The organism is Gemmatimonadetes bacterium SCN 70-22 (assembly GCA_001724275.1).
GTDB lineage: Bacteria > Gemmatimonadota > Gemmatimonadetes > Gemmatimonadales > Gemmatimonadaceae > SCN-70-22.
Map to the genome: position 1 here is coordinate 1 of MEDZ01000008.1, position 57,671 is coordinate 57,671.

Here is a 57,671-nt window from a genome sequence, read left to right on the forward strand (position 1 = left end):
CTCGTCTTCCCCTCCCCTGGTCCTCTCGTCTTCTTGTTCTTCAAAGTCCTCCCTCCAGCCGCCCACGGGCGGCGCTGAGTTGTGCCTCGTACGCGGCAATCACCGTCCGTGCCGCTTCTTCGGGATCGTCGGTCACCAGCATGAGGTCGACGTCACCCGGGGAGATCTTCCGTTCCCCGAGCACCCGCGACTGGATCCAGCGAATGAGCCCGGCCCAGTAGTGCCGGCCGAAGAGGACGACGGGAAACTGGTAGATCTTCCCCGTCTGGATGAGCGTGAGCGCCTCGAACAGTTCGTCCAGCGTACCGAAGCCGCCCGGAAAGATCACGAAGGCGTTCGAGTACTTGATGAACATCGTCTTCCGCACGAAGAAATAGCGGAAGTTGATGAGCGTGTCGACATACGGATTGGCCCCCTGCTCGAACGGGAGCTCGATGTTGCACCCGATGGAGCGCCCTCCGGCGAGCTTGGCCCCCTTGTTCGACGCCTCCATGATGCCGGGGCCGGCGCCGGTGAGAATGGCGAATCCGGCCTCGGCGAGGAGGCGCGCCGTCTCCTGCGCCGCCACGTACTGCGGGTCATCGGGTCCGGTGCGGGCCGAGCCGAAGATCGTGACCCCCTTCTCCACGCTGGCCAGGGTGTCGAACCCCTCGATGAACTCTCCCTGGATGCGCATGACGCGCCAGGGATCGGTCCGCGTGAAGTCATCGCGCGAGAAGCGCTTCTGCAGGAGCTTGGCGTCTTCCGTGAGCGGGAGCGGATCGCGGATGGAGGCGTCGATCACGCGGTGCGCACCGCTGGTACGGGCGCTGGACGACTCCGACGGCGGCATGCGCCCCGCGGCACGGTGGCCCGACTCGGTGCGTTCACGCAGCCCCTCGAGCGCCTCCTTGCCGGCATCCAGGAGGCGGCCGGGGGTCATCGGCCGCCCCGACGCCGACCGACTCTCGCGCTGGGGTTGCTTACGCTTGGCCATCGAGTGGTTAAGATCGTGGAGTGTGAGCGCGCAACACGCGCATGAGCTTAGCGTAACACGCATGGGGGCGGAACGGCTGCGGCATGTCGCCCCCCACTGCGCCACCTCGCGAACCCCTCACCGTTGCCCGTCATCATCCTCCTGGCTGATGGTGCCCGTCCCGACACGCTGCGCGCAGCGATGGCCGGGGGGGCCCTGCCTCACCTGTCGCAACTGGGGGAGGAGGGGGGAGTGCATACCGTGACCACCGCGTGGCCGTCGGTGACCGGCGTGGCGTACACGCCCTTCCTCATGGGGCGATTTCCGGGGAGCGTGGGGCTCCCCGGGCTTCGCTGGTTCGATCGTTCCCGCTCGATCGGTCCATGGCTGGCGCATTCGCGCAGTTACGTGGGTTGGGGGATGCGCCTCGTCGACCGCGACCTGGCGGACGATGCGCCGACGGTGTTCGAGCTGGCCGACTCGTCGCTGGGGGCGCTGGCGGTGATCGAGCGAGGACTCCCGCACGGGTGTCGCCTGGGGCGGGGGGCGCGCTTCGTCGCCCGGGCGGCTGCGACGCACTTCCGGGGTGACGTGCGCGGGTGGCTCGCCATCGATCGCGAGATCGGGGACGAGGTGGTGCGTCGCGTCCGGCGCGAGGCCCCCGCCTTCGTCTTCGCCGCCTTCACCGGGATCGACAAGACGTCGCACGCCGCCGGACACGACGGCTCGCTCGTGCGCGAGGCGATGCGGACGCTGGACGACGTCGTCGCAGAGATCCGGCACGACGCCGAGCGCAGCGGACGGTGGGAACGGACGCAGCTGTGGGTCGTGAGCGACCACGGGCACTCCCCGGTGGAGCGGCACGATGACCTCGCCGTGCTGATGGGCGAGACGTGGGGGTTCCGCACCCTCGCCCACCCGTGGACGGTGGGCGCGGGGCACGAGGTGGCGGTGATGGTGAGCGGGAATGCGATGGCGCACCTCTATCTCGAGCTGGAGCATCGCCAGCGTCCCTTCTGGCCGGCGCTGGCGGCACGCTGGGAGGGGGTGGTGCACTCGCTGCTCGAGCGATCGTCGGTGGACCTCGTGATCCTGCCGCAGGCGCCAGGCGAAGCGGAGGTGCGCGCGAGGGGGCGCGGGTCGGCGCAGGTCGCGTGGGACGAGGGGAGCTATTCCTACCGTCCGATCGATGGCGATCCGTTAGGCATCGGCGAGGTGGAGGGGGCGGGGGGGCGCGAGGCGTACGAGGTGACCATCGACACCGACTACCCGGACGCGCTGGTGCAGATCGCGCACCTGGCATCGTCGCCGCGTTCGGGCGACGTCCTGCTCTCGGCGGCGCGCGGCTGGGACTTTCGCGAGCGCTACGAGCCGATTCCCCACCGCTCGGCGCACGGCGCCCTGCACCGTGACCACATGCTCGCCCCGCTGGTGGTCAATCACCCCGTCGCGCAGCCGCCGCGGCGCACGGTCGACGTCATGCCGAGCGCGCTGGCGGCGCTGGGGGTTCGCATTCCCGACGGACTGGACGGCGAGAGCTTCGTGGCCGACGCCGCCGCCCTTGCGCTCAGCACCGCGGGGTGAGAGCGTTGCGCCGACGGGGGAACTCGGGTGACTCCGTCGTGACCATGCCACCAACGAGGAAGCCATGAGGTCTCGCCGATTCGGCGCGTTTGGCACGATGCTGCTGCTCGTCCCGATCGTCGCGGCGTGCGGTGGAGGTGGGAGCGGAGGCGCCACGCCGCAGACCGCGGCAGCGCCGGCACGCGGCAATTCGAACCTCATCGTGGAGGCGGAGATCGCGGCGGCGGGAGTGACCAATGCGCTCGAGGCCGTGCAGCGCCTACGCCCGGCCATGTTGCGGGGTCGCGCCTCGCAGGGGTTCTCCGACACGCAATCCAACAGCGGGATCGTCGTCTACGTGGACGGCATCCAGACCGGTGGCGTGTCGACCCTCGCCAACGTCACGGCGCTCAACGTGAAGGAGATCCGCTTCATCAACGCCGCTGACGCGACGACGCGCTTCGGCACGGGGCATCCGATGGGGGCGATACTCGTGGTGACCAGGCGGTAGCGCCGGGCGCGGCGCGAGGGCGCGACGCACGGGCGCGACGCACGGGCGCGACGCACGGGCGCGACGCGAAGGAGGGCGAAGACGGAAGCGGAGCACCGCGGCATGTCCCGGTCGCTCCGCTTCTCGTCTTCTCGTCTTCTCGTCTTCTCGTCTTCTCGTCTTCTCGTCTTCTGTCCTACGGCACCACGAGTGGCTTGGGCTCGATCTTCACGATCCACAGCCCGTTGTACATGTCGTTGACGTACGCGAGGCCGTCCTTCACGACGACGCCCCACGTCATGGCGGCGTTCTGCACCCTGCCGTCCATGTCGGCGGTGTTGAGGTGGCCGATCTCGCGCCCCTGGGCGCGCAGGTCGCCGCGAAGTTCCCCCGAGATGTCGAAGGCGCGAAAGCCGCCGTTGTACGCCCCCATGTACAGCGTGTCGCCCGCCACCCAGACGTTGTGCACCCCGCCGAACTCCGGCTCGTAGTAGGCCACCGACCGGGGCTTGGCGATGTCGGAGACGTCGATGACCTGAAGGCGCCCGTAGGCGCGCCCGGCGGCGGCGTCCTTTGCCCCCTTCACCCCGGCAGCAGGGAAGACCTCGTCGGCGATGAAGACGTAGTTCTTGTGGCGCCACGCGGTGTGCGTGCCGCGGATGAAGCCGGACCCGCCCACCGCCTCGACGTCCCGGTACAGGAAGTTGAGGTCGTACTTGTACTGTGACACCAACTGCGGATTGCCGGGACTCCCGCCCTTGACGCCATTGCCCACGTCCAGCACCACGAGGCCGTCGTTCCAGTAGCTGGCGTAGACGAGACCGTCCTGCACGTCGATGTCGTGCAGCGTGCGCCCGGCGTCGCCGTGCAGGCGCGGGGTGCGCCACTGCGCCACTTCCTTCGGCTTGTAGGGATCGTTGATGTCGATGACATGCATCGCCCCGGTGCCGTCGTTGGTGAGGTAGATGTGCGTCCCGTACTTCTCCTGCCGGAAGATGAAGGCCGAGTGCACGCCGGCGGTGACGCCGTCGGTGAACTCGGAGATGACCTTGGGATGCGCGGGGTCCTCGAGGGAGCAGATGACGATCCCGTTCTTGCGGTCGCTGGCTCCCTCGCGGGTGAAGACGAGGAACTTGCCGTCGGGGGTGGTCATCACGTCGTTCACGCGGCGCGTGTTGGAGACGACGGAGTCGGTCACGACCGGCTTGGCGGGGTTGGAGATGTCGATGGCGTACATGACGTCGCCCCCGCTCCCCGACCCCAGGTAGGCGTGCTTGCCATCGGGGTGGATCCAGACCTCCTCGGTGGTGAAACGGGTGCGCGGGAGGCGCCCGACGACGGTGAGCGGACGGCGCACCTCGCGTGCGGTGACGCGCACGACCGCCTGCGCCGAGCGGGAGCCCTGGGAGGCGGTGACCACGTACTCGCCGGGCACATAGCCGGTGAAGGTCCCGTCCTGCTCGATGAGCCCTTCGCCCGGGGCGAACGACCACGACGTCGTGAGCCCGGCGACCACCTTGCCACCGGCATCGCGTGCCGTGACGCGGAAGCGCTGCACGTCGCCCTCTCGCGCATCGACGTGTCCCGGGGTGAGCTCGAGCGACGCGACCTCCACGCCGACGACCTCGACGGGGACGGTGACCCTGGCGCTCCCCGATGTCCCGGTGAGCGTGGCCCGGCCGGCCCGAACGCCCGCGACCATTCCGTCCTGGTCGACCCGTGCCACGTTAGGCGCGGTCGAGACCCAGGTGATGCGATCGGCGGCCCGAAGGTCCTTCGTTTGCGAGTAGACGTGCCCGCCGAGGCGCAGCCGCTGGCCAAGGGCGAGCTTCACGCTGGCGTGCGAAGGCGTGATGGATGCCGCAGGGCCGGGGACCATGCGCACCTCGAAGCGCTCCACCCTGGGACGGACCCCGGGAACGAGCGCGACGGCCACGACCGGAAGCGTCCCCGTGGCTCCCGATTCGACGAGGCCGAGCGAATCGACCGTCCCCTCGAATCGCCCTCCCTGGGCCTGGAAGCGGATGCGCACCCCCTCCAGCACCTTGCCCGACGCATCGAATGCCTGGGCGGAGAGGCGGAGCGTGTCCCCCGCGACCACGGTGGGATTGGCAGGCGAGACCACGATCCGGGCGACCTCCGGCGCCTGGGCGCCGGCAGTGGACGCCGTGAAGAGGAGGACAGCGAGCGAGGGGGAGAGCCGCATGAAGTCGACGGTTGGCGAGGGGAGTCGGATCCGCGTGGACGATGTGGGAGGGGACGATGGGCAGCGGACCCGGGAGTCGGGAGAGGGGTGGGTGAATTGCACGCCTCGGCACATGTTCCTTCGGGCGAGCGCGCATCGGCGCACGCGTCGCCGGACCCTTTTCCCCTCGTCGGACGTACACGAAGCAGCGCCACCCGTCATCTCGAGACCATGCGCCACGTCGCCCTCATCGCCGCCACTCTTCCGCTCGCCGCGCTCGCTGTCCACGCGCAGGTGATGGAGGTTCGCCCCGTCACCCCCGAGGCGGCGGCGCCGCGCCTGGGGGCACTCCGGGACAAGCAAGGTGCATTCGAGGCCTTCCGCCGGAGTCACCTGCCGCGCCTCAGCCTGCGAGGGGGCGGGGCGACACAGTGCGACGAGCAGGTGGGGCGCTTCTGCTACTGGTACGACGAGCGCGAGCCCCCTCCCCCCAGCGAGCCGGAGACGATCGCGCGCGAGCGCGCGAAGTTCGTCGCGATCCTCGATTCCACCTATCGCGAGTTCCCCGACGATCGCTGGACTTCCGGACAGCTCGTCCGGTACCTCACCGAGTCGGGGCGAGTGGACGACGCGGTGCGGGCGGCGGCGCGCTGCGAGGCGGGGGGATGGTGGTGCCACGCGCTGCAGGGCTTCGCCCTGCACGAGGCGGGACGTTACGCCGCGTCAGACAGCGCCTGGAGCCGCGCGCTGTCGCTGATGGATGAGCGGCAGCGTTGCGAATGGCGCGACCTCAAGCTCGTGCTCGACGACCGCCTCCTTCGCGACTACCGCGAGCTGGGGTGCGCGCGGCGCGCGGCGTTCGAGGACCGCATCTGGTGGTTGGCGCGCCCGATGATGTCGCTGGCGGGAAACGACGCACGCACGGAGTTCCTCTCGCGCCGCCTCTACACGGTGTTCGTCGAGGATGCACCGTCGGTGTACGCGATGGGGTTCGACGCCGACGAGCGCGAGCTCCTCCTGCGCTACGGCTGGCCGCGCGCCTGGTCGTTTCACGAGGTCTACGTATCGGGGCGTGGATCGACCAAGGTCATCACCGGGCACGAGCCCACCCCCGCCCCGCCGATGCTCCCGGTGGCGGCGACGGTGCTCAACCCTGCCCTGAGCGATTCGGTGGGATGGCGTGGCAAGGGACTGCCGGGAGTGCGCGCGCGCTACGCCCCGGCGGTGGCGCGACGGCTCCTCCCGCTCACGCACCAGTCGGCGATCTTCCGTCGCGGCGACTCGGCGCTGGTGGTGATGGCGTACGACGTGAGCGGCGACCGCGCGCTGGCGGGAGCGGCGCGCGCTGGGGAGATGACGGCCGCGCTGGTCCTGACCAAGGGTGAGGAGCGCGATGCGACGATCGTCAGGCTCCCCGCTCCGGGGGTGCGCGGCACGATCTCGGCCAGCACCACGTGGGGACCGATGCTGATGAGCGCGGAGGCTGGGGCGCGACGGCAGCAGGTGCTGGCCCGCGCCCGCTACGGGATGCGCGCCACCGACACTCCGGGATCGCGCGTGAGCATCTCCGACCTCCTCCTGTTCGAGCCGTACGACGGCATGCCGCGCGCCCTCGAGGAGGTCCTCCCGCACGCCAGCGCCTCGCAGGTCGTGACGGAGGGGGCGAAGGTGGGGATCTACTGGGAGACGTACAACACCGACCCCAGTGGCGAGGGAATCCAGGTCTCCATCACGGTAGCGCCCGAGGACCAGGGCGAAGGCGGATGGATGCGGCGCGGCCTGACCGCACTTCGCCTGGTGCGCGAGGCGCAGCCGGTGACCGTGGGGATGAGCGACGTGTCGGCGCGCGGGCGCGGCTACACCCCGCGTGCCGTCGTCGTCGACCTCGCCACCCTCAAGCCGGGGCGCTACCTCATGCAGCTGGAGATCACGGCGGAGGGGACGATCCCCGTGCGCGGCGAGCGCGCGCTGACGGTGCGCGGGCGGTAGGCGGCGCGAGCGCGCTCCAGCCACCGCGCGGCGACGACTGCCGCTCGCGCAAGCGCAACGTCGACCTCGAACCGGCGCGGCGCGGGATGGCGGGGTGACGTCGTCCGGCGCGCGGCCGCCGGCCGCAGCTGGCGACTGCGCTTCGCTGACGCGCATGGACGTGTGAGGAATCGTCTCACGGCGCCTGATCCGACGGGCGTGCCCGCCAGTCTCCCGTCACGTCGAGCGACCAGCCGTGATCCGGATCGATGCCGGGCGGAGCGTCGGGGCGATACAGGATGACGCGTGCCCGTTCGAGCGTGATGAGCCCCCCGCCGATCATGCGGTCGAGCTCGGGGAGGACGCCTTCGATGTTCGCCTCCGTCTCGATGCACTCGATCACGATCGGGAGGTCACTGGAGAGGCGGAAGAGGCGGGGCTCGTGGACCGTCGCGTGCGCACCAAAGCCCAGGATGCCGCGAAAGACCGTCGCGCCCGCGAACTGTCGCTCGCGCAGGAGCGCGACGATGGCATGGTAGAGCGGTTTCCCCTCCCATCGGTCGGCCTCACCGACGTGAATGCGCATGAGGACGCGCTCGCCCTTGAAGCCGCGGGGCTGTGCGTGAGTGCCGGCGTCGTGTGCGGATGACATGTGGCCACTCGTCAGGTTGCGGTCGCGGAGCCGGGCGAGGCTTCAGGGGAGCCCTGCCCCTCACGGATGGCGGAGGCGCGATGGAGGCGCACCGCGGCGCGCTCGAGCGTGATCACCCCGCCCCTGATCATCCGGTCGAGGGTCGGCAGCACCTCGGCGATGCGGGCCTCCGTCTCGACGGTCTCGATCACGACTGGGAGCCCCTGCGACGTGATCTCGTTGAGTTCGCTGTGCACGGTCCCTCGCGCGCCGAATCCCATGATGCCGTGCAGCACCGTGGCCCCGGCAAAGCCCCGGGTGCGCAGCAGGTCGACGATCGCGAGTGAGGTGGCGCGCCCCTCGTAGCGGTCGTCACCGGAAATCGTGATGCGCATCAGCGTCCGCTCGCCGAGGAGCGGTGGTGGCGTCGACGCCAGTCCAGCCGGCTGACTCATGGGTGCCTCCTGCGGGATCGTGGCGTGTCGCGGTACGGGGCCATGCTGCGGCGCTCCCGCCTACGCCTGCCGCCACGCCAGCAGCTGCCGGGCGACGACGAGTCCCGCGAACGCCGCCAGCAGCGAGAGGATCACGCTCAACGCCACGTAGAGCGATGCGCGGCGCCATTCGCCCCCCTCGAGCAACGCCAGCGTTTCGCTGCTGAACGTGGAGAAGGTGGTGTATCCGCCGCAGAAACCCGTCGTCAAGGCGACCCGGAGGGCCGGCGACACCGCCGGCGAGGCGATCATGGTGCGCAGCAGCACGACGAGCAGGAAGGATCCCGTGACGTTGACGACGAGGGTGCCGAGCGGGAACGTGGCGCCCGCCACGCGCACGAACCAGGCCGACATCGCATAACGCACCGCGCCGCCGAGGGCGCTGCCGAGGGCCACGAACCAGATCATGGGTGAAGAGTGCGGGGAGTGACCGTCTGGTGGCGGCCCGGCCGCAGCCGGCATCGGCCGTGCGGTGGACGCGGTTCCGCCGTGCGGGGCGTGGGGAGCGGGGCGCGGCGGGCCGCCATGTCACGCCATCCGCGCCACGACGACCGTGACGTTGTCGGTGCCACCGCCGGCAAGGGCGGCCGACACCAGGTCGTCACACTCCTGGCTCGCGCTGCGCGGCGCCTGGAGGAGCCGGGCGATCTCGTCGTTAGGCACGTGCTTCGTGAGCCCGTCGCTGCACAGGAGGAGGGTGTCGCCCGCCTCGAGGTCGATGAGGCCGACCGACGGGTTGACCTCGCCGCTCCCCACTGCGCTGGCGAGCGTGCGCCCCATGGGCGACGCCATCGCCTGGTCCTCGGTCATCGCACCGGTGTCGACCAGGTATTGCCCGAACGTCTGGTCGCGCGTGAGCTGGAAGAGGCGGCCACGGCGCAGGTAGTAGGCGCGGGTGTCGCCCACGTGCACGAGGTACGCGCGGGGCGGGACGAGGATGACCATCGTCAGCGTCGTGGCCGGCGCCCACTCGGAGTCGCCGTACTCCCGGCGCAGCGATTCGTGGGCGTCGTGCACGGCCTCCTCCATCTTCTCGATGAAGGCCGCTTCCTCGTCCACGTTGATCCCCTGGAAGCACCCGCTGGCGCGCGCGATGTACTCGAGCGTCGTCTCGACGGCGCGGCTGCTGGCGGCGGCCCCGCCGGCGCGCCCCCCGACGCCGTCAGCGACAACCATGAGGTAGGCCTGCGCGACGCCAAGACGGCCGGCGAGGCGCGCCGGATCGAGGTTGGAGGCACCGACCTCGACCGATTTCCGCATCGTCGCGACGAGGAAGTGGTCCTGGTTCTCGGTCGGGATCAACCCGGTGTGCGTCAGGCCCGCCACGTCGATGCGCCCCATCCCCTCGCCTGCGGGAGGAGTCTCGTCCTCGGAGGTCGTCATGCTCGACAATATGGCAGCGCACGCCCTCCCGCGCCCGCCACGGCTGCCCCCGGGGGGCGAGGGTCGTGAGGCGCGCCGCGCGGGGATGGCCGGGACGCGACGGGGGCGATTACGCGTCGTCCCGCGTGGGTTCCGCCTGCGGCTCGTAGACCTCGGTTGGGAACTTGAAGGCGGCGGCGAGCGCGGGATCGCCTTCGTGACCAAGGACGCGCTGCGCGATGTACTCCCCGACCACCGGGCCGAACTTGAATCCCTCGGCCTGCCCCACGCCGGCAATCCATGCGTTGGTCGTCTCCGGGAGGTGATCGATGATGAAGTTGCGGTTGATGCTGGATTCGTAGTGGCAGGCGCGCGTCTCGAGGAGCGGCGCGTCGCCAAGGAGGGGGAAGCGGGCCTGCACGAAGCGGCGCGATCCGTCGATGCGCTCCTGGTTCATCCAGCGCCCGCTGGTGTCGGGATCCTGCTGTGCCGTGTCGATCGTCGCGCCCTGGCGAGCCGCGGCGGCGGCGCCCGGCGACGCCGCGGGGGGAGGCCCGGGAGGGAGCGGCGGGGCGATGGCGCCGCGCACCCGGAAGCCGCGCAGGTCCACCGGGAGCGCGGCCCATCCCGTGACGCCGGGGAAGTTGTAGCTGGGGAGGTGCGGGTAGGTGAAGCGCCGGTCGCCCTCGGGGACCCCGAAGTAGCAGACGTAGCCTAACGGGATCCGCATGCGGTTCTCGAGCAGCGTGGGGAACAGCTTGCGGAGCCACGGGCCGCAGCAGAAGAGGTAGCGATCGCCGCGGATCACCGTCCCGTCGTCGAGCACCACGCCATCCATGACCCCCTGGGACACCGTCCCCGGCCGGGCCCGCCCGATCACCAGCCTGACCCCCTCGCGCTGCGCGATGGCGGCCACCGCCTGCGTGGCATGGCGCGACCGCACGACGCCGGCGTCGGGCTCGGTGATCGCGATCGTGATGTCGCGCGCGTCGATCACGGGCCAGCGCTTCATCACCTCGTCCCCGTCGATGACCTCGTGCGGGACGCCCTGCGCCTTCCACAGCTCCAGCGTGCGCTTCACGAAGGGTTCCTCGGCGGCGCGGCAGATCACGTCGCCGGTGGTGTGGAAGAACTTCGTGTTGAACTCTGCCGCGTACTCGTCGTCGAAGGCCTGCCAGCGCTGGATGGCGGTGCGCGCCCACGAGGTCCACAGCGCGCCGGCCGCGGCGCGATCGCCGTACGACGAGCGCACGCCGCGCGTCTCGTCGCCGGACGAGGCGCGGGAGTTGCCGGGGCCATAGGCGTCGATCATCGTCACGCGCGCCCCGCGCCGGCGGAGATGGAGCGAGGTCCACCCGCCCCAGGCGCCGCCTCCGACCACCACGATGTGACCGCTGCCCCGGGTCGCGCTGGCAGGTGCAACGCCCTGGGCCGGCGACGGGGAGGGTGTGGCCGAGGCGCACCCGGTGGCCAGGATGGCGCTCGCGCCCGCCCCGGCCACGCGCAGGAAATCGCGCCGGTCCATCGGCGCGGTGGGGACGGCAGGCGGCTCGGTCGGGGAGGTGTCGTCGGGCATGGCGTGCGCGGGGAGCGTGGAGGACGAGGCCGGGCGAAAATGCGGCGCGGCGCTGCGCGAGGCAATCGTCGCGCGGCTCCGGCGAATGCAGCGCCGGGAGTTGCCAGCGCTGCACCACGCTCGCACGTTGTGGATCTGCTCACCCGGCCACCCAGTCACGAGGCACTCGATGTCCCGCACCCTCCTGCTTGCCCTCCTCGCATTGTCGTCCGCCCCCACCCTTGCCCGGGCGCAGAAGCGCGAGGTCATCATCCCCCCGGGAACGACCCCCTCGCCCATCCTCACCCCCGCCATTCGCGTCGGCAACCTCGTATACGCCTCCGGCCAGCTCGGGACGCGTCCCAACCCCGACACCACGATCCAGGGGCAGACCAGGCAGGCGCTCGAGAACACCAAGCGCGTCTTCGAGGCGGCGGGGACGAACATGGCGCACGCGCTGAAGTGCACGGTCTTTCTGGTCGACGTGAAGGACTTCGCCGGGATGAACCAGGCGTACCGCGAGTTCTTCCCCGACGCGCCGCCGGCGCGCACCACCGTGGTGGTGGCGGCGCTGGTGGTCCCCAACGCGAAGATCGAGGTGGAGTGCCTGGCCGCGATGCCGGAGCGGTAGTGCGCACGCCCCGCCCGCGCGAGCGCGCCGTCGGGGCGCTGGCGACGGCGCTGCCGACGGCGCTCGCCCTGGCGGGCGCCGTCGCGGCATGGGGCTGCACCGGGGCCTCCCATGATGGGACACCGAGTGCGCGGTCCCACGGGAGGGGCGGGGCGACATCCCGGTCCGCGGTGACGGTGCGCCACGCGGCGGCCCTCGATACCTCACCGCCGCTCGGCCAGCTTATGCAGCTGGTCGAACACCCCCGGGAGATGCGCGGCGACGGCCAGCAGCGTTCGACGCGCCTTGCCCCACCGGATGATGGTGCCGGGCCTGCCGAGGGCGCCGCCGGCCAGTCGGGCGCCCGCCGGCCTGCACGCGCCAGCACACCTGCAGTCGCCAGCCCGCCGAACGGCGCCGGCGCCCCCGAGCGTGCCGGTGCCGCGGTGCACGACATCGCCCAAGGCGGCGCGCCGCCGCCACGACGGCCGGTCGCTCCCGGGGGCGCCGACGTGGAACAGCGCGCGCACGGCGGTGAGGCATCCGCCCAGCTCGTTGCCTCGTTCGACGGGATCGGCGCCTCCTTTGTTGGACCACAGGGAGCGGCCACGCTGCGCAATCCCTCGGACAACTCGCTCGCCGTGGGGCCCAACCACGTCGTGCAGGTGGTGAACACGCGCCTGGCCGTCTTCACCAAGCGAGGCACGCGGTACGACACCACGGGGCGCCCGCTGTACGGGCCGGTGCCGACGAACAACCTCTTCCGCGGTTTCGGGGGGCCGTGCGAAGAGAAGAACAACGGCGACGCCGTCGTGCGCTACGACCAGCTGGCGCATCGATGGCTGGTCGTGATGCCGATCTTCTCGCGCGTGCGGAAGGACGAGCGGCACGCGCCACCACCCAAGGCGGGTGAGGGGGCGCACGCCAGCGAGGTGGGGCAACGGGGACAGCCGGGTGTCGCGCAGGTGCTGCGCCAGCCGCCACCGTCGCCGCCCGGTGCCGCCCAGCAGGGGCCTCCGCCAGCCGCAACGCCTGCCCCGGTCACGCCTCCGCCCGCCGCGCGCCCCGACACGCAGGGGGTGTACGCCATGTGTTACGCGGTGAGCACCAGCGACGACCCGCTGGGGCGCTACTACCGCTACGAGTTCATTCGCCCACTCTTCCCGGACTACCCCCGCCCGGCCGTGTGGCCGGATGGCTACTACATCCCCACCAGCACGGGCGACGACGTGATCCAGAAGCACGCCTGCGTCGCCGAGCGTGCGCGGATGCTGGCGGGGGCGCCGGCGAGCGAGCAGTGCGTGGTCATCGACGGCGTCAACTTCCTCAACAACGCCGACCTCGACGGGACCGCGCTCCCGCCACGCGGGGCGCCCAACATCATGCTCGCCGCCGGCGGGACGCAGTTGCACAAGGACGTCGACGACGACGGGATCTACGCCTGGACGTTCGCCGTCGACTGGCAGGATCCGTCGCGCACGAAGGTCGCGGGCCCGGTGAAGGTCGCCGTCGCCCCGTACCACTACCTGTGCGACGGGCAGCTCACGAGCTGCGTTCCGCAGCCGGGAACCGAGCGTCGCCTCGACGCGCAGGGCGACAAGCTGATGGCGCGCGTGGTGTACCGGCGCATCGGCGCGCGCGAGTCGATCGTCGCCGTGCACTCGGTGAACACCAGCGCCGGCGGCGGCGGGGTGCGCTGGTACGAGTTCCGCGTGGGGCCGCGGCGCGCGTTGCAGCTCTACCAGCAGGGGACGTTCGCCCCCGATTCGTCGTACCGCTGGATGGCCTCGCCGGCCATGGATCGGGCGGGCAACATCGGGATCGGCTACTCGTTCGGCGGGACACCGCATTTCGCGGGGCAGCGCTTCGCGGCGCGGCGCGCGCGTGACCCCAGGGGGACGCTCACCCTGCGCGAGCACGTGTTGGTCGAGGGGGGTGGCGCGCAGGAGAACACGCTGCGGTGGCAGGACTACACGCAGACCGCGATCGACCCATCCGACGACTGCACCATCTGGTACGTCGGCGACTACCTGCGCGCGGGCGACGCCAACTACTCCACGCGAATCGGGGGGTACCGCCTGCCGGGGTGTGACGCGCCGCGGCATCGCGGGCGGTAGGACGAGCGCGTCTCGGGCGAGGAGCATCGCGCGCGCCCTGCCACCTCCCCGCCGAGTTCCCGTCGTCTTCTCGTCTTCTCGTCTTCTCGTCTTCTCGTCTTCTCTGATTAGAGTGCCGCCCGCCGCTTCAGCACGCGGTACTGCGCCACGACCGCCTCGGCCGCGCCGGCCGGGGGGACATCCAGCACCAGGACCCCCCGCCCTCGCATGTCGGCCAGTGCCGCTTCGCGCGCCTGGAGCAGTTCCTCGGCGGCGGCGCGTTCGAATGCGGCCTGGACCGTCGCGGCACGCGCCGTCGCCAGGCGATCGAGCGCCGGGTCGCGCAGCGCCACCGCGAGGGGGAGGTGGCGCGGGCGCAGCGCGCCGACCTGGGAGACGAGCGCGTCGCTCGCGGTGCGATCGATGACGTCGGTGAAGACGATGGCGAGCGCGCGCTTGCGGTTGCGCTGCGCCAGGAGGGCGAAGGCGGCGGGGTAGTCGGGTTCGACGAGCGTGCCGTGCACCGTCGCGAGGGCGTCGAGGACGCTGCGCAGGGCGCGGCGCCCCCGCGCGGGGGCCAGGTACCGCTGCACGACGTCGGCGAAGACCATCAGGCCGATGTCGTCGTCGTGGTCGACAGCGGCGTGCGCCAGCTGCAACGCCGCCTCCACCACGTATTCGAGTCGCGCGCGCCCTTCGTACTCGGCGGTGAGCATCCGGCCCGCATCGATGGCGATCATGACCTGCTGCCGGCGCTCGTCCTCGTACTGTCGCACCATCGGCTTGCGCCGGCGCGCCGTCGCCTTCCAGTCGATCGTCCGCGTCTCATCGCCTGGCACCCATTCACGCAGGCTTTCGAAGGCACGCCCCTCGCCCAGGCGTCGCGCCGCGCGGAGCCCCGCCTCCCGTCGCCGCTGCGACTGGGTGGGGAGGGCACGGAGCGACGCCCCCACCAGCGTGGGGAAGACCGTCACCGGCCATGGGGTCTCGACGCGGAGCGTGCGCCACGCCAGCCCCCACGGCGAGGAAACCCGCAGGTGCAACGCGCCGCCCCCGCCCTTCCCCCGGGCCACCGGCGTCACGACGTGCGTCTCGTACAGCGCCGAGCCGGGAGCGAGCCGCAGCACCCGCTCGGCGGCGTCGCCCAGCGACAGGAGCGAGGGGAATTCCTCGGCGACGCGCACCACCACCGGACGCGGGAGTCGCGCCTCCCATCGCCAGGTGACGGGGAGCGGCCGCCCCAGCGAGAAGGCGGGCGGGACCTGCCGGCGCACGGTGATGTCGTCAGCCGTGATCGCGGCCGAGCGCCACGCGTCGACCGCCAGCAGCAACAGCCACGCGGCATCGAGAGTGACGAGCCAGGTGGCGGCCGTCGGCCAGGCCAGCGCCAGCGGGGCAACGAGCGCGAGCATCGCCGCGCCAGCGAACCAGCGGCGCGCCGGGAGGATCATGCGCGCGGGGCTTCCACCCGCTCGAACAGCGCCTGGACCGCCGCGTCGGGCGTCACGCCCTCCAGCTCGAGCTCGGGCGCCACCTGGACGCGGTGCCGCAGGACGGGGGGAGCGAGCGACTTCACGTCGTCGGGGACGACGAAATCGCGGCCATCGAGCAGCGCCGACGCCTGCGCCAGGAGGAGGAGCGCCACCGAGGCGCGGGGCGACGCGCCTAACGTGAGGGTCGGCGTCTCGCGCGTCACGCGCACCAGCGCCGTGATGTAGGCCACGATGGACGGCTCGACGCGCACCCGGCGTGCCGCGGCACGCAACGCCTCGAGCCCGCGCGAGTCCAGGACCTGTCCGATCCCGAAGCTCGCCGGGATCGCCGCATCGAAGCCGCCGAGGACGCGCCCCAGCATGCCCTGCTCCGCCTGGTCCGAGGGATACCGCAGGAGGACCTTGACGAGGAAGCGATCCAGCTCGGCCTCGGGGAGCGGATAGGTCCCCTCGAACTCGATCGGATTCTGGGTGGCGAAGACCGTGAATCCCGGAGAGAGGAGGCGCGTTTCTCCGTCCACCGTGACGGCGCGCTCCTGCATGGCCTCGAGCATCGCCGCCTGCGTCTTGGCCGGGGCGCGGTTGATCTCGTCACCCAGGACGAGGTCGGCGAACAGGGGCCCCGGGCGGAAGGTGAAGCGGCCGTCCGCTCCCAGGAAGTTGACTCCCGTGATGTCCGAGGGCATGAGGTCCGGCGTGAACTGGATGCGCCGAAAGGTGAGACCGAGCGACTGGGCGAGGGCGCGCACCAGGAGGGTTTTCGCCGTCCCGGGGGGGCCCTCGAGCAGGACGTGGCCGCGCGCCATGAGCGCGAGGAGCGACTCACGTATGGCATCGCGCTGCCCGAGCACCACGCGCTCGAGCTCGGTCATGAGCTGGTGCGCCGTCGCGGCGTGCGCGCGGAGCTCGTCGGCGTTCAGGGACGCAGGGATTGCCACACATCCTCCACGGCGTTGGCGGCGCTCAGCACCGCGGTTGCAGGTTCGGGGGCGTCGGCCAGCCGGGCCAGGCGCCCGGCGGCCTCACGGGCCTTCGCGTCGGGCGCGCCGGTCGCCAAGGTCTCGAGCCACGCGCGCCAATCCTCGCGCGACGCGGCCCCACCTGCCGCCGGCGAGAGGCGGCGCCGGAGTCCGCACACCATCGCACCGACGGCCTCGCGATGCCCGCGGGCCGCGGCCAACGCGGTGGCCAGGGCCCGCACGTGTTCCAGCGAGGAGCGGCGCTGGCGCGCGATGGCCGCCCGGACCGGCCCGAATCGCACCCCGCTGGCCAGCAGCGCCAGCAGGGCCACCACCGCCAGCTGCCACGTCATCCACCCCAGGGGGTGTCGCAGGCTCCACTCCAGGGTGGCCTGCGCCATCGAGCCGCCGGGGCCGTACCCCTGATGGAACTCGTCGAAGATGAGGCGCCCGCCGCGCGGGAGGACCGTGGCCGCGACCAGCGGCGCGACGTCGCCGCTACGCAAGGAGCGATTGCGCAGCAGCACCGCGTCGCCCACGAGCGTCACCCGGCGCCCATGCGGGGCGACCGTCAGCTGCAGCATGGCCACGTCGCCCTGTCCCGTCATCAGGAGCGTGTCGGCCCCGAGGATCACCACCGGCGGGCAGGCGCCCTCGTCCGATCGCCCGGACGGCGCGGCGCGCTCGGCGCGCGGCAGGAGCACCCCGTGCACCCACACCCCCGCCCCCGCCCCCACCGCCGTGCCCCCCGTCGTCCCAGCGGAGCGCCGGGGCGCCACCCGCGCAGAATCGAAGACGGTCCGCCGCACGCGATGGCCGAAGCACCGCATCACCCCTCCTGCCTCATGTCCGGCAAGGACCAGGTCGGCGCCCACGGAATCGATGGCCAGATGCACGAGGGCCCCTCGCTCGGCGGGCGAGATGGCGCGAGTCGGCGCGAGGATGGCCACGGTGGACGCCGAATCCCGGTGCATCCGGCGCGCGAGGCCCTGCGGACGTTCGCGCCAGCGGAGCACTTCGATACCCAAACGCTCGGCAGCATCTGCCAGCGCCCGCACGCCTTCACGGCCGGCCCCGAACGACGAGGCGCGCGGGTCGGGGTCGTCGACGGCCCGCACCCGACGCCCGGTCGCGAAGGCGAGCACGAGGAGCGCCACCACCGCCCCCGCCGCGATGGCGGCCTCAGTGCGCGGGCGCATACCGCTCGGCGAGCGCGCGCGCGCGCCAGGATTCGTACGCGGCGCGGTCGCACGGCACGCGAGCGAAGGCGTGCCCGTACAGTTCCCGGACCAGCGCCAGGAGGGCACGCCGTCCCTCGTCTGTGAGCGATGCGTCGCGCGCGTACTCGCTTGGGGTCTTGCTGGGGTGGAAGGCCACGACGCGCCGCGCATCGAGCTCCAGCACGAGGCGAAGGAAATCGGCCTGCATCGCAGCCACGTAGTCGCCCTCGCCCGCCAGTCGCGCCGCCTCGCTCGCGTACCACCCCGCATCGCGCGGCGCGGCGATCGCCGCGCCTCCCCGTTCCTCCGGCTGGCCGCTCCCCCGGCGGATGGTGCGCAGCGCGACCCACGCCGCATGGGCGAGGATGGCGAGCAGCACGGCCACCAGCGCCCACATGAGGAGCCGGTACGCGTCCGGGTTCTGCTCGCGCAGGCGCTGGAGGTACTCGCCCGTGGCGAACCAGAGCCGCCGTAGCGTCCCGAAGGGGTCCTCCCGCCCTTCCCAGCGGTACGCGGGCGACGCGAAGACCGAATCCAGGATGGCGTGAAGCGAGTCGGTCCTCGCGGCCTCCGTCGGCTGCACGGCCGTCATCCCTGCTGCAGCGAGGCCGCGAGCATCTCGAGGTCGAACCCTTCCTTGCGAACCCGCAGGTCGTAGTAGAGGACCGTCGTCAGCACGTAGATCAGCGGGTACACCAGCACCTGCAGCGCCGACTGGACGATCATCGCTCCCACCGACAGCGAGGCCTCCGCTGCCGACGCGTCGGAGGTCCCGACCGTGAAGGCGCCGATCGCGATGCCGGGGATGATCAGGAGGAGGAGGATCGCCATGAGCGAGGCAAGGATCTTCCCCTTGTAGCCCCGCGACAGCGCCCAGCTGCGCGACATGGCCGACGTCGGCGCGCCCAGGTCCTCGAGGACGAGCACCGCGGGGGTGATGAACAGTCCGGAGAGGAGGATCATTCCCGGCACGATGAGGAAGACGAGCCCCACCCCCGCGACCAGTGACACCAGGATCGAGGTCGCGATGAGGCGCCCGAGGAACGGCGTCGACCGGAGGATGGCCTCCTGCGTCGTTAGGCTCCCACCGAGGTACGTCTCGGCCACCAGGAACGTCGAGGCCGCCGTCCCCACCGCCCCGAAGACGATGGCAAGGCCGTAGCCAAGCATCGCGAGCGCCGGTTGCTGCACCATCCCGCCAGCCGAGGTGACGAAGACGCCGAGGGCGAGGGGGATCGCCTGCGTGACGGCCGAGATCACGAGCAGGGGGGCGAAGAGCCGGCGGTAGATCCCGAACGACGTATCGAGCACCTCGCCGAGGGACAGGGGGCGGAGGGTTGGGACGAGCATGCGATCTCTCCTCGGGAGCGGCCGTGGTGCGGGCGATGCCGAATTCTCGTGCGCGCGGAGCGTCTTTGGAAGCGTCTCGCCCCGCCGTATGTTGCTGCCCAGGGGCGGGGCGCGCGCGGGCGCCACACCCCTCCCCCGCCGGCGTGCGCCGGCGCCTTCCCGCTCCGCGCGAGGACCGAGTGGCATGGGCGCACCCGCAGACTTCCGCCAGCACCTCGAGGTCGAGACGCCGGAACACGTCGTCATCGACTACGAAATCGCCGGGCTCGGGAGTCGCGCGCTGGCCGCCTGCCTCGATAGCGCCATCGTCGCGGCGCTCATGGCGGCGCTGGTGTACCTCGCCGCACGCGCGGGGCCGGCGCTCGGCGCCGCGATCTTTCCCGTGGTCGGACTCGCGCTGTTCGCCCTGCTGTGGGGGTATTTCGCCCTGTTCGAGGGGTTCCGCGACGGGCAGACGCCGGGAAAGCGCTGGTTGGGGATCCGGGTGATCCGCGACACGGGGCATCCGGTCACGCTGCGTGAGGCGGGGGCCCGCAACCTCCTTCGCATCGCCGACTTCCTCCCGCCGCCGTACTTGTTAGGCGCGCTCCTCGTCGCCTTCCATCCGCGGGGCAAGCGCCTGGGCGACCTGGTGGCCGGGACCGTCGTGGTGCGCGACGAGCCGCACGAAGCCCCGGCCGCCAGCGCCGGCGCGGAGGCGATCGACCTGCCTGCGGCGACGGCGGAGGGAGCTCCCCGGCTGAGCGACGAGGAGTTCCGCGTGCTGCGCGAGTTCGTGCAGCGCGCGCCGCAACTCCCCTCGGAGGTGCGCGCGCGGCTCGCCCGGCAGCTGACCGCGCGGCTCGCCGATCGATTCCCCACGCGCGACGCCGACCCCGTCGCCTTCCTCGCCGAGGCCTGGCGCGACGAGGGTACCCGGCGCCGCGGACGGTTCGCAGGCAGTGCCCTCGCCGCGCGGCGCCAGCCGGGACGTCCGGTTTCGCATTCGGCAGCCCTGGAGCGGCTCGTCGCCCGAAAGCAGGCGCGGTGGGACGAGTTCGGCGCCCTGGCCGGGCGCGCCAGTCGTGGCGGGCTCGACGCGCTCTCCGCCGACGAGCTCCCCGACTTCGCCGCTCGCTATCGCGAGGTAGCGGCCGACCTCGCGCGCGCCCGGACCTACGGCGCCGAGCCGCGGCTGCGCGCGCGCCTCGAGCGGCTCGTTGCCGCCGGGCACAACCTCCTCTACCGGGACGAGCGCAAGACCTGGGCGCGTGTGGGGCGCTTCATCGCCGTCGACTGCCCGGCTGCCGTGGTCGCCCAGCGGCGGGTCGTGCTGCTCGCCGCGCTGGCCTTCATCCTGCCCGCGCTCGGCGCATATGCGACGCTACGGGAGCGCCCCGCGCTCGCCGAGGAGGTGCTTCCCGCCGTCCTCCTCGAGCGGGCCGAGGAGGGCCGCCGCGAGCTGCAAAGCGGGCGTGGATACGCCCAGACGGCGGGCGCGCAGCGGGCGACCGTCGCGTCGTTCATCATCACGAACAACCTCGGCGTCGCCTTCGCCTGCTTCGCCGGGGGGATCGCGCTCGGAGTCGGCTCGCTCCTCTCCCTCGCCTTCAATGGCCTCCTCATGGGGGCCGCGTCGGCGCACTTCCACAACGCTGGCCTCCTCGCCTACCTGTGGACCTTCGTGGCGGGACACGGCGTCCTGGAACTCTTCGCGATCTGGTGCGCCGGCGCGGCGGGATTCCTGCTCGGCGTCGCGATGGTCCGCCCCGGCCCGTACACGCGCCGTGACGCGCTCGTCCTCAATGCGCGCACCAGCACGCAGCTCATCGGAGCGTCGATCGTCCTCTTGCTCGTGGCGGGAGCCATCGAGGGATTCCTCTCGACCAGCACGGCGCCGCTCCCCGTGAAGGTGGGGGCGAGCGTGGCCAGCGCCGTCCTGCTGGTGGCCTGGCTCGCCAACGGTGCACGGCTGGGCGGAGCCAGGCGGGCGGGTGTCACGCCGTCAGCCGGTGCGACGCGGCGCGCGGGGCCATCATCCGGGGGGAGCGCCGGCGCCGCCTGACGCGTCGCGCCCCGGCAGCGCGATGCGCCGTTGGATCCCGATCGAGGCGAGGAACGCCTCGTCGTGCGACACCACGACCAGTGCGCCATCCCAGTCGCGCAGGGCACGCTCGACCGCCTCGGTCCCATCGAGGTCGAGGTGGTTCGTCGGCTCGTCCAGGAGGAGGAGCTGGGGGGGGCGGCTGGCATGGAGGAGCGCGGCCATCGCGCCGCGCATCGACTCGCCGCCGCTCAGGGTGGCGACCGGTCGCAGCGGGGCATCGCCGCGGAACAGGAAGGCGGCCAGTGCCTCGCGGGCGTGGGCGGCGCTCGCCCCGTCGTTGCGGGCCAGGAAGTTGTCGAGGAGCGACCCCGTGGGGACCGGCCAGTCGGCGTGCTGCTCCAGCCAGGCGATGTCGCCCGGGGCGATGCCGTGCGCCACCCGTCCCTCGTCAGGCGCAACGCGTCCGGCCAGCAGGCGGAGGAGCGTCGTCTTGCCGGCGCCGTTCGGGCCGGTGACCGCGAGGCGCTCGGGGCCGACGATCGTGAGCTCGATGTCACGAAGGAGCGGCCGGTCGTCGCCGGGCATCGCGATGCTCGCCCCTCGCACCTCGACTACCCGTCGGCGCGCGTGCAGCCCAGTGGGGGGAATGGTGAAGGTCGGGGTGGCCCGTGCCTCGACGCGCGCGCGCGCCTCCGCCAGGCGGCGGCGACTCTCCTCGAGGAGGCGCGTCTTCTCGGTGGCCAGGCGCGCCGAGGTTCCCTGGCTGCGCTCGCGCTTCGCATTGAGGACGAGCCTGGGCTGCGATCCGTCCGCGCGCGACTTCCTCCCACGCGCATCCTGGCGCGCCTTGCGCTCCATGCGTGCCTGGACGGCACCGGCGGTCCGACGAGCGGCGACGCGAGCCGCATCGAGCGCGTGCTCGGCGGCCGCCCGTTCCTCGTCGCGTCGCGCGCGATACGCATCGTACCCGCCCCCGTAGAGCCGTGCGCCGAGCGACGAGAGCTCCACGATCCGGTCCATCCCGGCCAGGAGGGCGCGGTCATGGCTGACGACGACGAGTCCGCGGGGCCAGCGCGCGATCACGCCGCACAGCGCGGCGCGGGCATCCGCATCCAGGTGGTTGGAGGGCTCGTCGAGGAGGAGGAAGTCGGGGTCGCGGACCAGGAGGGCGGCCAGCGCGAGGCGCGTCCCCTCGCCCCCGCTCACACGGTCCAGCGAGCGTTCGAGCGGGAGCCCGCCGAGCCCCACCCGATCCAGCGCCTCGCACGCACGTTCGCGCAGCTCCCACCCGCCGCCGACGCGCTCCACGTCCGCAGCGTCTCCCGCGCCCGACAGGAGGCGGTCGAGGGCATCCAGCGCATCCGCGATGCCGAGGATCTCGGCGACCGTGGCGCCAGGCCGCGGCGTCACCGCCTGCGGGAGGTAGCCGATGGAGCCTCGCCTGACGAGCGTTCCGCTCGTTGGCTCGCGGATGCCGGCGAGGAGCTCGAGGAGGGTGCTCTTTCCGCTCCCGTTGGCGCCGACGATTCCGGTGCGCTCGGCCGCGATGCCGAGGCTCACCCCGTCGAGGAGGGGGCGGCCATCCGGCAGGTGACAGGAAAGACGATCAGCCGTGAGGCGGGGAGTAGGCGGGCGTGACATGCATTGCTCCTGGCGGGAGGGAAGTCGGACGAGGAATTGCCAGGAACAGCTTCACGAGTGCCTCACTGCAGGGGTGAATCGCGCGCGGGGCCTGCAGGCCCGCCTGCCGCACGAGCAAGGTAGCCCCCAAACGCCGAAAGGCGAGTCCCGGCCCCCTGGCCGGAACCCGCCTCGCGGCTTCGCGACTTCGCGACTTCGCGACTCCCGTCTTCCCGTTCTCTCCTACTTCGCGATCCCCGCGTTGACCTGCGGCGTCGCGTACTCCCATGGCTGCTTCGGGAGCTTGCGCTGGCGGGGGTACACCTCGTCGAGGGTACTGCCGTCGAAGAGGCGCCCGTTGACCATCACCATCGCGACGCTGTTGGTGTTGCGGATGTCGGCGAGCGGGTCACGGTCCAGGACCACGAGGTCGGCGAGCTTCCCCGCCTCGAGCGAACCGACATCCTGTGCCAGGCCGATCGCCTCGGCGCCGACGATGGTCGCGGCGCGCAGGGCGTCGTGCTGCGAGAGTCCCCCGCTCTGCAGGAGCCAGATCTCCCAGTGCATCCCCAGGCCTTGCAGCTGGCCGTGCGACCCGACGCCGATCTTCCCGCCGGCCGCCACGGTCTTGGCCACGTCCTGGGCGTGCTGCCACATCGCGTACTCTTCCTTCACCGCGAAGCCCGCGGGGCCGGGGGCGTTCCCCGCGCCACGGCGCCGGACTTTCGTGTCGATGTCGACCGGGTGCGTGAAATGGCGCAGCTTCGTGTCGCCCAGCAGGTCCTCGGACTGGTAGAACCACCCCTCGCCGAACGGGCCGCCGTACTCCACGATCAGCGTCGGCGAGTTGTATGTCTGGGTCGCCTTGTACCACTCGAAGACGTCGTCGTACTTCGGGGTGATCGGGAGCGTATGCTCGATGCCGGGATAGCCGTCGATCCCGTGCGTGATGTTGAGCTTCTGGTCGAGCCCCCCCTCGGTCGTCGGCATGATCCCGAGCTCCTTCGCCGCCATGATGATCCACTGCCGCTGCTGGCGGTTGCCGCTCATGTACATCTTGAGCGTCTTGGTGTCGTAGTACTTGGCGTACCGCGACAGGATCTGCCGGGCGTGGTCCAGGTCGCGCACCGGCTCGCTGGAGAAGACGCCCGGGCCGGTGGTGTAGACGCGCGGGCCGACCATCTCGCCCGTGGCCACGCGATCCCCATAGGTCATGAAGTCGGTGGTGGCCGTCTGCGGGTCGCGCGTCGTCGTCGTTCCGTAGGCCAGGGTGGCCAGGTACTGCCACGTCTGCGTGTTGTGGATCTGCGGGGTGAGCCACTGCGGGTGGTAGTGCGTGTCCACGAAGCCGGGAATGATCGTCTTCCCGGTCAGGTCGAAGACCTGCGCCCCGGCGGGGACGTCCACGCTCCCGCGCGCGCCGATCGCCACGATGCGGTTGTCTCGCACCACGATGTCGGCGTTCTCGATGATCTCCTTCCCCTTCATCGTGATCGCCCGCGCGCCGCGGAAGACGGCGACGCCGCGCGGCGTGTCGCGCGTGGCCGCCACGGCAATGCGCATCTCCGCCGGCTTGTACCCCGGCTTTTCCTTCTTGGTCGTGTCGGCCTTGGCGATTGAGTCGGCGCGGGCAATGCTGTCCTTCTTCGTGCTGTCGGCGCGAAGGCGCGCCTTGGCCCTGCCGTCGGCCTTGAGCGAGTCGTCCACCACCTGCGCGCGATCGAGGTCGAACGTCCACACGGCGTTGCCTAACGCCCACATCACCTTGCGGCCGTCGCTGCTCCAGGCCGGGAACTCCCCGCCGATCTCGTTCAACTTCCGCACCGGGACCGGCGCGGTGGCGGGGGCCGCCACCGAGACGGTCGGCGCCGTCGCCCCCACCTGCGGCACGGTCACGACGTAGAAGTCCATGCCGACCATCGCCAGCGCCCGGTCGCCCGTCGGCGCCATCAGGACGAGCCCGGCCGGCGGCGGCGCCGGCGGGTTGGGCTCCGCGTCGTCATCGCCCAGGTGCGAAGGCTGTGCGACGGCGGCGAGCGGACGCGATGCGCGCCCGCCGATCCACTGCTGGGCGACCTTCTGGTCCAGCCCCGCGTCGAGCGTCATCGGCGCCCCGCCGGGATTCTGCATTGGCCCCGTCACCCGCAGGTGCGTCTTCATGTCCGTCCCATCCCAGCGGAACGAGACGAGCCCGTCGCGCCCCCCGTAGGCGAAGATGCGATCGGGATTCGACGTGAAGTGCGGGTTGCCCACTCCGCCGGTCGGCATGATGGCCGTCAGGGCTCCCCCGGTCGCCGGAACCCAGACGAAGTCGGCGGCCGCGGGGCCGAAGAACGCGGCTCCCGCCTCCTGCATCTCGCGGGCAGCGGCGCGCACCGCGACGATGCGGTCGCTCGCCGGCGACCAGGCCAGATCGCCGAACAGCGCCCCCGTCGCCAGCACCTGCGTGCTCCACCCCCGGCGCGCATCCCAGTTGCCGCGGACGATGCTGCCGCCCTGGCCATCGCTCCACGTCACCCACGCCAGCGACTTCGAGTCGGGCGACCAGACCGGCCCGAACTCCCCGACGTCGGCCTTGCTCGCGCGCTGTGGCGTCCCGCTCGGCAGCTCCATGACGTAGATCCGGTCGAGCGCCGAGAAGGCGAGCTTCTTCCCGTCCGGCGACGGAGCGATGTCGCGCACCTGGCGGGCCGTGAACGCGGTCGCCGTGTCGACACGCCACGAGAACTTCACCTCGGGCCCCATCTCCAGCTTCACCTCGGCCTCGAACGGGATCTTCACCGCCGGCGACCGGTCCACGGGGACCCGCCAGATCTCGCCGCCATAAGACACGACGATGGCCCTGGAGTCCGGGGTGAACGAGTAGCCGGGGTAGGCGTCCATCGGGGCGCGCGACTCGGTCTCGTCACGCTGCACCGGATAGGCGAGCCACTCCTCCTGCTGCGTCTCGAGGTTGCGCAGGCGAATCCCCGTCCTGGTCTCGAAACGCGCGGCATAGGCGAGGTACTTCCCGTCGGGCGAGAGCGCCGGGCGGAAGGCGGAGCCGAAGCGTGTCGACATCTGCGACGTGCGCCCGGTCTCGCGGTCCCACACGTACAGCTGGTACTGGGGGCCTAACGCGTTGTACTGCCAGTCGCCCATGCGCGCGGCGAGCCACAGGTATCGTGGATCCTTCCCGAAGGCGGCGCCGATCATCTTGAGCGCCGGGGGCGGCGCGGGTTGCGACGTCAGCGCGACCCCGCTCCCTCCCTCCACGTTGTACATCCAGAGCTTGGCACCCCCGCCGAGTCCGCCCGCCTTCGACGCCACGACGTACTTCCCATCGGGCATCCATTCCGGCGAGACGTAGAGGTTGTTGTTCCCCTTGGTCACCTGCGTCGTGTCCTTGCCGTCGAGCGACATGATCCAGACGTTGTCGCCACCGCTCCGGTCGGAGACGAAGACGACCTGCTTCCCATCGGGGGAGAAGCGCGGCTGGGCATCGTAGGCCATGCCGCTGGTGAGGCGCGTCGCCTTCCCCCCGGTGATCGGGAGGGTGTACAGGTCGCCGAGCAGGTCGAAGACGATCTGCTCCCCGTTGGGCGAGACGTCGAGGGAGATCCACGTTCCCTTCGTCGTGGTGAAGGTGTGCGTCCGCGCCGTCTTGAGCGGGAGGGTGGTGGCCGGCGGAGCGCCGGCCGCCGGCCCGCCCTGGGCGAGGGCGGCGGTGATGGGGATCGCCGCCAGGAGCGCGGCAACGGGCAGGACAAGGCGTCGCATCATGGAATGGCCCCACGAAAGGTCATCGGGTCCGGGACGAGAGAGTCCCGGACACATCCCAGAAGCATACGGGCTTCCTCGCCCTTTGTGCCAGACGCCACCACCCGACGGCGCGGGAGCCGACGCGAGAAGCGCCCTTCCCGTGACGAGACGAGCCCTGATCCCGTCCGCCCCGTTCGCGGACACCTGCCCTGTCGTCTCTCGTCTTCTCGTCTTCTGCCCCTCTAAAACCTCAGCGAGAGCGCCAAGTAGCTCTGCAGGTTCCGGGTCAGCGCACCGGTCTCGCGGTAGGTCGACACCATGAGGTACACCGACCGGGCGAGCCCCACGTCGGCGTCGAGCCCCCACCAGGTCGTGCGCGAGTCGGTGAGAGGGTTCCCCTGCGCGTCGGCGGTCCGGCTGTCGGTGCGCCGCCCGCCGTTGGCCTGGAGGCGCAGGGTGCCGAACGGGGTGAACTCGAGCGAGGCAGAGGTGAGGTCGCCCGAGGCCAGGACGCCCGTGTAGCGCGTGCTGCGCAGCTGGACCCCCAGCTGCAACGGCGTGAGTCGCGACAGGTGGACGGAGCCGGTGTACGAGTCGGCCGTCCCGGCGGCGCCACCGCGGCTCGTGCGCGCGTCGCCGCTGACCCGCAGGTGTCCCAGGAGGTACAGCGAGGCCCCGCCCCACGCGCCCTGACGGAACGAGTCGTCGAAGGCGGTCTCGGGATCGAGGAAGTCGCGATACAGTCGGACGCTGCGCCGGTTGTCGTACCCGCCGTACACCGAGAACGCGTCGGTCGGCGACAGGCGGATCGTGGCGAAGGTCGAGGTCGGGGTGGCGCCCGACGATTCCACGCCGGCCTTCCATCCACGGTTGACGTCGATCTCCTGCGTGGCGTACAGCGAGACGTGGCGGTTGTTGAACATCCCCTGCAGGTAGCCGAACTCCCGGTCGATCTCCCCGCCGGCGTACGAGCCGATCGCCCCCGCCGTGAGCGCCCAGGGGGCGCCCTCGTTAGGCCCGTTGTGCCACTGGACGTACGCCCCGTGCTCCCGCACCTCGCCGGAATAGCCGAAGGTCCGCGGCTCGGGCTGGCTCCCTGAGAAGCCCCCCGCACTCCAGTGGCGCCGGTTGACGTCGAGCGCCGCGCCGTCGAACAATCCCACCGACGACAGCGCGGACGAGAACTGCCGCCCGATCGCCACGCGGACGCCGTCGTCCGCCGGGGTCCACAGGAGCGCCGTCTGGTACACCCGCGTGGAGTTGGTGAGGGCGGACCCCGACGGGCGCTGAAAGCTCTGGCGATAGGCGCGCACGTCGACCACGAGGCCGAGCGGCGTCCCGTTGAGCCGCTGCCCGTCGAGCCGGAGGTCGAAGGCGGGTTGGGTGAGGGTCGTCGTCGCCGTACCGCTCCCCTGCTCCATGGTCAGGTAGCGCACGCCCACGCGTCCGCGGATCGACCGCGCGGTGTGTCGCGCGCGGGAGCGTGCCGACGAGTCGGCGCTGGCGACCACTCGCGCCGGCGCCGGCCCGGCGTCACGCACCGGGGTGAAGCGCGCCGAGTCGCCCACCGCGACCGCCGCCGCCGACGAGGCGACGGTGCACGACGCACGCGACGAGGAGACGTACGCCACCACCAGCTCGGCGATGACCGTGCTCCCGCGCACCACCTGCAGCCGGCTCCCCTCGCGCAGCCCGGCTCGGGTCCCCGCATCAAGGTAGACGGAGGGGCCGCTGATGTAGGTCACGTGCGCCCAGGCCGTCGCCTGGGAGGGCGGGGCCAGGTCCGCAGGACGCGGCGAGACGGGCGCCACCTGGGCGCCCCCCGCGATGGGCGCACAGGTCAGCGCAAGCCCGAGCCACGCACGCGACACGCGCCGGGACGCCATCACCCCTTCGTCCCCCGTGGGTGGCAGCTGTAGCACCCCATGCTGGTGTAGGTGTAGCCCGACCGCCCCTTGTGGTCGGCGTCGACCTTGGCCTTGTCGCTGTGCTCGTGGCACAGGATGCACTCGAACTGCTTGTAGTTGCCCGCGTTCTGGTGGCAGTCGGCGCAGCTGCTCCACTTCTGCAGGTGCTTCCCGGAGTAGATCGGGAAGTAGGGCCCGTCGTGGTTGAAGGTCGCGCCCAGCCATTGCGTGGTGGTGTGGCACGTCTCGCACGACGTGGGAAAGCCCGACGTGGAGTGCCTGGGGTTGGTCGTGCTGTTGTAGTCCGCCTGGTGGCAGGAGACGCACGTCGTCGGCTTGCCGTTGTACACCTTGTCGGCGTGGCAATCGAGGCAGGTCGCCGTCGTGTGCGCTCCCGTCAGCGGGAACGACGTTGCGTTGTGGTTGTAGGTGGCCCCTGGCCATCCGGTGGTGGTATGGCAGGCGGCGCAGAGCGTCGTGAAGCCGGCGGCGGCGTGGTGGGGGTTGGTGGTGCCGTCGTATTCCGTCTGGTGGCACGAGGCGCAGGCGGTCGGGAGCCCCTTGTACACGCCGCTGGCGTGACAATCGAGGCACGACGCCGCCAGGTGGGCTCCGGTCAGCGGGAACTGGGTGGCGCCATGGTTGAAGACGGCCCCCGCCCATTGGGTCGTGGTGTGGCACGTCTCGCACGTCGTTCCGAACCCCGAGGTCGCATGCCTGGGGTTCGCCGTGTTGTTGTAGTCGGTCTGGTGGCACGAGACGCACGCGGTCGGCGTCCCCTTGTAGATCCCGGTGCCGTGGCAGTCGTTGCAGCTGGCCGCCATGTGCCCCCCCGTCAGCGGGAAGGCGGTCCTGGCATGGTCGAACACCGCCCCCGCCCACGCGCTGGTGGTGTGGCAGGTCTCGCACGTCCCCGGGAAGCCCAGCGTGGCGTGCGGGGGATTCGCCGTTGCCGCGAAGTCGGCCTGGTGGCACGACAGGCAGGTCGTCGGCTTCCCGCGGTACACGCCGTCGCCGTGACAGGTGTTGCAGCCGGCGGTGAGATGCGCGCCGGTGAGGGGGAACTTGGTCGTGGCGTGGTTGAAGGCTCCCCCCGTCCACTGCACGGTCGTGTGACAGCTCGCGCAGGTGGTCACGAAGCCGGCCGCCCCGTGCGGCGGGTTCGTCGTCTTCGCGTAGTCGTCCTGGTGGCAGCTCACGCACTCCAGCGAGCGCCCGGCATACACGCCGTCGGCATGGCAATCGTTGCACGCGCTCCCGGCATGCCCGCCGGTCAGCGGGAACCTGGTGTTGGCATGGTCGAAGACCGCCCCAAGCCACCGGGTGGTCCCATGGCAGGTCGAGCACGTGGCGGAGAAGCCGGCCTTCGCGTGCGGCGGGTTCGCCGTGGCGTCGTAGTCGGCCTGGTGACAGGAGGCGCACGCCATCGACTTCCCCACGTACACCTTGTCGCCATGGCAATCGGCGCACGTCGCCGCCTTGTGCGCCCCGGTCAGCGCGAAGCGCGTCGCCGCGTGATCGAACGTCCCCCCCTTCCAGGTCTCCGCCCCCTGGTGACACGACTCGCACAGCGTCGGGAAGCGCGCGGCGGCGTGCGGCGGCTCCACGCTCGCGTCGTACGCCGCCTGGTGGCACGAGGCACAGCTCGTCGGCTTCCCCTGGTACGCGCCATCGGCGTGGCACCCCTGGCAGGTGACCGCGAGGTGCCGCCCGGCCAGCGGGAAGCGCGTCGTGTTGTGGTCGAACGTCGCCCCCGCCCATGACACCTGGGTGTGGCACGTCGTGCAATCCGGGGAGAACCGGGCGGCCGAGTGGTCGGGGGACCTGGCGTCGCGGAACGTGGCGGCGTGGCACCCGAAGCAGGTGACGGGGCGGTTCACGAATTGCAGCTGGCCGTTGCGGGCGGGGGTGTGGCAGCTCTCGCACGGCACGGTGGCATGGGCGCCCAGCAGCGGGAAGCGCCCGGCCTGGTGCGCTTGCGCCATGGTCGCGCGATCGGTGAAGGTGCGCGCGGTGTGGCAGCGCGCGCACTGCGTCCCGAACTCCCCCTTGTGCACGTCCTGGTGACACGACGCGCACGTCCTGTCCACCTTCGAGAAGTCGAGCGACTGGTGGCACGACGTGCACGACGTCGTGGCGTGCGCTCCCTCGAGCGGGAAGGTGCGCGGCGCATGCTGGAAGACGCGGGAGATGACCGCGGGACGCCACCCGGCCGGACTGTGGCAGGCGATGCACGTCGCCGCGACCGAGAGCCCGTGCGGGTTGTCGGTGCGCTGCGCCGCCAGGCGCCCCGGCAGCAGCAAGGCAAGCACCCCGAGGACCCAGGCCAGTCGGCGCATCAGCGGCGCGCCTCGCGCGGGCGGGTGGCGTGACAGCTCTCGCACGACACGCCAAGCGGGCGGTACACCACGCGGGTCGTCCCGGCCGGAGCCCCGGCAACCGGCTCCCGCTTGTGGCACCCATCGCACGGCACGGCGGCGTGCGCCCCCTTCAGCGAGAAACGCGAGCGCTCGTGGTCGAAGCGCGCCGCCGGGGCAAACGCCTCGGCCCCATGGCACCCCTCGCATGCACCGCCGTCGCTGCGGCCAGCGAACTGAGTCCCGTGGGGCGTCTGGTGGCAGGTCGCGCACGAGCGCCGCTGCGGCGGGGCGAAGAGGAGCGACCGGCCGCCGCGCGCGGCGGCCACGAGCGTCGATCCGCTCCCCCGCTTCGCCAGTTCCTCGTGGCAGGCCACGCATGGCACCGCCCGGTGCGCCCCCTCCAGCGGCAAGGCATAGGTGGCGTGCGCCGCCACATCGACCCGCGACGGACGGAAGGTGTCGGCCCCGTGGCAGCTGCGGCACGTCCCGTCGCCCGCCGCCCCACCGGGACGGCCGTAGCGCCCCCCATGCGGGTCGGCGTGGCACGACGTGCAGGCGGGATCGACGCCGGCCAGCGCCACCTTCGCCGTACCTAACGACACCGACGTGCCCCACGCCGGGAGCCCCGGGCGCGCGGCGCCATGGCATGCCGCGCAGGCGATGGCGGCATGCCGCCCCTCGAGCGGCAGGCGCAAGCGGGCGTGCGCCGCCGCGCCGAAGGTGCTGGGGGCAAAGCCGTTCACCGTATGGCACGATTCGCACGTGGCGGCGGGGACGCGCGCCGCCAGCTGGGCGCCGTGGGCGTCCAGGTGGCAGTCGGCACACCGCGAGGCCGCCATCCGGAGGCGCACCGTGCGGGGGCTCCGCGCCATCACCGTCCCACTCGCGCCTGCCGTACTCGCCGTCGTTGCACTCGCCGTCGTCGCATGTGCGGCGGACGCGCCTGCCGCGGGGAGCGATTGCGCGGTGTGGCAGGCAGCGCACTTCACCCCCTGGTGCCTGCCCTCGAGCGGGTACGCCGTCCGCCGGTGCTGCGCCAGCGTGAAGGCCGCCGGCGTGAACCCTTCCACCGTGTGGCAGGCCGCACAGTCGACCGTCCGGCCGCCCAACGTCGCCTCGCCCCGGTGCGCGTCGTCATGGCACGAGGCGCAGCTCGCGAATGGCGGGTTCCGGCGCGTCATCTCCCTGCCATGACAGGCGGCGCACGGCACGCCCGCATGGTCGCCTTCGAGCGGGTACCGCGTGAGGGCGTGGTTGAACGCCCGCTTGTCGATCACGCGAAAGCCGGCCGTGGTGTGGCACTCGCTGCACTTGGTCGAGAGCCGCCCCTTGTGCGGGTCGGCGTGACACGACGAGCACTCCCGGTAGGCAAGCGGCTTGAAGAGCGGGACGCGCTCGCCCTCGGCGTTGGTGCGCGTCCGGAGGCGCGGCGTGAGGTGGCACTTGTCGCAGGCCACGTCGACATGCTTCCCGTCGAGGCGGTAGTCCGCCTTGTCGTGGTCGAACGTCGGCGCCTTGTCCCACCGCGCGGCGTCGTGGCACGACTCGCACGAGGCATCGAGCGCCCCGTCGTGCACGTCGTCCGACTTGTGGCACGAGACGCAGTGGCGCTCCAGCCCCACCCATCCCGCGTCGGCCTTGCGCGCCGAGAGCGCCGCGGCCCGTCCCACCCGGTACTTCGTGGCATGGCACGCCTCGCACTTCGTGTCGGTGTGCTTCCCCTCGAGCGTCCACCCCGCCCTCCGGTGGTCGAAGCGCGCCGGCGATCCTTCGGCCCATTCGACCATCTTGAAGTCCGCTCCCGCGTGATCGGGATGGCACGACGCACACTCCTTGCGCCCCGCACGCACCTCGCGGGCGTGCAGCCCGCGTTGCTGCTGCACGAGCCACCCGATCTCCTTGTGGCACTGCAGGCAGACCTGCGTCATGGGCGAGGCGCCCCCCTTGAGCCCGTGGCACTTGATGCAGTTGCCCGCCCCCTCGAGCGTCGCGTGGGGGCGCGCGAGGGGACCGGGCGAGATCTGCCCCCACCCCCTCGCGGGAGCCAGCAGCGCGAGGAGCCCCGTCATGAGCCACACCGCCAAGCGCGCGCCCGGCACCGGGCGTCGATCGGAAGCACGATCATGGCTCATCCGGCTTGCGCAGCGCTCGCGTTCCCCACCGGGACTTCCTTGGAGACGATCTGGATCCCCAGCCGCTCGAGGAAGGCGTACGGCGCCTCTCCCCCGATCCGGATGATCACGTGGTCGTTCGGCAGGATCGTCTTCTCCCCCTCCACATCGAGCACCACCACGTCCTGGCGGATTTCCCGCAGCTGGCTGCGGAAGATTGCCCGCACACGACCGCTGGCCAGCGCCCGCTGGATCTTCTCGACGTTGCGCTCCTTCACCCGGCTGAACGACTCGCCGCGATACGACAGCAGCACCTCGGCCCCCTCCTGGTTGGCGAGGCCGAGCGCCGACTCCACCGCGCTGTCGCCGCCCCCCACCACCAGCACGCGCTTCCCCCTGAAGGCCTCCATCTCCACGATGTCGTAGAAGACCTTGTCCAGCTCCTCACCGGCGGCGCCCAGCCGTCGCGGCGACCCACGGCGCCCCATCGCCAGCACCACCCGCCGCGCCGTGTACGCCGCCTTCCCGGCCTGCACCCGGAAGAGCGTCCCCTCGCGCGCGATGTTCTCCACCTTCTGCCCGGTGTGCACGTCCAGCCCCGTGTTGGCCACGATCGTCTCCCACACCTGCAGCAGCGTCTCCTTGGACGCGTCGGCGATCCACAGGTCGCCGTAGAGCGGGATCGAGACCGGCTCCGCCAGGAGCAACTTGTGGCGCGGGTACTTCCGCACCGTGTCGGACAGCGTCCCCTGCTCCAGCACCACGTAGCGCAGGTGCCGGCGGTGGGCCTCCAGCCCGGCACTCAGCCCCGCCGGCCCGGAGCCCACGATCACGACATCGAGCGTGTGGTCGTCGCCATCGGCGCGCGCCTCGCCGGGCGGAAGCACCTTCGCCACGTGCTCGATCGCGATCTTCCCCTCGTTGATCGCGTTCTTGATCAGCCCGCGCCCGCCGAGTTCGCCCACGATGTACAGCCCGCGCACGTTGGTCTCGAAGTTGACGTCGACCAGCGGGACCTGCACGCGATTGACCGCCGTCCCCGCATTCACCGAGATGGCGCCAACGGGACAGGCGCCGACACACTCGCCGTGCCCCTTGCAGAGTGCGTTGTTCACCACCGCCAGCTTCCCCTGCAGCGTGAGCGCGCCGGGCTCGGGACAGGCGGCGACGCACGTTCCGCACCCCACGCACATGTCCGCCCGCACCAGCGCCTTCAGCGTACCTGCGCCGCTCGCCGACGGCGCGGCGGCGATTCCCGCGTTCACCACCTCGAAGATCTGCTGCGGGATTCCGCACTTGGGGCAGAACGACGATCCCGCGGGGACCGCCGCGCCACAGCGCGCGCAGGGAGCGCTCCCCCCGCGTGGTGCCGGCGCCCCCCCGGGCGCGCTCCCCCCGGGGGTGCGCAGGTGTCGCCAGATGAAGAATCCGGTGAGCGCGAAGAAGCCGACCGTCGTCAGGAGCATCTGTATGGCGTCGTCCGGCGCTCAGTAGAACCAGGTTGCCCCGACGGCAACCACGACGACGACGTGAATGACGACCGCCACCAGCGCCGTCAGCGCGAACGGCTTGTGCGCCACGTGCCAGTAGCGGAAGACGCGGTGCGTGGCGTCGAGCATCCGCACCTGCTGCGACAGCGCGATCTCGCGGCTCGCCAGGCCGACCGCGCGCGCGAGCGTGGCCGGCGGGATCGTGCGTCCTCCCTCGTGCGCCTGGAACCGGCGCCGCAGCTCGCGCGTCTTGCGCCAGCGCTCCACGTCGTTGGCGACGAGGTCGCGCAGTACCCGCAGCGCCCCCGCCTTTTCGTCGCTCGGCGACGCCATGCGCAGCGTTTCCTCCACCGTGCCCCGATCGAGCCCCGTCGCCCCGGCGATCTCGTCGACCAAGCGGGTTCGCTCGGCGATCACCTCATCGCGTGTGAGCTCGACCCCCGAGCGCGCCCGCGGGATGCGCGTGTACAGGTAGCGCCCCACGACGCCGCTCGCGCACACCACGAGCATCGCCCCGAACCCCAGCCCGATCACCCCGTCCGACCGCCAGGCGGCGTGCACGGTGAGGAGGAGGGGGAGTCCGATCGCGGTCGTCACGTGTACATCGAGCCACTTGCCGATGGGACCCGTGAATGCCAGCGCCTTCCACTTCTTGCGCAGTGGGTACAGCCACAGGAAGACGAAGACGACGAAGGCGACGATCCCGGCGCTCTGCCCCACGAGCCCCGAGGGGCGCAACAGCGCATGCAGGGGGTGCCGCACCCGCTCGGCCAGGGGGCGAAGGTAGTACGGCGCGCCGGCGACGTTGATGACGAGAAGCGACGCCACGATGGAGACCGTCGCCCAGTTCACCCCGACCCCGCTTCGCGATCCGCCGCGCACCGCCGGGGAGGCGGTTCTCCCCGCGACAGCGGGACGCCCGAGGGTGGATGGCGGGGACGACGCGCCCGCGGGGCTTGCCACCAGGTGCGGGGGTGGTGCGACCGGAGGACGCGCCGTCGATGGCGGTGAGGCGTGCGCGAGGTTGCCGTGGTTCATGATGCGCGGGGGAACGGCGCGATGGCTCGGGGCGTCGGTACCGATCGACGAGGAAGCGAAGCGGGGACGAAGCGGGGGTGGAGCGGGGGAGGCCGGCCCCGGCGCCGATGCAACCATCGCCCGGCGATGGGAATGTCGTGCCTCCCACACGCGCGCGCTGTGCGCTGCATCGCAATCGAGTTTGCAGCTGACGGATGCAGGCACCACGCATCATCCACGACTCGCGGCACCGTTAGGCCGTCACGCGAGTTCATGAACCGTTCATCTTTTCGGGCCGCCATTGCTCGTTCTGCAACCGACATCACACGAGGCGTGGGCGCTTCGTCGCGGGGGGCGTACCCGGCCAGGTGGGGCGACGGCCACGGCCGCTCGAACACCGCAACCACCCCATCGCCGCCAGACGCCGCGGGGCGCCCCGGGAAGACCGCGGAAGGCGACCGCGGAAGGCGACGGCGTCAGACGACCGGCCGGGGGGCGGCCGCCACCGTGATCGGTCCGATGAGTGACCCCCAACGCAGTCGCCTCTTTCGGTGCCTGTCACCGGACGTTCATACTTGCCCCCTTACGTTCCATATCATCCGTCGACTGGAGTGCCCGCTTGGCGAGTGCTATCCCCCCGGAAGTTCCCCCCCCTGCCTCGCCGCCATCCCCGCGCCTTCGCCTGGGGAGGTTCTCGCTCGCGGCCCTCCTCGTCGCCGTCCTCCTGGCGGTCGCGTTCGTCACGCGTGTCGCGCTCCTCGCGTACGCCTGGCGCGACCTCGACGCCGGGGCGTGGGGCATCGTCCGCGCGGTCCTGGTCGGGATGGTCTTCGACCTCCAGGCGTCACTCTGGCTCGCCGCCCCCCTCGTCGTGGTCCTCGCCCTCCTCCCCGATCGCTGGTTCCGGCGGCGCGCCGTGCGCGGCTGGATGCGCGGGTGGCTCTTCACGCTCTTCGCCCTCTCGGCCTTCGTCGTCGCCGCCGAGCTGCTCTTCTTCGACGAGTTCAACGGGCGCTTCAACTTCGTCGCGGTCGACTACCTCATCTATCCCACCGAGGTCGTCACCAACCTGTGGGAGAGCTATCCCCTCCCGGCCATCCTCCTGGCCGTGGGAGGCGCCGGCGCGCTCGGGCTGTGGCTCGCGCGGCACCGCGTCGCGCAGGCCCTGGCGGCCGCCACGACGGCATCACGCCGCCTGGCGACGCTCGCGCTGTACGGAGTCTCGTTAGGCACGCTGACCCTCGGGACCTCGCCCGCGCTCGCCCACGTCTCCGACGACCGCACGCTCAACGAGATCGCCCTCAACGGCTACTACTCCTTCTGGATGGCCTTCCTTGGCCAGGACGCCCCGTACGAAGGGCTCTACGCCACACGCTCGCCGGGAGAGGAGGCGGCGCGCCTGCGCACCCTCCTCGCGGAGCCGGAAGCGACGCGCAGCGAGTGGAACCCGGAGCGCCCGACCGAGCGCGAAATCACGGCCCCCACCCCGCCGGTCCGCCGCAACGTCGTCGTCGTCCTCGAGGAGAGCCTCGGCTCCATCTTCCTCGCCTCGCTGCACCCCCGCGGCGACACCGTCCTCACCCCGCGGTTCGACTCGCTCATCGCCGAGGGGACCGTCCTCGCCAACGCCTATTCCACGGGGAACCGGACGATTCGCGCGCTCGAGGCCACCACCTCCTCGCTCCCCCCGCTCCCCGGGGTCTCCATCGTCAGGCGTTCCGCATCCCACGGACTCTTCACCCTCCCCGCCGTCCTGGCGGAGCGCGGTTACTCCACGTCGTTCATCTATGGCGGGCGCGCCATGTTCGACGGGATGGGCGAGTACATGCGCAACAACGGGATGCAGCTCATCATCGAGCAGAAGGACTACCCCAGCGACGCCTTCGCCAACGCGTGGGGGGTGGCCGACGAGTACATCTTCGACAAGGCGCTGGCCACGTACGACTCGCTCCACGCCGCCGGTCGTCCGTTCTACTCCCTCGTCCTCTCCGTCTCCAACCACAAGCCCTACTCGTTCCCCGCGGGGCGCATCGCCGCCGACCCCAACGCCCGCAAGCGGACCAACGCCGTGATGTATGCCGACTGGGCGCTCGGCCGCTTCGTGCGCATGGCGCGGGCGCATCCGTGGTTCGACAGCACGCTCTTCGTGCTGATGGGCGATCACGGGGCGCGCGTGTACGGCGCCTCCGAGATCCCGCTTCCCAGCTACGAGGTCCCCATCCTCTTCTACGCGCCGGGGTTCATCGAGCCCGGGAAGCGCATCGAGACGCTGGCCTCGTCGCTCGACATCCCCGCGACCATCATGGCGCGCCTGGGGATGTCGTACGACTCGAAGTGGTTCGGGCACGACGTCTTCACCATCCCCCCCGAGCAGGGGCGCGCCCTGATGACCCACAATTCGAGCATCGCCCTCATGCGCGGCGACCGCGTCGCGGTGCTCGGGCTCAAGGGGGCGACCGACGTCTACCAGTACGATCGCCCGGCGAAGCGCCTGCGCCGCATCGCATCTCCCGACTCGGCCGGGCGCGCGCTCGTGGAAGACGCCATTGCCTATTTCCATACGGCCGACCGGCTGTATCGGTCGGGGGCCTACGCGATGGATCGAGTCCCTGCACCTGGCGGGGCGGCGGTTGGGGGGCAGGGGCACTAGGCGCCGTCCGTCGCACGCCGTTCGGCCACGTTCAACTCCAGCACGAGGCAGTGATCCATGCGCACCGGGGCATTCGCGGCATGCGTAGCACTCGCGGCGGCGGCCGCGTTCTTCGTGATGCAGGACGCGCCGCGCCAGGCGGCGCTCGTCATCGGCTGTGCGATCGTCGCCGTGGCGGTCCCCTGCATGTTCATTGCCCGGCGCCAGCTCGGGGAGGCCTTCTCGGTGAACCCGCGCGCCACGGTGCTCGTGACGCACGGCTTCTACGCGCGGATCCCGCACCCGATGTACTTCTTCCTCGACCTCTCCCTCCTGGGGCTGATCATCGCCTTGCGCCAGCCGTGGCTCCTGATCGCATGGGGCGCCTTCGTGACCGTGCAAGCGACGCAGTCACGCCGCGAATACCGGGTCCTCGAGGCGGCGTTCGGCGACGAGTATCGCGAGTATCGGCGCCGCACCTGGTGGTAGCGTCGGCGCGGCGCACGATTGCGCGACCGGCAAGAGCGCGCTAGCTCACGGAGCATATGCGATCCCTCGCCCTCCACCTCCTCGCCCTCGCCACCATGGCGGTGGCGCTCCCCGCCCAGCCGCCGGCGCTCGAGATCCAGCTCCCGGGGCAGCGCACCGTCTCCATCGCGCAGGCGCGGCTCCGCACGCTTGCCGGCGACACGGTGCGACTGGTCCCGCACCATGGAGAGCCCACGCTCTACCGGGCCACATCGCTTGCCACGGTCATGGCCGCCGTCGGGCTCCCGCTCGACTCCCTGCGCGTGGGGCGCAAAGCGTGGACCATCATCGCCGAGGCGCGCGACGGCTATCGCGTGGTCTTCTCCGTCGCCGAGCTCGATCCCAAGCTCGGCCCGTCGCGCGTGTGGCTGGCCTACGAGACGACCAGCGGACCGATCGCCGCTGCGGAGGCACCATATCGCCTCATCGTCCCGACCGACGCACGACTGGCGCGGTCGATTCACCAGCTCGTGCGGCTGAGAGTAGTGGACGCGGCAGGAGGGTAGGCGCGCGACTGGGACGTGACCGGGGCTGCGGTGTGCGGGTAGATTTCCCGCATGTCCTGGCCCCGCCTCGTTTTCCAGCTCACGCTCGCCGCCCTGCGCCACCCGCCGCTGGCGGTTGACCTCCTGCGCGTGGCGTGGCGCTTCCGGGCAGACGGGTGGTACGCGCGCTTTCCCTTCCTCCCCCTCCCGTCGCGGGCGTACGTACGCTGGCGCATGCACACCGCCTACGGCGACCCCGACGCCGTCCCACCCGCCGGCGACATCATCCGCTACGCCCGCTGGGTCGGCACGCAGCCATGAGCGACCCGGCGCCCGCTCCCGGCGCGGCGACGGCGCCCGACCTCCCGCTCGAGCGGCGCATCGAGCGACAGGCGTATGCGCTCGGCTTCGACCTCGTCGGGATCGCCAGGCTGGGGGAGGTGGAGACGGCCGGGTACTACGACGAGTGGGTGGCGCGTGGGTGCGAGGGGGAGATGGGATACATGGCGCGCGACGCGCACTTGCGCCACGATACCCGCCTTCCGCACCCCGGCGCCGTGAGCGCGATCGTCGTCGGGATGGACTACGGCGGCGGCGAGCCGCCGGGCCCCGTCGCTCGTTATGCACGAGGCGACGACTATCACGACCTGATGAAGGAGCGGCTGCGCGCCCTCCACGCCTGGCTCGCCACGGCGCTCGGCCGTGAGGTGGATGCGCGCCCCTACGTCGACACCGCTCCCATCCTGGAGCGCGACCTGGCGCGGCGCGCGGGGCTCGGGTGGTTCGGGAAGAACACGAACCTCATCAATCCCCAGCGCGGATCGTTCTTCTTCATCGGGTCGCTGTTCGTGGCGCTCGAGTTGCAGCCGAGCGCGCCGTTCGAGGCCGACCGGTGCGGGAACTGCACGCGGTGCCTCGACGCCTGTCCGACCGATGCCTTCGACGGTCCGCGGCAGCTCGATGCGCGCAAGTGCATCTCGTACCTCACCATCGAGCACCGGGGGGAGATCCCCGAGGCCTTGCGACCGTTGCTGGGGGAGCTGCTGTACGGGTGCGACATCTGCCAGGAGGTGTGCCCGTATAACCATAAATTCGCGAAGGAACTATCCGAGCCCGCGTTCGCGGCACGCCCCGCGCTGTCGGGCAAGGACGCGAGGTCGCTCGCGCGCGAGCTGCTGGCCATGTCGCAACCCGAGTTCTCCGCCGCCTTCAAGGGCTCGCCCATGAAGCGCGCCAAGCTCCGCGGGTTGAAGCGCAACTCCGCCGTGGTGCTCGGCAACGCCGGGTCTCCAGACGACGTGGCGGCGCTGGCGGCGGCGCTCTCTGACGAGGAACCGCTCGTTCGTGGACACGCCGCGTGGGCGTTAGGCGCGATCGGCTCCGCCGAGGCGCTCGAGCCACTGCGGGCTCGTGCCTCGGCCGAATCGGACGCCTGGGTACTGGAGGAGCTGAACGCGGCGGTCTCCCGGCTCGGGGGCTGACTGCCTCCGAGCTCGAAGTACGCCGGCGCGTTTGGCGCGGTCCTGAGCGTGACGACCGCCGTCTTGTGGTTCGCCCGCTTCATTCCGGGCACCGGCTCGACCACGATGAGGACGTCGGCCACCCAGTAGTCGAGCAGGATGGTCCGCTCCTCCGGTCCCGCCGTCTCCCATGCATCCGCCAGGTTCCGCGACTCGTGGATGATGCTCGAGAGACGGTCCCACGCGCTCTGGCGCGACTGCGCAAAGCGCTGCGCCTCCGCCAGCTGCGCCTTGCTGGCGCCGACCTGCTGCTTGGCCGCCTTGAGCCGCTCGACGAGCGCGTCGTCGCCATCGTCGTCGTCGGACGCCACGGCCGCGGCCATGTGGGCGAGACGCTTGTACGCCGCCTCGCGCTGCGCCAGCTCCTGCTCGGCGCGCGCCACGGCGTCTTCCGCCGACTTGCGGAATTCGTCGCGCTCCAGGATGAGGTCGCGCGCCGTGGCCTCGTAGTCGGCGTTGCTGCTACGCTGCGCCACGATGAGGTCCTTGATCTTGGTCTCGAGTTCCTCGGCATCCACGTACCACGCCTTGCAGCCGGCGGCCGAGAAGCGCTCGAACCTCTCGGGGTTCATGCGCTCCTTCGGCTTCGCGTGGACGTAGCCACGCGTTCCGCCCTGCTTCTTCGCGAGGCGGCCGCCGTTGTACTCGACACCGCAGTGTGCGCACGCTGGCTTCAGCGGAAATAGCTCCTCGTGGCGCCGCTGTCGTTCCCCATCCGCCTTCGAATGTCCACCGATTTCCTTCTCCACCTCGCGGAACAGCTCGACGTCAACCATGGGACCCCACTCCGCTCGCTCCCGGCGGCGCATGCGCTTCCCTTCCTTCTCTTCACCCAGGAACGCGATCTCTCCGACGAGCACAGGATTGCTGAGGTAGTTCCGGACGGAACGATGTCCGAGCTTGCCACCTCGCGCACCGCGCACGCCCTGCTTGTATAGCTCGGCGCCGATTCGGTCAAGGGACACACCCGCGAGATACTTCCTCGCCATCGGCTCCCAGTGCTTCAGCACCTCGTGATCGGGGATTAGGATCGTCCCTCCGCCGCCAGGCGTGGAGCGCTGCCCGTCGGCTAGTTCGCGGTCGGAGAGCGTGTCCCACCGCTTGGTACCCCACGGCGCGCTTCCGCCGACCCACCACCCCTTGCTCGCGTGGCCGATTCTGCCGCGCCGCACGCTCTTCGAGAGGTTCGCGGAGTAGAGCGCCGCGGCGTAGGCGTAGAGCGCCATGGTGATCATGTCCACCAACTGGTCGTTCGTCCGCTGCACCGTGACGAAGCAAATCCGCCAGTTGTAGCGCTCAAACTCGGAGAACACCGACTGGAAGGCCATGATGTCCGGTTGGCCGTCCTCGTCTAGCGTGCGTCCGAAGCGGCTCGGGTCATATAGCTCGACCCGTCCAGGATTCGACTTAGGCCGGGGGTTCTGACGGCAGAATTCGAGAAGGTCTTGGAACTCCGGCCGGTCGAACGAGGTGCCGGAGCAGCTGTCCTTCCACCACCACTCGCGGCTGATCGGCCCCCAGACCTCATCGGCGGCATGCGCCTGCTGGTCGTGCGAGGCCACCTGGCGGTCCTCGCTCTCGGTGGACTTGCGCGTGTAGCGCAGGCGGTCGGGAATGATTCCGAACGCGGCAGCCAAGCGTTCGCGCCAGACGCGGAAGATCTTACTCATTCACGCTCTCCAGGAGCTTGTCGGTGATGATCTCGGCGTAACGGCGCCGACGAACGCGATTGAGGACTTCATCGCGCAGACGATTCTCCACAATGGCCGCGCGTTCCGCGAGCACGGTCGGGTTGATGAGCCGGGCGATGCGATCGGGCAGCTCGCGGGAGGCGTGGGTCGTCACCCCTCCCCGCGTCTTCCCGATGTCGCTCTTGTTCGTCGCCACGGCGTCGCCTGACCTGGTCCGCACCGAGCGAGCCGAAGTGCCCACAAGCGGTGTACAAACTCAGGGTAGGGGACTTCGCTGAGCACCCGGGAGTGTCTCCGGCCACGAGTTTGGGGGGCCTGATCTTGGCCTCTCTATCTCGCCCTTCTGTCCACACCTGAGGACAGACAGGCGCGCAGGCTGGCGCCGAGATCCCACGATTGGGCGCGGGGATACGCCCCAGTGACAGCCCAAGGGCTCAGGCGAACGGCCGGTCAGGCCCAGGTGGCCTCCTTGGCTTCGCGGTGGCGGTGTCACACCTGCGGGTAGATGCTCGAGACGCGGTCCCCCGCTGGGAGCTCGAACGACCTAGAAAACACTCTCCGAGACTGGCCCCAGCCCACCATTGTCAAACCCAGTGTCGCGGCCCGGTCGCGCGCGCGCGATCCGCAAGGAGTCCGGCGCAAGTTCGATCACATCGCGATCTCGAGCGTCGAGTGCCGATAGCAGCGCCTCCTGCAACGCATTCACGAGCCACCCACCCGCCGTACGCGGCGTTGCCCCCTCTCGCCCACGAGTTACGGCACGCGCCGCGCGCGTAATCGTCTCCGGGTGAACGACAACCTTGTATCCGAGGCGTTCGCAGACGTCGCGCAGGCTCGCGAAGGCCGGCCATTCGCGCAGCAAGCTGGCGAGGGATCCCTCGCCGAGCTTCCGGAGGAGCAGCACATCGTGGAAGCGGCTCGAGATCTCCACAGGGAGCCCCGCTTTCGCCAAGTCGGCGATGGTGGGCTGCCGCGTCGAGTCCAGCAGGCCCTCAAACGCGCCGAGGGCGAGCACCATCGCCTCCTTGGCACTCCAACCCCGGTACTCAGAGCCGACCGCCAACGTGCCGTGTCCCAGGACCCCGAGCAGGGATGCCAGCACCTCGGACCGCTTGGCGGCCATGTTGCCCGTTAGCTCAGAGGCGGGGGCGACGCCGACGTGATGGATCTCGTCGATCAGGACAATTGCGCGTCGGGCCCACGGCGAGTCGTACCTGCGACGGCCGAGCGCGGTCCCAATGAGGTCGTTGATGGATGGAGCTCCGCTCCACCCCGGGCTCGTCAACTCGACCGCGTCTACCGTCACGACGGGCAGGTCGAATCCAGCTTCGGTGAGCGACCGGCACAACGCTCTCACGAGGGACGTCTTCCCAACACCGCTCGGCCCGACAATCAGGGCCCGCTGGCCATGTGTGAGGCCACCACCCACGTGAAGTGCTCCGATCAACGCAAGGCGGGCGACAGCACCCTCCTGCCCCACGATCTCCTTCCCGATTGCGGCGCGGAGGTCGCGGACAAGGTTCCGGAGCTGATCTGCCGGCAATGCTTGGAGGCCCTCGCGGGAACTTCCGCTATCACCGCCCACAGCTGGAATCGTGTCCGATGCGGCGGCTGCCGCCTTAGCCGACGGCGCAGGAAGACGTGTATGAGACTTCCCGGCGCCCGTTGCGATCCTTGGCGGCCGACGGGCACCGTCGAGCCGCCAGTACGCGTCGGCAGCGGCGAGCAGTGTGACGCCCGAGCCAATCTCCGCCGCACAGGTGTCACAGAGGACATGGGGCGGCTCAAGCGCACTCGCCGGCCGGAGGTGGGCAGGCCGTTGCCCGCAGCATGCGCAGGTCTGGGCACAGAGGCTCACCAGCTGCTCGGCGATACCCGACAGTGCCAAGGGTCCCAGCCGGGGGATCTCATCGTCATCCCGCTGCCGGGGATCCCTCGCCGGATGGTCAAGCGGATCCGAGTCGCTGAGGAGGCTGAGCCGCAGCAGACCATCGACCTCGCGGCACTCGCTCACGATGAATGCCTCCTCGTCGATCCAGAGGGGGCCAACCACCGGCCACCACCCGGGGCCCACACTGGCCCGTGCGATCGCCGCGGAGACGCCAGTCGGTCGAGCCGGAGGTCCGCCGGCCGTGGGGAACAGTGAGATCTGCTCTGCCGATCGGTTGTTGGCTTCGAGTTCGTCGCTCATCTGGCGAGTCTACCGGTGCGGCGAGGGATCCCCGGCCAGCTTCCGTCCTTTCGCCGCGAAGCCCGGCTGCTGGACTGTCGCTGACGAGGCGCCGCTCCAGCAACTCCGAAATCTGCGGCGCTCCTCGTGAGCGGCGAGGTCCTCCCGCCGAGAACACCAGGATGACTTGCGGCGCCGACGCCTTCCGCCCCACAGTTCCGGTGGCCGGCGGGGCGGATGCCGGTGCACCCCGAAGGAGGTGAGATGGCGCCTGACACGATGAGCGACGACGAGTTCCGGAAGGTGTGGTACCTCTGGAGGGCGTCTCGCGGTATTGAGCCGCCGTACAGCGAGTACGCGCACACGACCCCACGTCCGCGACCGACTGATGCCGAGGCGGCCGCCGCCCTCGCGCAACTCGTCGATGCGTGGCCGGCGATCGCCGGCGCCTCGCTCGCGGCCCAGTGCACGCCGGTCGCCCTCACCGGACGGAAGCTCCGCCGCCTCCTGGTCGCTGCTGATTACACGACCGCGCCCCCGTGGGGCGCGTGGGATCGCCTGGGCCCACTACCAGCACGCGCGACCTTCACGGCGCTCCGCCACGCGGTCAACGCAGTGTTGGCGCCGCATGGCGTAGACCACATCGACTTCGTGCCGCAGTCTCCCTGAGGCGCGCCGCTCGCGCGGCGACCCGATACGCAGCCTACGCGTCTCCTCAATGAGAGCGGTTAGGGTGACCGCCGTCTCGCCTGCTCCACCTCCCCTTCATGGTCCGGCCTACCCTCGTCTGTCGGCGATGTCGCACCCGGCTCCCGCGGGCGGAGTTCCTCACCTCTCGCGACAGCTCCCGGGCCCGGGAAGGGCTTTGCCGCGCGTGCCGAAGCGCCGCCAACTCGCCTCGCATCCCGCGCGCGCTTCGGGCGGAGCTCTTTCGGTTGGCCGAGGGCTGCTGCAGCTACTGCGATCTCCCGCTCGATCCCACCCACCGCTGGGATGTCGATCATGTGACCGAGCGATCCCGTGGTGGACCGCACGTCCGCACCAACCTCGTGGTGGCGTGCAGTCGCTGCAATTGCGTGGTGCTCTTCCAGTATCCGCAGCAGGTCGCCTGGCGCTCGCGACGCCCGGGCGGCGCCACATGGGCCGCGCGCCTGGGCCTCACCACGCTGGAGACCTTCTGGGAACGTCGCAGCTTCGTGCAGGCGGCGCTCCGAGCGGACGGTCGCCCGAACGGACTGGCGAGCCTCGCCACGGTACAGCGACGGGTGGCGCATCTCGCGCCGGCGCTCGTCGCTTTCCACAACCCGAGCTGAGTACATCCCGAGGCCCAGCGGGCTGTTCCCCTGAGTCACCCAGCCATCGTCGCGGGGCTGGTCAGCCCGGCCGACGCGGGGGGCGAGCCTCCGGAGCGCGATGATCCACCTCTACCCAGGTATCGGCCTCGGCCGGGTTGGGCACCACCTCGATCAGATCGTTGTCCGCGACCACTATCGCGCCGCGGAGCCCGGGGCCACTGACTGACTCGAGTTTCGAGATGCGACCGTCGAGGCGGCGGATCAAGGCGCCTTGGCGCAGGATGTGTTGCGTGGACATGAGCGATCCCGGAACAGGAAAACCGGCAGCGGGCACTCGTGCCCGGCGGGCGCGCCGGCTGCCAAGCACCGGTCTTTCGCCCGATCTGCCTCCCTGGTCATGGACGCGCTTCGGCCGGCCCGCGTCATCACGGGTACGACGGCTCTCTCAGCTCACCCGAACTCCGGAACGCGTCAACGCCGACTCGAGTCGGCGGCGCCGACAACAATGAGCAGCACGACCGCCAAACCGACAGCCGCTCCCACCATGCGGCCGACCTCGGGGTCGAATCGCCCACCAAGCCAGGCTGCGAGGGCCACGAATCCGATCGCCGCGGCAATTCCAAGGGCGAGCAGGACGAGGGCCCCGATCAGGCCCGCCACCGCAGCCAGCAGCCCGAGGAGGAGGTCCCCGACCACCCAAAGCCCCCGCCCGAACGAGCCGAGCACCCAGACCATCGCCTCCATCCACAACGGTTCCGCGGGGACCGGCGGTGGCGGCAGCGCCGGGGGTGGCAACTGGCGCAGCGTCGCGCGCTCGTACTGAAGGGCGCCGCTCTCGTAGTACCGCCTTTCGAGCACGCGCTCGTCGGCGGTCGGGGTCGGGAAGCCGGGGTCGTGGACTCGGGGGGTCGGAGCCATGCTGCAGGCTACGCGACGAAGCGCGATCGGCTGGCGGACACGTAGTCTGTGGCAGTTTTTCTCAGCGCCAGCTCGACGGCCGTCGGCGCTGTGGGTGAGGCGAGGATCCTTCCGGGCGCCGTCTGTGCGAGTCGCTAACTCGTTGCTCGGGTTCGACATGCCGCACCCCAATGACGACGGGAAGATCACCGCCGATCTGCTGAGCTGCATTCGTGCAACTCCCTTGAGGTTCACAGGCGCGCTACACGACACCGCCGGCGCGTGTAGCCATCCAAGGGGCAGCCGTCCGCAATGTCAGGGGGGACTCGACTCGGTGCTCCTCGTACACGCTACAGGGTGGGATCTTCGCGGTCGTTGGGTGTGGGAGACTCCGGAAATCCGGCGTCGCGTGCGCGACGAGATCCAGATGCGGCAGGCCACGACCCATCATGGCCCGGCGAGCCGCCCGGGGGGTCCTAGGGGCGAACGCCTTGGCGATCTGCTTCCGCACAGACTCCAGCTGGTCAGGGTTGGCGCCAGTGAGCTCCAGCTCGAAGGGCATGGCCTCGTTCACGAGTCTTACCGGGACGAGGGCATTGCACGTCCGGGCTAGTTCGGCCAAGGAGCGGACGTTCACGATCAGCCTCACCTCGCCATTACTCCGGTGGTGGAGACACCATGGTCCCAGGACCATGGGGTGTCTCATCCGTTCAACCCACCGTCTGGCCTCCTGCGCCATCTCGTCGCCACGTGGCTTGAGCCGCAGCACATCCAAAGCTCGCCGGCGGATCAGGGGCCACGCCTGCGCCGGGGGCTCAATGGTCCACCCCGCGGCTTCTCGGACAAGGCAGAGTTGGGAGAACTGGAGAACGTCCTCCAACCGTGCGACCACCCGGCCTCGAGGCGGCTGGCCGAGCTCGCGCCACCCGGCTCTCGTGGGCGTGAGAAACTGAACTGAGGCCCGCCCCAGGATCGGGTAAAGCGGCGCACTCTCGATCAGGCCCTCGGCGATCAACTGGCGGATCACCCGGAAGCCGTGGCTGCCCGCACGCCCATCCAGAATCCAGAACCTGAAGAGCACTTGGCGCACTGTCACGGCGCGCTGGGCCGCCACCCACATGAGCACCGGGAGGCGGAACCGCGAGAAGTCGCCGGCACGGTCTCGACCGGCGGCGGTTCTCCCCATAGTCCGCGAGTCGGCGCGATTGTCGCTGGCGCTCACGGCAGTCGCTCCCGAGCAGCCGCATACCTGTACGAGGTCTGCCTGCGAACGGCACCACGGTCCGACGCTCCGGTGTGAGCGCCCGGGACCATCGAGCTCGCGCACGCGTGGGGCCCTAGGTGCTGACGCTGACGCTGACGGCGACCGAGGACGACCATTTTGCGGAGCCGGGTCCAGCGGACGCGGCGGCGATGAGCGGCCGACACACCGGGCTCGGAAAAGCCAGGAGCCTGAGCCCCTTGGGCCGAGCGACGACCCGCGCGCCGCCGGTAGAGGCCGAGCGCGATCCGTGCCTGCCGAGACCTTCCCGAGTTGTTGCCCGCCGTCTGCATCGAGGGGTCCTCATGAGCCTCTATCGGCGCCTGACCATCCGGATCCGAGCCAGTAGCACCGCGCCCCCGGGGATCCCTCGCCTGCGAGACATCGCAACGCACGTCACGGGCAAAGGGGACAGGGGTCGGCCGGAATTCCTCCATGTAGACCCGCACCCGTGACCAGAACGCGTCGGAGGGCGCCACCAACTCGGGATGCAGTTCGCGGACGACCGCCGTCGCCACGCCTTGGAGGCCGCCCTCCACAGCGCCACGTTCCAGTCGGCGTATCGCTCCGGCCCGGGCCTCCAGCTTGTTGTAGATCTTCTTCGGGATGTCGGCGACGTGGGCCCCAGGGCCCGGGTCTTGTTCGCGTGGTTCCTGCTTGTCTTTCTCGTCGAAGATGCCCAGTACCTTCTGAAGGCGATCGAAGCCGGGGAGCAGTCGCTGTCTCAGGATCGCCTGCGAGTAATCCTTCCAAAGCTCCCGGTCGCGCTCATCTCCCGCGGCCGCGCTCTCCATGATGTCCCACACCGTCCGGCCGCCTGCGCCGCCTCCCGCGCGCGCCTCGGCCGACTTCACGAGGTAGTCCCCCGTGCCGGCCGCCACCTCTAGCGAGACTCCGTGAGTTGGCTGTGGCAGGTACCGCGGCCACTCCGCCGGTTCCAAATCGAGGTCCACGAGCGCGTGCTTGAGGGACCTGACCCACGCCTCGCTGATCGCCGTGGCCGTGCACGCGAGCGACGCATCCGTGCCGAACTTGGACTTCGGCGCATCCGGCTGCACCACGAGCAGGACGTGGAGATGAGGGTGCCATCCGGCCCCTCCATGGGTGATGTCCAGCGCACGCACGGATCCCACGAGACCACCTTTACCGCGGAGGGGCCGCCAATCAGCTCCCCCGTTGAGGAACCGCCACGCGCGCGTGAGGAGCCGGATCAGGAAGTCGAGGCGATCATCGGCTGAATGGCGGAGCGTCAAGGTCAGCATGAACACGAGGAGACCCCGCGCTCGCGCCGCAGACACAGCGCGGCGCAGCTTCTTCGCCGCCTTGGCGCGCAGCCGCGGGGTGCACACGGGGCAAGCATGCGGGCTGCGGCAGAACAAGGGGCCTTTCGTCCGGGCCGTCCGGGCCCCCTGCTGGTCCTCTTCCACCCAGATCTCCGCCACCTTGCCCATCGCCCCCACACGCCCGCACTTGGAGGACGCACGGGTGGTCACCCCGCGCAGGCTCTCCCGCAGCGCAGCACGCGCCTCGCTGTTGCTCTGGGTCGCAGCGTCGGTGTTTTCCCGGTGGTTGCAGTTCTCCTGAGTAGAGCCCCCGAGGAAGAGGAGCAGCTGGTCGAGCGAGCGGTCATCGCTTACCGGGGTGAGACTCAGCGACAGCGGGACGCCCGGGGCCTTGGGGTCAGGGGGGCACATATTGGAGTACGGCAGAGGGGGAAGCTCGCCGCCATCGGGGCGAGCACCGCGTGATGCACGTCGGCCCAATGCAGGCTGGCAGTCCTCGACTGCCCGCGGCAAGGCCACTGCGACGGCAATGCGGGACACGAACCCGGTTCCACGCGGGGCGGGCCTCCCACGCTTGTCGTCGGTGTCCCTGCACAACTATCCTGTCGACACGGAGGGTCGCCGCGGCGAACCTCGCCCGCGCGGTGCGACAAGACATCGGAGCTGACGCGCAGCGTCCGCACCCCGCGTTGATCCGGGAACCGGAGCGGGGCACGTATGCTGTGGCCCCACCTCGGAGCGGTTCATGGCCCGGCGTACCGTCACTCGTCGCAGGAAAGGCGCGCCGACCACCACGGCGGTCGCCGAGGCCCGCGCCGGGATCTACATTCGCGTCTCCACGTCGGAACAAGCGCTCGAAGGCGTGTCACTGGCTGCTCAGCTTGCGCGGGCAGAAGCGTACGCCCGCGCCGCGGGGCTGGAGGTCAGCGCGGTTTACCGGGACGAGGGAGTGAGCGGCGGAACGCCACTGTCGCTGCGTCCTGAAGGCGCTCGCCTGCTCGAGGCGATCCATCGCGGTGAGCACGCCCATGTCGTAGCGCTCAAGCTGGACCGCTGCTTCCGCGACGCCGTGGACTGCATGCGCACCGTGGAAACCTGGACCCGTAGCGGCGTGGCACTCCATCTAGTTGACCTTGGAGGCCAGACCCTGGAGACCCGAAGCGCCATGGGCAGGTTCTTCCTCGCCGTCATGGCCGCCTGCGCCGAGCTGGAACTGGGGAACGTGCGCGAACGCACCCGTCTCGCTCTCGCCCACAAGCGTGCACGCGGCGATCGACTCGGCGCGACGCCGATCGGGTTTCGGACCGCGAGTCCGGGCGCCCCGATGACGCCGAATGAGGCGGAGCTCCCAACCGTGCGACGCCTACTCGATCTGTGCTCGAACGACCTGCCCTTCACGCATGTCGCTCGCATCCTCACGATGGAAGGACATCGCGCGAAGCGCGGCGGGCAGTGGCATTCCGCTGCCGTACGCCGTGTGTGGCTGGCCCGGGAGCGTTACGCGGCGCTCCTGGCGCCCGACGTCGACATGGTGGGCAAGACGATCCAAAAGTCCGGACACGGCCAGCGCCAACGGCCTCCGGGCCTCTGATTCAACCTTTTCGGACGTTTTTGACCAGTCGGTGCCAGCCCGGGTGATCAACCGGCGCTCTTCTGCCGCGCCGACAGATCGACGGCACTATCCTACAACGTCGTTCTCACTGCCTCGTTGGTTGCAGGCGTAGCACATCGAATAGCGATCCAGGTGGCGCGCCTCTTGGCATTCCTTGCACAAGACCCACGTCCCGCCAGTCCTACAAGCGTTGCACTGTTGCTCGTCCAAGGGGTGCCACGCGTCGCGACACTCGACGCAGAGACGCACGCCGAGCTTGTCCCAGTTGAACGCGCAGGTCTTGCAGAACGTGGCGGTGCCATCGCCTGACATATACAGGGCGAACTCCTCGACGGCGCGCTTCACCGCGAGGCGATACAGCCAGTCATTCGTTGCCTGGTAGATCGGCTCGTACACCCTGGCGAACGCTTGCCGAAGAGCGAATTGCCCGCTTTCGACTCGGAGCGGCTGAACAAGGACCGGGTTGTCGAACTCGAACTGACACTGCCGGTGGTTGCGTGGAGATGCGCAGAAGTAGCGTGGCCTCCCGGCGCTGCGCCCGGTGCCCTTACGCTCCCGAAGATTCCAGCCGCCACACCTCGGACAGCCGGGGCGGAGATCCCCGTCCGGGCCGAGACGATCGCTATACTCGGGTTCAGCCGTGTGCTCACTGGCGAACTCTTCGTACAGCATTCGTCGGTGTTCGGCGCGAAGCTCCCGCAGCAAATCCTGCACTGACGCAGGTTGCCAGAGATGCTGGAGCGTGAACGGCGCCTCGGAAGTGCCGCACTGCTCGCACGTGGCCTGGATTCGCGATCGACGCAACGCGATCCACTCGGGAGTGTGCCAGTGGCGACCGCCGCGTATTGCGGCGAGTAAGCGTGCGTGCACGACTCGAGGCTCAACGGCGGACTGCTCCAAAGCCGCAACCAAGCCATCACACTCGGCTGCGGTAAGCGGCAGGACCCGCGCTTCCTGTTCCTCGGACTGTTCGCTTGAGATGGCGGGCTCGCGCACCGCCGGATCGTCAGACCTCACAGGTAAAGAGAACTTCCTCCCCCAGCATGTCTATGACCTTCACCGCGACGGTCGTCTTGCCCGCGGGGGCGGGGAGCTCGTACCGGCCCTCTACCAGGTCCACCTTGCCCTCGGGAACGTCGGTGAGCGCAACGTTGAACACCTGACCGTCGAATGCGGGGTCGATCATCACGCCGTCGACCATCGCGCGCCAGTCCTCGATGCGCGGCGCCAGCACACCCGCCTGCTGCTGCAGGCGCTGCACGATCGAGGGGGAGACAAAGTCCACCACCTCGACCTCGATCCGGCCGCCGCGCCGGCGCACACGGATCTTCGCTTTCGCAGGCTCGTGTTTGAGGAACCCGCCGTACTTCGGGTCTGTGCGAAGCTCGATCACGCGGATCTTGTTCACGGCGTCGGCGCCGCGGCGTAGCGCGTTCCATTCGTCGACCCATGCCCGAGCGCCGAGCTCCATGCCAAGGCAGACCATTGTGACCGGGCGGTCCTCCTGCGGACGCGCGTCGAGCTCTCGCCGCAATTCCTCTAGGTCGAGCGGCGTGAGCGGCCGACCGAAGGGAACGATCTTGACCAGCGAGGTGCCGAGTATGCCATCGAAGTACCCATCGGTGCGCGAGCGCAGCAGACCCAGGTAGTCGGCGGCGAGGTTGACGGCCTCGTTGTGCTGCACCTGTAGGTCATAGTCGTTGACGCGCCAGGTAGAGAACGAGAGCTGCGCCGGGGCAGGGCGATCGCCATCCAGCCCGAGGCCCGCCTGGGTGGACGCTTGCTCTTCGATCACATCCTGCAGCCGCCTGGCCGTGGTCTGGATCGCACCCTTGTTGATGTCGCATCCGATCCAACGGCGCCCGAGCTTCTGCGCGACGGCCGCGGCGGTGCCTGAACCGATGAAGCAGTCCAAGACGATGTCGCCTGGGTTAGAGGATGCGAGGACGACACGCTCGATGAGCGCTTCGGGCTTCTGCGTCGGGTAGTCCTCGCGCTCTGATCCGACCATGTTGATGGGATCGACGTCATCCCAGAAGTCGGTGCAGGCACGGCCTTGCGTTTCGGCCTCGTATCGCTTGAGTCGCGGCCATGCGCCTTCGCGCGCGGGCCAGTAGATCTTCCCCTCGGCGTCGAGGCGGTCCAGCGCCGTGGGGACCTTGGCCCAGTGTCGCCCGAGCGCGGACGGATTGAACCCGCGCCATGCCTCGCCGGAAGGGCCCCGGCGCAGCCCCGGCGCCGTCAGCTCGCCAAGAGCATACGTGCCCTGTTCATCTCGATGGCGGTAGTGGCGGGTGCGATGCGTCTCCGTCATCTCCTGGTATTGCTGATTCCACCGGCCCTGCTTGGGATCGAGCGAGTAGAAAAGCAGATAGTCCGTGACCGCACCAAACTGGTGGGCACCAGCGTGAGCGGTCGTTCGCTTCCAGGAAACCTGGTTTCTGAACGCATCGGGCCCGAACACCTCGTCGAGGAGGAAACGCAGGTGGTGCACCTTGCGCGCGTCGATGTGCACATAGATCGACCCGTTCCCTGCGAGCAACTCACGCAGGAGCAACAGCCGCTCGTACATGAACTGCAGGTAGTTGTCGTTCGCCCAGATGTCGGTGTATTGGATCTGCTCCCCGAGAGTGTAGCCTTCGCCATTGAGCCGTGCGGTGCCCGTGGCCCCTCTGAGTGACACCTTCCGCACGTAGTCGGCACCCGAGTCGAACGGGGGGTCGATGTAGATGAGGTTTACCTTCCCGCGGAAGCCGCTCGCCAGGAGATGCGCGAGGACCTCCTTGTTATCACCGTGGAAGAGAAGGCCTCCGTGAGGGTAGGCTGCAGGCCAGTCCGCCGACGCGGCAAGGGCTGCGGCGCCGGTGGGCTCGAACGCCTCGACCTGCTGCGCCGGGAATGCCTTCAGGTGCCGGAGCGGGCGCTTGCCGACCCATGTGAGCATTGGTCGGCCCTTCGCCGCGGTGATCTTCACCTCGACTGGTGACGGCACCGTAGGAGCGTTCGGCGCCGATGATGCTGCCGCGCCCTCGGTCGCCGACGTCGTGCTCTTCGCCTGCCGCTTGGGCGTTGTCGCATTCGTTCTCGCTCCGCTCTTGGCGGTGGCAGCCTTCTTGGGCGCACCCGCGCCCCGTCCGTTCGCCCTCTTACTCACGTCCGTCCTCTGCGAACCGAGCGATGCCCGCGACCTCGTCGGTCGGGATCACGCCGTTCCTGTCGAAGATGATCTCGTAGCGGAGCCGCTCCGGGTTGAGCTGCTCCCAGCGCTTTACGGCGAGCGCCTTCCTCCCCTCGGGGCTCTTCGCATCACCGACCTCCATCTCGTGCTCCACCGTCGCCTGGAACTGGCTGCTCTTCACCTCGACGATGAGCACGCGACCTGACCCGGGCTTCGCCCCCTGGTCCGGCTTCTTCCGTATCACAAAGTCCGGCGTGTAGCGGCGCCATTTCCCCTTGTCGTCCTTGTACTCGACGTAGAAGTCTGTCTTGGCAGGGTCGGTCAGCGCTCCGGTGAAGAACACGTCCTCCACCTCATCGTGACCGACTTTCAGCTCGCGCAGGAGCTGCTCGAAGAAGTTGAGTTCCGTGTTCGAGTCGAAATCGTACGGGCTGTAGTGGAAGCCAAGATCGCGCGGATTGCGGTCCTGCATGGCTTCCCAGGAGAGCAGCAGATGCTCGCGCTCCTTCGGGTAGACGATCTCCGCGGTGTAGACGTCGGCCCCGCTCGCGTCTCGCTCGAGTTGGAACCCCTCGGGACGCACGAGCGCAAGCGCGACGTCAACCTTCTCCTCCGTGACGGCGTACGCTCCCTGCCACGCCTCGATCTGGCGGCCCAATACCTCCAGGTGAGCATCGGGGATGTCGTCAGCCGCATAGAGGCGCCTGACCTCGTCATAGACGGTCCACGTGTCGAGCCGGTACCGTCCCGCCAATGCCACCGCGGCGCCGTAGGCGTCGAGTCCCTCCGGAGGCGTCTCGATGGTCACTGTCTCGCCCAGCTGATGCAGGACAGTGAAGCTGGACTCCTGGTCCGCGATCGTGAGCTCTGCCCGGAGCAGCTTCGCCCCGGCGGCCGATTTGGGCCGCTGCAGGACCAGCGGCCCACGGTCCATCTCCGGCGCGCGCTCGATCCGGCGCAGCGTCTGTGTCACAACGAGGGGCGGCAGATCGAGCTTCCGTAGGACGATGCGCGCCCGCCGCGTCTCGCGTGCCGTGTGGTCCAGGTCCTGGAGCGACTCCCCGAAGGTCTCCTGGAGCTGCCTGTCGAGGATCGCGCGGTTGTCGTTCGACAGGTAGATGCGCGCGGGCTTCCCGTTCCCCGGGACCTGGCGCAGGCAGCGGGTCGCCGCCTGCAGGACGAAATTGTTCGAGGTGCGGAGCTTCCGAGCGAGCGCGCAGGCGAACAGACTCGGGCAGTTCCACCCCTCGGTCCCCTTGTTGACCAGCAGGATCACCCGATGCGGGGCCGACGGGTCGTTGAGCCGGTTGAACGCATCGACCTCCGCGGCCGATGCGTCCGAAGTGTTCTCCAGTGCGAGCGCCACCGGGATTCCGGCCGCTACCATCGCCTCGTCCACCACGGGCCGAAGCTCCTGCAGGTCATCCTTCTGGGGGAAGTAGATCGCCAGCTTCGCGGGCGCGCCGTTGGGCAGGGTGGTGTCGCCGTACTCTCGGAAGAAGTCGGTGACGACCTCGCGCACGTACGCGCTGGCGTCTCCATCGAACTCATAGGAGAGGATGTTGCCGGCGACGTCCTTGAGGATGCCGTCGCGAATCCCCTCGGCAAGCCCGTACCAGATCACCACGTCGCGCAGCGGCTGACGTTCGAAGTACGGCGTTCCGGTTGTGTTGACCACGGCGTAGACGTTGGTCTGCGCGGCCAGGTAGTCGACCGTCTTGCGGACCTTCTTGAGCTCCGCGTCGAGCGATTGGCCATAGGTGTGGTGCGCCTCGTCGGAGAAGATGGCGAGGTGGGGGAGACTAGCAATCGCCTGCAGGCGCAGGTTCGCGACCTCGGCGCGCGCCTCATCCTCGCGCCCCGGGGCGAAAAGACTCCCGATGTCGCTCTTCCGGACCGTCTCCTTCTGAATCCGGATCTTCTCGGTGTTGGTGACGATGACGTTGAAGAGCGACTTCCGGATGACAGGAAGGTCTTTCTCCCCGTCGCGGGTGAAAGTCAGCTTGATCGTCGCCGCGAAGGGGCTGTACATCCGCGGCGGCAGGACGCGCTCGTACGGGATCTCGACCAGCTCGCGCAGCGACTCGATGATCGTTTTGCCGGGGGCGAACACCAGCGCGTTCTGGACGAACGGGCCGTCGGGGTACTCCATCGCCATGGCGAACTCCGTGGCGACGATGGTCCCGATGAGGATCGTTTTGCCGGCCCCCATGGCGAGCGCCAGGATGTAGCTGGGGTAGCCGAGCGTGAGCGTCTCGCGAACCGACTCGAGCTTGAAATCGCGGACGAACTGATCGTCGATCCGGATGCGATCCCAGAGCGCCGGCATGCCCTCGTCCTCAACCAGATCCCGGATCTCACTCGCGGTCAGCCCGAGGGCTGCACGCAACTCGGAGCTCTTGGTGTAGAGCCGCTGGTACAGCTCGAACACGTGCGGCGTCTTCTCGATCAGGCGGAGGTACCAGTAAGTCTCGAGGGCCCGGAGCTGCGGGGTCCGAAGGAACCTGAGCTGGCCGGTGCCGGGTTCGCGGGCCCAGTCAAAGAGCTCTCCGATGGCGGGGTAGTCAGCGCACGGGTAGCCGGCTTGGCGCCATGCGGCGACTGCGCTGGCCAGCTTCTCGTGAAGGTGCGGCATGCAGGGGGGACTGGAGAGAGGTCAGCCTGACCGGACTGGGTACGCGGAGGATAGTCTACTACGGGGCGAGGAAACGCCAGACCAAATCTGCAACCGGTGGCCACTCAACGAGATGCAATGCGCCGCCCGGCCTTCCCAAAGCAAGCCACTAGGTGATATGGTCGGCACCGGAGGCACGTTTGCGGGACGCACGGCCACCCGGCCCCCGTCCGAGCCTCCCCCACGCGCGAGCCTCGCCGGCAAGCGCCCCGTCGCGATCGTCGACGTCAGGGTGCCTCCCCATCGCCAGACACACTGCCCATTCTTTTCACCATGAGTCTGCGTCGGGGCAACCTCCAGCCGGCACACCGTGGGTACTGGTACCAGGACATCGCGACCGCGTACATGCTCGTCCGCGCGATGGTCGAGCGCTACGATGCGGTGATCGTCGACCGGAAGGTCGTGGACGACGATCGCCTCGACGACCTGGAGGTGCGCGCCGCGGGCCGGCGCGTCCGACGACAGTTCAAGTCGAGCCAGGACGCGGCGCGGCCGCTGAGCGCGCAGGACTTCACGGCGACCGCCTCAAGCCTCCGCATCGACCGGCTGGTGCGCACGCACACTCGGGCCGGCGATTCGCCGGCCGACGAGTACCGGCTGTGCGCCACGTGGGCGCCGCCCGACGCGGGCGATCCGCTCGCGGCGCTGCTCGAACCGATTACGGCCCCGCCTACGCTAGTCGGCTGGCCCATCCGCTGCTTCCGGCTCAAGGCCGAGCTGATCTGGCCAACAGGAGCGAGCCCGATCTGGGCGCCGCTCACCCCGCCCACAGCCTCGGGTACCGCAGCGAGCGCCGATGCGGGCACCGCCGGTGGCGCGGCGCCGGTCGCGCCGATCACCCGCGCCGAACTGCTCGACTTCTGCCAGCGATTCATCATCGAACTGGCCCTCCCCGTCGCGTCGACGGAACTAACCGCGCCGGGCCCGTTCGAGCGCGCACTCGTCGAAGAGCTCGCCGAACGGGTAGGCATCGGTCGCTACCCAAACCACGGCCGCGCGCCCTCGGACGTTGCGGCGCTCGCCATCGCGCTCGCCACGATTGCTCGCACGCAGGAAGGGTCGCTTACGCCGAGCGACGTCGAGCGGGAGCTGGAGATCCGTGTGGACTTCGGCCGCGTGGCGCAGGCGTTCCCCCTCGACGCCGCGCTGTTCCACGACCGGCCGACGTTCCGGCAGGCCCTACGAACCACGGCGCTCGCCGGCGGCCACCAGCTCGTCATCGCACCCCCGGGCGCCGGGAAGTCG

General features: G+C 70.3%; 46 protein-coding genes (1 of these 46 running past the window's edge). 14 read left to right on the plus strand and 32 right to left on the minus strand.

All coding sequences use genetic code 11. The features are described from left to right. Nucleotides 1-40: 40 nt before the first annotated feature. On the minus strand, nucleotides 41-769 hold the full coding sequence (locus ABS52_05765; GenBank protein ID ODT04223.1) for a Rossman fold protein, TIGR00730 family: 729 nt from the start codon (nucleotides 767-769) through the stop codon (nucleotides 41-43). Between the two features lie 330 nt (nucleotides 770-1,099). On the opposite strand from ABS52_05765, the gene ABS52_05770 reads away from it, so the two are divergent. Then, entirely contained in the window at nucleotides 1,100-2,539 is a 1,440-nt protein-coding gene (locus ABS52_05770) for a hypothetical protein (GenBank protein ODT04159.1), read from the plus strand. Between the two features lie 97 nt (nucleotides 2,540-2,636). Next, nucleotides 2,637-3,029: a hypothetical protein gene (locus tag ABS52_05775; GenBank protein ID ODT04160.1), complete on the plus strand. Its 393-nt coding sequence runs from the start codon at nucleotides 2,637-2,639 to the stop codon at nucleotides 3,027-3,029. Nucleotides 3,030-3,204: 175 nt separating this feature from the next. On the opposite strand, the gene ABS52_05780 is transcribed toward ABS52_05775, so the two are convergent. Then, nucleotides 3,205-5,214 carry a hypothetical protein gene (locus tag ABS52_05780; protein ID ODT04161.1) on the minus strand — a complete coding sequence of 670 codons (2,010 nt, stop codon included), beginning with the start codon at nucleotides 5,212-5,214 and terminating at the stop codon, nucleotides 3,205-3,207. 210 nt (nucleotides 5,215-5,424) lie between these two features. On the opposite strand from ABS52_05780, the gene ABS52_05785 reads away from it, so the two are divergent. Continuing rightward, nucleotides 5,425-7,182, plus strand: coding sequence for a hypothetical protein (locus tag ABS52_05785; GenBank protein ID ODT04162.1), 1,758 nt, complete (start codon nucleotides 5,425-5,427; stop codon nucleotides 7,180-7,182). A 175-nt stretch (nucleotides 7,183-7,357) separates the two neighbouring features. Here ABS52_05785 and ABS52_05790 read toward each other — a convergent pair whose 3' ends face one another. From ABS52_05790 to ABS52_05810, 5 genes are all read right to left on the minus strand, one after another. After that, on the minus strand, nucleotides 7,358-7,813 hold the full coding sequence (locus tag ABS52_05790) for a hypothetical protein (GenBank protein ODT04163.1): 456 nt from the start codon (nucleotides 7,811-7,813) through the stop codon (nucleotides 7,358-7,360). A gap of 11 nt (nucleotides 7,814-7,824) precedes the next feature. Next, nucleotides 7,825-8,247, minus strand: coding sequence for a hypothetical protein (locus tag ABS52_05795; GenBank protein ODT04164.1), 423 nt, complete (start codon nucleotides 8,245-8,247; stop codon nucleotides 7,825-7,827). 60 nt (nucleotides 8,248-8,307) lie between these two features. Next, a complete protein-coding gene (locus tag ABS52_05800) occupies nucleotides 8,308-8,694 on the minus strand; it encodes a hypothetical protein (GenBank protein ODT04165.1) in 387 nt (128 codons plus the stop codon). A gap of 120 nt (nucleotides 8,695-8,814) precedes the next feature. Next, the gene (locus ABS52_05805; GenBank protein ID ODT04166.1) at nucleotides 8,815-9,669 is read right to left on the minus strand and encodes a hypothetical protein; all 855 of its coding nucleotides are present in this window, start codon (nucleotides 9,667-9,669) and stop codon (nucleotides 8,815-8,817) included. A 109-nt stretch (nucleotides 9,670-9,778) separates the two neighbouring features. Next, the gene (locus ABS52_05810; protein ODT04167.1) at nucleotides 9,779-11,224 is read right to left on the minus strand and encodes a hypothetical protein; all 1,446 of its coding nucleotides are present in this window, start codon (nucleotides 11,222-11,224) and stop codon (nucleotides 9,779-9,781) included. Between the two features lie 247 nt (nucleotides 11,225-11,471). On the opposite strand from ABS52_05810, the gene ABS52_05815 reads away from it, so the two are divergent. Beyond that, nucleotides 11,472-11,834, plus strand: a complete 363-nt coding sequence (locus tag ABS52_05815; protein ODT04224.1) for a hypothetical protein — start codon at nucleotides 11,472-11,474, stop codon at nucleotides 11,832-11,834. Nucleotides 11,835-12,037: 203 nt separating this feature from the next. On the opposite strand, the gene ABS52_05820 is transcribed toward ABS52_05815, so the two are convergent. Beyond that, nucleotides 12,038-12,343 (minus strand): hypothetical protein, encoded by a 306-nt coding sequence (locus tag ABS52_05820; protein ODT04168.1) that lies wholly within the window; start codon nucleotides 12,341-12,343, stop codon nucleotides 12,038-12,040. Between ABS52_05820 and ABS52_05825 the strand changes: the two genes are divergently transcribed. Further along, nucleotides 12,326-13,930: a hypothetical protein gene (locus tag ABS52_05825; protein ODT04169.1), complete on the plus strand. Its 1,605-nt coding sequence runs from the start codon at nucleotides 12,326-12,328 to the stop codon at nucleotides 13,928-13,930. The genes ABS52_05820 and ABS52_05825 overlap by 18 nt on opposite strands. Before the next feature lie 107 nt (nucleotides 13,931-14,037). On the opposite strand, the gene ABS52_05830 is transcribed toward ABS52_05825, so the two are convergent. From ABS52_05830 to ABS52_05850, 5 genes are read right to left on the minus strand one after another with little or no spacing between them, the layout of a single operon-like run. Then, complete coding sequence (locus ABS52_05830; protein ID ODT04170.1) at nucleotides 14,038-15,360, minus strand: hypothetical protein; 1,323 nt, start codon at nucleotides 15,358-15,360, stop codon at nucleotides 14,038-14,040. Then, complete coding sequence (locus tag ABS52_05835; GenBank protein ODT04171.1) at nucleotides 15,357-16,340, minus strand: hypothetical protein; 984 nt, start codon at nucleotides 16,338-16,340, stop codon at nucleotides 15,357-15,359. Before ABS52_05835 ends, ABS52_05830 begins: the two co-directional genes overlap by 4 nt. After that, nucleotides 16,319-17,560 carry a hypothetical protein gene (locus tag ABS52_05840; GenBank protein ODT04172.1) on the minus strand — a complete coding sequence of 414 codons (1,242 nt, stop codon included), beginning with the start codon at nucleotides 17,558-17,560 and terminating at the stop codon, nucleotides 16,319-16,321. The genes ABS52_05835 and ABS52_05840 overlap by 22 nt, the downstream gene beginning before the upstream one ends. Further along, nucleotides 17,544-18,173, minus strand: coding sequence for a hypothetical protein (locus tag ABS52_05845; protein ODT04173.1), 630 nt, complete (start codon nucleotides 18,171-18,173; stop codon nucleotides 17,544-17,546). The genes ABS52_05840 and ABS52_05845 overlap by 17 nt, the downstream gene beginning before the upstream one ends. After that, on the minus strand, nucleotides 18,170-18,931 hold the full coding sequence (locus ABS52_05850; protein ODT04174.1) for a hypothetical protein: 762 nt from the start codon (nucleotides 18,929-18,931) through the stop codon (nucleotides 18,170-18,172). Before ABS52_05850 ends, ABS52_05845 begins: the two co-directional genes overlap by 4 nt. 184 nt (nucleotides 18,932-19,115) lie before the next feature. Here ABS52_05850 and ABS52_05855 point away from each other — a divergent pair, with 184 nt between their 5' ends. Continuing rightward, entirely contained in the window at nucleotides 19,116-20,975 is a 1,860-nt protein-coding gene (locus ABS52_05855) for a hypothetical protein (protein ODT04175.1), read from the plus strand. Here ABS52_05855 and ABS52_05860 read toward each other — a convergent pair. The 7 genes from ABS52_05860 to ABS52_05890 all read right to left on the minus strand — a co-directional run bounded on the left by ABS52_05860 (nucleotide 20,946) and on the right by ABS52_05890 (nucleotide 35,068). Next, a complete protein-coding gene (locus ABS52_05860) occupies nucleotides 20,946-22,598 on the minus strand; it encodes a hypothetical protein (protein ID ODT04176.1) in 1,653 nt (550 codons plus the stop codon). The genes ABS52_05855 and ABS52_05860 overlap by 30 nt on opposite strands. Nucleotides 22,599-22,820: 222 nt before the next feature. Beyond that, nucleotides 22,821-26,336, minus strand: coding sequence for a hypothetical protein (locus ABS52_05865; protein ID ODT04225.1), 3,516 nt, complete (start codon nucleotides 26,334-26,336; stop codon nucleotides 22,821-22,823). Nucleotides 26,337-26,560: 224 nt separating this feature from the next. After that, nucleotides 26,561-28,189, minus strand: coding sequence for a hypothetical protein (locus ABS52_05870; GenBank protein ODT04177.1), 1,629 nt, complete (start codon nucleotides 28,187-28,189; stop codon nucleotides 26,561-26,563). 14 nt (nucleotides 28,190-28,203) lie between these two features. Next, nucleotides 28,204-30,564: a hypothetical protein gene (locus ABS52_05875; protein ID ODT04178.1), complete on the minus strand. Its 2,361-nt coding sequence runs from the start codon at nucleotides 30,562-30,564 to the stop codon at nucleotides 28,204-28,206. After that, the gene (locus ABS52_05880; GenBank protein ODT04179.1) at nucleotides 30,564-32,684 is read right to left on the minus strand and encodes a hypothetical protein; all 2,121 of its coding nucleotides are present in this window, start codon (nucleotides 32,682-32,684) and stop codon (nucleotides 30,564-30,566) included. The genes ABS52_05875 and ABS52_05880 overlap by 1 nt, the downstream gene beginning before the upstream one ends. A gap of 29 nt (nucleotides 32,685-32,713) precedes the next feature. Continuing rightward, nucleotides 32,714-34,162, minus strand: coding sequence for a hypothetical protein (locus ABS52_05885; protein ID ODT04180.1), 1,449 nt, complete (start codon nucleotides 34,160-34,162; stop codon nucleotides 32,714-32,716). A 21-nt stretch (nucleotides 34,163-34,183) separates the two neighbouring features. Next, nucleotides 34,184-35,068 carry a hypothetical protein gene (locus ABS52_05890; protein ID ODT04181.1) on the minus strand — a complete coding sequence of 295 codons (885 nt, stop codon included), beginning with the start codon at nucleotides 35,066-35,068 and terminating at the stop codon, nucleotides 34,184-34,186. A gap of 754 nt (nucleotides 35,069-35,822) precedes the next feature. Between ABS52_05890 and ABS52_05895 the strand changes: the two genes are divergently transcribed. The 4 genes from ABS52_05895 to ABS52_05910 all read left to right on the plus strand — a co-directional run bounded on the left by ABS52_05895 (nucleotide 35,823) and on the right by ABS52_05910 (nucleotide 39,166). Continuing rightward, on the plus strand, nucleotides 35,823-37,853 hold the full coding sequence (locus tag ABS52_05895; protein ID ODT04182.1) for a hypothetical protein: 2,031 nt from the start codon (nucleotides 35,823-35,825) through the stop codon (nucleotides 37,851-37,853). Between the two features lie 117 nt (nucleotides 37,854-37,970). Next, nucleotides 37,971-38,321, plus strand: a complete 351-nt coding sequence (locus tag ABS52_05900) for a hypothetical protein (protein ODT04183.1) — start codon at nucleotides 37,971-37,973, stop codon at nucleotides 38,319-38,321. Between the two features lie 56 nt (nucleotides 38,322-38,377). Then, the gene (locus ABS52_05905; GenBank protein ODT04184.1) at nucleotides 38,378-38,866 is read left to right on the plus strand and encodes a hypothetical protein; all 489 of its coding nucleotides are present in this window, start codon (nucleotides 38,378-38,380) and stop codon (nucleotides 38,864-38,866) included. Between the two features lie 51 nt (nucleotides 38,867-38,917). Next, complete coding sequence (locus tag ABS52_05910) at nucleotides 38,918-39,166, plus strand: hypothetical protein (GenBank protein ID ODT04185.1); 249 nt, start codon at nucleotides 38,918-38,920, stop codon at nucleotides 39,164-39,166. Here the strand turns inward: ABS52_05910 and ABS52_05915 are convergent. The 4 genes from ABS52_05915 to ABS52_05930 form a co-directional block, all read right to left on the minus strand. Then, a complete protein-coding gene (locus ABS52_05915) occupies nucleotides 39,136-39,522 on the minus strand; it encodes a hypothetical protein (GenBank protein ODT04186.1) in 387 nt (128 codons plus the stop codon). The two genes, ABS52_05910 and ABS52_05915, sit on opposite strands and share 31 nt — an antisense overlap. Before the next feature lie 44 nt (nucleotides 39,523-39,566). After that, entirely contained in the window at nucleotides 39,567-42,035 is a 2,469-nt protein-coding gene (locus ABS52_05920) for a hypothetical protein (GenBank protein ID ODT04187.1), read from the minus strand. Further along, nucleotides 42,028-42,252, minus strand: coding sequence for a hypothetical protein (locus ABS52_05925; protein ID ODT04188.1), 225 nt, complete (start codon nucleotides 42,250-42,252; stop codon nucleotides 42,028-42,030). The genes ABS52_05920 and ABS52_05925 overlap by 8 nt, the downstream gene beginning before the upstream one ends. Nucleotides 42,253-42,600: 348 nt before the next feature. Then, complete coding sequence (locus ABS52_05930) at nucleotides 42,601-44,109, minus strand: hypothetical protein (GenBank protein ODT04189.1); 1,509 nt, start codon at nucleotides 44,107-44,109, stop codon at nucleotides 42,601-42,603. Between the two features lie 354 nt (nucleotides 44,110-44,463). On the opposite strand from ABS52_05930, the gene ABS52_05935 reads away from it, so the two are divergent. Further along, complete coding sequence (locus ABS52_05935; protein ODT04190.1) at nucleotides 44,464-44,895, plus strand: hypothetical protein; 432 nt, start codon at nucleotides 44,464-44,466, stop codon at nucleotides 44,893-44,895. A 266-nt stretch (nucleotides 44,896-45,161) separates the two neighbouring features. Then, on the plus strand, nucleotides 45,162-45,539 hold the full coding sequence (locus ABS52_05940; GenBank protein ID ODT04191.1) for a hypothetical protein: 378 nt from the start codon (nucleotides 45,162-45,164) through the stop codon (nucleotides 45,537-45,539). 61 nt (nucleotides 45,540-45,600) lie between these two features. Here the strand turns inward: ABS52_05940 and ABS52_05945 are convergent, their stop codons facing one another. The 5 genes from ABS52_05945 to ABS52_05965 form a co-directional block, all read right to left on the minus strand. Further along, nucleotides 45,601-45,819 (minus strand): hypothetical protein, encoded by a 219-nt coding sequence (locus ABS52_05945; GenBank protein ID ODT04192.1) that lies wholly within the window; start codon nucleotides 45,817-45,819, stop codon nucleotides 45,601-45,603. Nucleotides 45,820-45,992: 173 nt separating this feature from the next. Further along, the gene (locus ABS52_05950) at nucleotides 45,993-46,439 is read right to left on the minus strand and encodes a hypothetical protein (GenBank protein ODT04193.1); all 447 of its coding nucleotides are present in this window, start codon (nucleotides 46,437-46,439) and stop codon (nucleotides 45,993-45,995) included. A 241-nt stretch (nucleotides 46,440-46,680) separates the two neighbouring features. Further along, nucleotides 46,681-47,604, minus strand: a complete 924-nt coding sequence (locus ABS52_05955) for a hypothetical protein (protein ODT04194.1) — start codon at nucleotides 47,602-47,604, stop codon at nucleotides 46,681-46,683. A gap of 32 nt (nucleotides 47,605-47,636) precedes the next feature. Beyond that, entirely contained in the window at nucleotides 47,637-49,373 is a 1,737-nt protein-coding gene (locus tag ABS52_05960) for a hypothetical protein (GenBank protein ODT04195.1), read from the minus strand. A gap of 454 nt (nucleotides 49,374-49,827) precedes the next feature. Beyond that, nucleotides 49,828-50,085: a hypothetical protein gene (locus ABS52_05965; GenBank protein ODT04196.1), complete on the minus strand. Its 258-nt coding sequence runs from the start codon at nucleotides 50,083-50,085 to the stop codon at nucleotides 49,828-49,830. Nucleotides 50,086-50,127: 42 nt separating this feature from the next. On the opposite strand from ABS52_05965, the gene ABS52_05970 reads away from it, so the two are divergent. Then, on the plus strand, nucleotides 50,128-50,553 hold the full coding sequence (locus ABS52_05970; protein ID ODT04197.1) for a hypothetical protein: 426 nt from the start codon (nucleotides 50,128-50,130) through the stop codon (nucleotides 50,551-50,553). Nucleotides 50,554-50,640: 87 nt separating this feature from the next. Here ABS52_05970 and ABS52_05975 read toward each other — a convergent pair whose 3' ends face one another. From ABS52_05975 to ABS52_05985, 3 genes are all read right to left on the minus strand, one after another. Continuing rightward, nucleotides 50,641-50,970: a hypothetical protein gene (locus ABS52_05975; GenBank protein ODT04198.1), complete on the minus strand. Its 330-nt coding sequence runs from the start codon at nucleotides 50,968-50,970 to the stop codon at nucleotides 50,641-50,643. 610 nt (nucleotides 50,971-51,580) lie between these two features. Continuing rightward, nucleotides 51,581-53,566, minus strand: a complete 1,986-nt coding sequence (locus ABS52_05980; GenBank protein ODT04199.1) for a restriction endonuclease subunit M — start codon at nucleotides 53,564-53,566, stop codon at nucleotides 51,581-51,583. Between the two features lie 154 nt (nucleotides 53,567-53,720). Beyond that, the gene (locus ABS52_05985; GenBank protein ID ODT04200.1) at nucleotides 53,721-56,387 is read right to left on the minus strand and encodes a hypothetical protein; all 2,667 of its coding nucleotides are present in this window, start codon (nucleotides 56,385-56,387) and stop codon (nucleotides 53,721-53,723) included. 312 nt (nucleotides 56,388-56,699) lie between these two features. On the opposite strand from ABS52_05985, the gene ABS52_05990 reads away from it, so the two are divergent. Continuing rightward, nucleotides 56,700-57,671: the start of a hypothetical protein gene (locus tag ABS52_05990; GenBank protein ID ODT04201.1), read on the plus strand. The gene runs 5,352 nt beyond the window's last position; the window shows 972 of its 6,324 coding nt (coding positions 1-972); it begins with the start codon at nucleotides 56,700-56,702; its stop codon lies off the right edge, out of view.

Coding starts and splice junctions, on each gene's coding strand:
- ABS52_05810 (ODT04167.1), bottom strand. CDS start 11,224: ATGCCCGACGACACCTCCCCGACCGAGCCGCCTGCCGTCCCCACCGCG.
- ABS52_05920 (ODT04187.1), bottom strand. CDS start 42,035: ATGAGTAAGATCTTCCGCGTCTGGCGCGAACGCTTGGCTGCCGCGTTC.
- ABS52_05885 (ODT04180.1), bottom strand. CDS start 34,162: ATGCTCCTGACGACGGTCGGCTTCTTCGCGCTCACCGGATTCTTCATC.
- ABS52_05840 (ODT04172.1), bottom strand. CDS start 17,560: ATGCGCCCGCGCACTGAGGCCGCCATCGCGGCGGGGGCGGTGGTGGCG.
- ABS52_05805 (ODT04166.1), bottom strand. CDS start 9,669: ATGACGACCTCCGAGGACGAGACTCCTCCCGCAGGCGAGGGGATGGGG.
- ABS52_05935 (ODT04190.1), top strand. CDS start 44,464: ATGCCGGTGCACCCCGAAGGAGGTGAGATGGCGCCTGACACGATGAGC.
- ABS52_05985 (ODT04200.1), bottom strand. CDS start 56,387: ATGCCGCACCTTCACGAGAAGCTGGCCAGCGCAGTCGCCGCATGGCGC.
- ABS52_05965 (ODT04196.1), bottom strand. CDS start 50,085: ATGGAGTGCCACGCCGCTACGGGTCCAGGTTTCCACGGTGCGCATGCA.
- ABS52_05865 (ODT04225.1), bottom strand. CDS start 26,336: ATGCGACGCCTTGTCCTGCCCGTTGCCGCGCTCCTGGCGGCGATCCCC.
- ABS52_05785 (ODT04162.1), top strand. CDS start 5,425: ATGCGCCACGTCGCCCTCATCGCCGCCACTCTTCCGCTCGCCGCGCTC.
- ABS52_05860 (ODT04176.1), bottom strand. CDS start 22,598: ATGTCACGCCCGCCTACTCCCCGCCTCACGGCTGATCGTCTTTCCTGT.
- ABS52_05845 (ODT04173.1), bottom strand. CDS start 18,173: ATGACGGCCGTGCAGCCGACGGAGGCCGCGAGGACCGACTCGCTTCAC.
- ABS52_05780 (ODT04161.1), bottom strand. CDS start 5,214: ATGCGGCTCTCCCCCTCGCTCGCTGTCCTCCTCTTCACGGCGTCCACT.
- ABS52_05900 (ODT04183.1), top strand. CDS start 37,971: ATGCAGGACGCGCCGCGCCAGGCGGCGCTCGTCATCGGCTGTGCGATC.
- ABS52_05910 (ODT04185.1), top strand. CDS start 38,918: ATGTCCTGGCCCCGCCTCGTTTTCCAGCTCACGCTCGCCGCCCTGCGC.
- ABS52_05800 (ODT04165.1), bottom strand. CDS start 8,694: ATGATCTGGTTCGTGGCCCTCGGCAGCGCCCTCGGCGGCGCGGTGCGT.
- ABS52_05830 (ODT04170.1), bottom strand. CDS start 15,360: ATGATCCTCCCGGCGCGCCGCTGGTTCGCTGGCGCGGCGATGCTCGCG.
- ABS52_05950 (ODT04193.1), bottom strand. CDS start 46,439: ATGGCTCCGACCCCCCGAGTCCACGACCCCGGCTTCCCGACCCCGACC.
- ABS52_05945 (ODT04192.1), bottom strand. CDS start 45,819: ATGTCCACGCAACACATCCTGCGCCAAGGCGCCTTGATCCGCCGCCTC.
- ABS52_05850 (ODT04174.1), bottom strand. CDS start 18,931: ATGCTCGTCCCAACCCTCCGCCCCCTGTCCCTCGGCGAGGTGCTCGAT.
- ABS52_05960 (ODT04195.1), bottom strand. CDS start 49,373: ATGTGCCCCCCTGACCCCAAGGCCCCGGGCGTCCCGCTGTCGCTGAGT.
- ABS52_05795 (ODT04164.1), bottom strand. CDS start 8,247: ATGAGTCAGCCGGCTGGACTGGCGTCGACGCCACCACCGCTCCTCGGC.
- ABS52_05875 (ODT04178.1), bottom strand. CDS start 30,564: ATGCGCCGACTGGCCTGGGTCCTCGGGGTGCTTGCCTTGCTGCTGCCG.
- ABS52_05955 (ODT04194.1), bottom strand. CDS start 47,604: ATGGGGAGAACCGCCGCCGGTCGAGACCGTGCCGGCGACTTCTCGCGG.
- ABS52_05855 (ODT04175.1), top strand. CDS start 19,116: ATGGGCGCACCCGCAGACTTCCGCCAGCACCTCGAGGTCGAGACGCCG.
- ABS52_05790 (ODT04163.1), bottom strand. CDS start 7,813: ATGTCATCCGCACACGACGCCGGCACTCACGCACAGCCCCGCGGCTTC.
- ABS52_05905 (ODT04184.1), top strand. CDS start 38,378: ATGCGATCCCTCGCCCTCCACCTCCTCGCCCTCGCCACCATGGCGGTG.
- ABS52_05970 (ODT04197.1), top strand. CDS start 50,128: ATGGGCAGGTTCTTCCTCGCCGTCATGGCCGCCTGCGCCGAGCTGGAA.
- ABS52_05775 (ODT04160.1), top strand. CDS start 2,637: ATGCTGCTGCTCGTCCCGATCGTCGCGGCGTGCGGTGGAGGTGGGAGC.